Genomic DNA, 53,999 nt, shown 5'->3' with positions numbered 1-53,999 from the left:
GTCGGATGGGAGGGGGGAGGGAACGGTGGTTTCAACGGTTGCTCGGTGTTGGGGGTTGGTCTCAGCTCTCCCACATTTGCTTCTGCGCTGAGCCTTGCCCCAACCCTGTCCAGGTGCTAAACCTTGTACACGTTCGTCAATGACAAGGAAGCCAGTCAATGTCAGTCGTTACAGAAGTCTCTCCGGATGGTCAAAAACTGACGATTTCGGTCAAGGGGCGGTTCGATTTTGGGCGCCATCAGGAGTTTCGCGAATCCTATGAGCGACTTGACCAGAAACCCGACTCCATCGTGGTTGATCTGAAAGATGCCACCTACCTCGACAGCTCCGCGCTGGGCATGCTGCTCCTGCTGCGCGATCACGCTGGCGGCGACGACTCGGATGTACGCGTGATCAACAGCAACTCCGACGTGCGCAAGATCCTCGCCATCTCCAACTTCGACAAACTGTTCGACATCAGTTGACGGCCATGCAGGCGCAAGAGCCGCTTACGATCCTGATCGCCGAAGACAGCGCCGCCGACCGTCTGCTGTTGTCGACCATCGTCCGCCGTCAGGGCCATGAAGTGCTGACCGCCGCCAATGGCGCCGAAGCGCTCGAGGTGTTCAAGCGTCAGCCACCGCATCTGGTGCTGATGGACGCAATGATGCCGGTGATGGACGGCTTTGAGGCGGCGCGGCAGATCAAGGCGCTGGCGGGGGAAACCCTGGTGCCGATCATCTTTCTGACTTCGCTGACCGAAAGTGAAGCGCTGGCCCGTTGTCTGGAGGCGGGTGGCGACGACTTTCTGGCGAAGCCTTACAACCAGGTGATCCTCGCCGCCAAAATCAAGGCGATGGATCGCTTGCGCCGCTTGCAGGCCACGGTGCTGCAGCAGCGCGATCTGATCGCCAGACATCACGATTACCTGCTCAACGAACAGCGCGTGGCCAAAGCCGTTTTCGACAAGGTCGCGCATTCCGGTTGCCTGAGTGCACCGAATATTCGTTATCTGCAATCGCCCTATGCGTTGTTCAACGGCGACCTGCTGCTGGCGGCCTACACCCCGGCCGGCGACATGCATGTGCTGCTCGGTGATTTCACCGGTCACGGATTGCCGGCGGCGGTGGGGGCGATGCCGCTGGCCGAAGTGTTCTACGGCATGACTGCCAAGGGCTACGGCCTGGCCGAAACCCTGCGCGAGATGAACGCCAAGCTCAAGCGCATCCTGCCGGTGGACATGTTCTGCTGCGCGACCATGCTTTGTCTGAGTTTTCAGCGGCGTTCGGTAGAGGTGTGGAACGGCGGCATGCCTGACGGTTATCTGCACCGGATCGCCACCGGCGAACGGGTGCCGCTGGCGGCGCGCCATTTGCCGCTGGGGGTGCTCAGTCCGCAAGCGTTTGATGATCGTACCGAAGTACAGACCATGGCCGTGGGCGACCGGGTGTTCCTGCTGTCAGACGGGGTGATCGATACCACTGACGCCGACGACCGGTTGTTTGGTGTCGAGCGTTTGCAGCAGCTGTTCGCCGCCAATCGTGAGCCGGACAACCTGTTCGCCGAGATCGAGCAGGCCTTGCACGCCTTTCGCGGTGAGCCCCGCGACGATGTGAGCATGGTCGAGATCAGCTTGCTGGAGGCGGCGCAGGTGATGCCGTCGGCACCGGTGTATTCCGACAGTGGTCAATCCTGTCCGCTGGACTGGTCGGTAGGTTTCGAGTTTCGCGGGGCGACGCTCAGGCGCTTCAATCCTTTGCCGTATCTGCTGCAGTTGTTGCAGGAAGTGCACGGTTTGCGCACCCAGGGCGGGGCGATCTACAGCGTGCTCGCCGAGCTGTACTCCAACGCGCTGGAGCACGGTGTTCTTGGTCTGGATTCCAGCCTGAAGCGTGATGCCAGTGGCTTCGCTCGTTACTATGAACAGCGCAACGAGCGGCTCGAAGCCCTGCAGGACGGTTACGTGCGCGTGCATCTACAGGTCAAGCCGCAAGGTGCCGGTGGTTGTCTGGTGATCCGCGTCGAGGACAGCGGCAAGGGTTTTGACGTGGCGCGGGTGATGGAGCGGCCGCTGGATGGTGTCCGTCTGTCGGGGCGCGGGGTCAGCCTGATCCGCCAGTTAGGGCATAACGCCAGTTGGTCGGACGAAGGTCGCAGTGCTTGCGTGGAGTTTTTCTGGGAGGGTTGAGGCATAATTCGCCGATTCTTGATCAAGGAGTGAACAAGTGACTGACACACATATTGATCGCGAGGCGCTGAGCGTACTGCGCGAAGTCATGGAGGAGGGTTATCCGGAGCTTCTGGATACCTTTCTGGCCGATTCCGAAAGTCGCTTGGCTGAGCTGCAGAACACGGCGGATGCCAAGGCTTTGTCTGAAGTTGCCCACAGCTTCAAGGGCAGCGCCAGCAACATGGGAGCTGTCCGGTTGGCAGCGCTCTGCCAGGAGCTGGAATCGGAAGCCAAAAATAAAATCCCCTCGGACATTGCCAGGCTGGTGGCTGACATCAGTCGCGAGTTCGCCGATGTTCGCCCGATCTACGAAGACGAACGCCAGCACGCCCTGACCCATTGAACCCTGCCGTCCGGCGCTTTTCGCAAGCGCCGGACAAATCTGGCCCGACACTTGCAATATTCCTCGTCAACTGTACCTACGATCCCAGTGCAGCGGAGACCGTGTCATGCCTGCGACCCCCAATGTTCTTCTTCAATCTGCCGCCCAGGCCAAGGCGCAAGCCGCCGCCGCGAAAACGCCGGTCATGGCCGCAGACACCGGGGACAAGGCCTCAAGCTTCGCTCAGGTGTTCGCCGATCAAGGCCCGAAAAAGACTCTTGCGAACTCTGACAGTTCGTTGAAACCGGCGCGCGACAAGGTTGCCGACAACAGCGACAAGAAAGATTTCGCCAAGGATAAGTCTGCCGCCACGCAACAGACCGTTGCCGATAGCGGCAATGCCTTGCCTGCCGACAAGACCGCGTCGACCACCACCGATGATCAGGCCGCCGCTGACAAGGCCGCCGCCGATGCTGCTGCCGACAGCGCGCAGACGCCAGTGGCGGACACCACCCCGGTGGATCCGGCGCTGGATCCGGCACTTGCGCAAACCGTGCAGCCGCTGGTGACCGCGCCGGTGGTGGCAGCGCCAGTCGCTGCAACACCGGAACCGGCCAAAACCGAAACGCCGGTCGTGGCCGCCACCTTGGCGCCAGCCGTGGTCAAAGATCCGGCGGCATCAACCGATAGCGCGTTCGACCCGGCGGCCGATCCACTCGACTCGTTGCCGGCGCTGCGTATGGCGATGGAGCAGGGCGGGCACATTTCCGCCAGCAGCCAGGCCCAACCCAAAGCTACACCGGCCCAGGCTCAGGCCGACGGTGAATTGACTGCGGCGCAGAACTTCGCTGCCGGCATGGCGAGCATGCTCGACGTGCAGGCCGACAAGGACAGCACCAGTCAGAATGGTGAAAAGGCCTTCAGCGGCCTGATCGACGATGGCCTGAAAGATCTGAAGGCTGCTACCAGCGACACCCGTGTCGATGATTTCGCCAACCGTCTGGCGGCGCTGACTCAGGCGGCCACTCCGAAAACCGCGAACGCGGTGCCGGTGAATCAACCGATCGCCATGCACCAGAGCGGCTGGACCGAAGAAATCGTCAACCGCGTCATGTACCTGTCCAGCGCCAACCTGAAGGCGGCGGATATTCAATTGCAGCCGGCGGAACTCGGGCGTCTGGATATTCGGGTGAACATGGTTCCGGACCAGCAGACCCAGGTGACCTTCATGAGCGCGCACCCAAGCGTGCGCGAAGCGCTCGACGGTCAGATGCATCGCTTGCGTGACATGTTCACCCAGCAGGGCATGGGCCAGGTCGACGTCAATGTCTCCGACCAGAGCCGTGGCTGGCAGGGTCAGCAGGGTCAGGAACAGGCGCAGCAGGGCCAGAGTGGTCGCACCAGCGCCGTTGGTGGACGCCTGGATTCGGCGGAAGAAGAGCTGACGCCGGCGGCAGTGGCTGAAGCCGCTGAACAAACCACCAGCGTGATCGGCAGCAGCGCGGTCGACTATTACGCCTGATACAACGCTCTATCCCCCTGTGGGAGCGGGCTTGCTCGCGAATGCGGTTGTTCAATCGACATCAATGTCGGCTGCCACAACGCATTCGCGAGCAAGCCCGCTCCCACATTGGTTTTACAGTGCCTTCCAATCTGACCCGACACTTCTGGCATAACACTTGCTCTTGCCTTGCCGTGCGACTGTGAAAACCCGATTAGTGACGGATTATTGGCATGGCGAAGAGCGAAGCAGCAGCTGTAAAAGACCCCGCGACCAAAGGCAAACTCAAGATGATCATCCTGATCGTGGTGGCTCTGCTGCTGGCGATCGGTGTGTCCGTGGGCGCGACCTGGTACTTCATGCACAGCGCTCAGAGCAAGCCTGCCGCAGCGGCCGAGGCTGCGCCGGTCGGCAAGCAACCGGCGATCTTCGAGCCGATGGCACCGGCGTTTGTCGCCAACTACAACCAGAACGGCCGTCAGCGCTACATGCAGGTGAGCATCACCATGCTGGCGCGTAACCAGGCCGATCTGGAGGCGCTCAAAGTGCACATGCCGGTGATCCGCAACAACCTGGTGATGCTCTTCTCCGGTCAGGATTTCGCCACGCTGGCGACCCCGGTCGGCCAGGAGATGTTGCGCCAGAAGGCTACCGCCAGCGTCCAGGAAGTGGCGCAGAAAGAGCTGGGCAAAGTGGTGATCGAACAGTTGCTTTTCACTAATTTCGTACTGCAGTAGGAACACGACATGGCCGTGCAGGATCTGCTGTCCCAGGATGAAATCGACGCGCTGTTGCATGGCGTCGACGATGGTCTGGTACAGACCGATAACGCTGCCGAACCCGGCAGTGTCAAAAGCTACGACCTGACCAGCCAGGATCGCATCGTCCGTGGACGCATGCCGACTCTGGAAATGATCAACGAGCGTTTTGCCCGTTACACCCGCATCAGCATGTTCAACATGCTGCGCCGCTCGGCGGACGTTGCCGTCGGTGGCGTCCAGGTGATGAAGTTCGGCGAATACGTGCACTCGCTGTACGTGCCGACCAGCCTCAACCTGGTCAAGATCAAACCGCTGCGCGGCACCGCGCTGTTCATCCTTGACGCCAAACTGGTGTTCAAACTGGTGGACAACTTCTTCGGCGGCGACGGCCGTCACGCCAAGATCGAAGGGCGTGAATTCACCCCGACCGAATTGCGTGTGGTGCGCATGGTGCTGGAGCAGGCCTTCGTCGATCTGAAGGAAGCCTGGCAGGCGATCATGGAAGTCAATTTCGAGTACATCAACTCGGAAGTGAACCCGGCCATGGCCAACATCGTCGGCCCGAGCGAAGCAATCGTGGTCTCCACCTTCCACATCGAACTCGATGGCGGTGGCGGTGACCTGCACGTAACCATGCCGTACTCGATGATCGAGCCGGTGCGTGAAATGCTCGATGCCGGTTTCCAGTCGGACCTCGACGATCAGGACGAGCGCTGGGTCAACGCCCTGCGTCAGGACGTGCTCGATGTCGATGTACCGATCGGCGCCACTGTGGCCCGCCGCCAGTTGAAGCTGCGCGACATCCTGCACATGCAGCCGGGGGATGTGATCCCGGTCGAGATGCCGGAAGACATGATCATGCGCGCCAACGGCGTACCGGCCTTCAAGGTCAAGATGGGCTCGCACAAAGGCAACCTCGCGTTGCAGGTGATCGAGCCGATCGAGCGTCGCTGAAGCGGCGCTCTTACCCCACGTATTTAACTGAATTGTTGCCCGCCGAGGACACATGATGAACGACGAAATGAACGCCCAGGACGATCAGGCACTGGCCGACGAATGGGCTGCGGCCCTGGAAGAGACCGGTGATGGCAGCCAGGCTGACATCGACGCGCTGCTGGCCGCCGACGCTGGCGCCGCAAGCTCCAACCGCCTGCCGATGGAAGAGTTCGGCAGCGTGCCGAAGAACAACGATCCGGTGACGCTGGACGGTCCGAACCTGGACGTGATCCTCGACATCCCGGTGTCGATCTCGATGGAAGTGGGCAGCACCGACATCAACATCCGCAACCTGCTGCAACTGAACCAGGGTTCGGTGATCGAGCTTGATCGTCTGGCCGGCGAGCCGCTGGACGTGCTGGTCAACGGCACGCTGATCGCGCACGGTGAAGTGGTGGTGGTCAACGAGAAGTTCGGCATCCGCCTGACCGACGTGATCAGCCCAAGCGAACGCATCAAGAAGCTGCGCTGAGTGAAACGGTTTCTCTGGGCTTTGCTGGCACTGCCATTGAGCGTGCTGGCCGCCGAGCCGTCGACGGCGACGACCGTGCCTGCTGCCACCGCGCCGATGGTCAGCAGCGGCGTGGCCGGGCAACTGACGCAACTGGTGTTCGGTCTGTTGCTGGTGCTGGGCTTGATCTTCTTCCTCGCCTGGCTGCTGCGCCGGGTGCAGCAATCGGGGCCAGCAGGCAAGGGCCAGGTGATCGAGCTGATCGGCTCCCGCGCACTCGGTCCGCGTGACCGGTTGATGCTGGTGCAGGTCGGCAACGAGCAGATTCTGCTCGGCCTCAGCCCTGGCACCATCACTGCGCTGCATGTGCTCAAGGAGCCGGTGCAAGTGCCGAGCAGCAGCGAAAAAGCGACCCCGGAATTTGCCCAGCATCTGCTGAAGATTCTCGGCAAGGATCAGAAGGATAAGAAGTAATGGGTGCGCTACGCATCGTCTTGACGCTGGCCTTGATGCTGGCCGCGCCGCTGGCGTTCGCCGCCGATCCGTTGTCGATCCCGGCGATCACGCTGGGCACCAACGCCGATGGCGCGCAGGAGTATTCGGTCAGCCTGCAGATCCTGCTGATCATGACGGCGCTGAGCTTCATTCCGGCGGCCGTGATCCTGATGACCAGTTTCACCCGGATCATCATCGTCTTCTCGATCCTGCGTCAGGCCCTCGGCCTGCAACAGACGCCGTCGAACCAGATCCTCACCGGCATGGCCCTGTTCCTCACCATGTTCATCATGGCCCCGGTGTTCGATCGGGTGAACAACGATGCGCTGCAGCCGTATCTGGCGGAAAAACTCACCGCGCAGCAGGCGGTGGAAAAGGCTCAGGTACCGATCAAGGACTTCATGCTCGCCCAGACCCGCACCAGCGATCTGGAGCTGTTCATGCGTCTGTCCAAGCGCACTGACATTGCCACCCCGGATCAGGCGCCGCTGACCATTCTGGTGCCGGCGTTTGTCACTTCCGAGCTTAAAACCGCGTTCCAGATCGGTTTCATGATCTTCATCCCGTTCCTGATCATCGACCTGGTCGTGGCCAGTGTGTTGATGGCGATGGGTATGATGATGCTCTCGCCACTGATCATTTCGCTGCCGTTCAAGATCATGCTGTTCGTACTGGTGGATGGCTGGGCGCTGATTATTGGCACTCTGGCCAGCAGTTTCGGAGGTGTCTCGCCATGACGCCGGAAGTTGCGGTCGATATCTTTCGTGAAGCGCTGTGGCTGACCACTTTGATGGTCGCGATTCTGGTGGTGCCGAGCCTGTTGGTCGGTTTGCTGGTGGCGATGTTTCAGGCGGCAACGCAGATCAACGAACAGACCCTGAGCTTCCTGCCACGTCTGCTGGTGATGCTGGTGACGCTGATCGTCGCCGGCCCGTGGATCGTGCAGACGTTCATGGAATACATCATTCAGTTGTACAAAAACATTCCGATGGTCATCGGCTAAGCCATGCAATCGCTGCTTCAGTTGACCGACACCCAGATTAGTACCTGGGTGGCGTCGTTCATGTTGCCACTGTTTCGCGTCGCCTCGATGCTGATGGTCATGCCGGTGTTCGGCACCACGTTGGTGTCGCGGCGGATACGCCTGTATTTCGCCGTGGCCATCACCGTATGCATTGCCCCGGGGCTGCCGCCGATGCCAGACGTCAGTCCGCTTGCTCTCAGTGGCTGGTTACTGATTGCCGAGCAGATTCTGGTGGGTGCGGTGCTGGGGTTTTCCCTGCAACTGTTTTTTCAGGCGTTTGCCGTGGCCGGGCAGATTGTCGCGATCCAGATGGGCATGGGTTTCGCCTCGATGGTCGACCCGGCCAACGGTGTCTCGGTGGCGGTGATCGGGCAGTTCTTCACCATGCTGGTGACCTTGCTGTTCCTGTCGATGAACGGCCACTTGGTGGTCTTCGAAGTGCTCACCGAAAGCTTCACCACGCTGCCGGTCGGCGGCGGGTTGATGACCGCGCAATACTGGGAGCTGGCCGGCAAGCTTGGCTGGGTTCTCGGGGCGGCGTTGCTGCTGGTGCTGCCGGCGGTCACCGCGCTGCTGGTGGTCAACATCGCCTTCGGCGTGATGACCCGCGCCGCGCCGCAACTGAACATTTTCTCCATCGGTTTCCCGCTGACCCTGGTGCTGGGCCTGTTCATCGTCTGGGTCGGTCTGGCGGACATCCTCAATCAGTATCAACCGCTGGCCTCCGAGGCCTTGCAGTTGTTACGCGAACTGGCACGGGCGCGCTGAGCCATGGCAGAGAGCGAAAGCGGTCAGGACAAAACAGAAGACCCCACGGACAAACGCAAAAAGGACTCCCGTGAGAAGGGTGAGATTGCCCGTTCCAAAGAGCTCAACACCCTCGCCGTGATGATGGCCGGTGCCGGTGCGCTGCTGGTGTTCGGCGGCATGCTGGCCGAAGACCTGATGGAGCTGATGCGCCTGAACTTCACCCTCTCGCGCGAGGTGGTCATGGATCAGGGGGCCATGGGCAGGTTCCTGTTGCAGTCCGGCCAGATGGCACTGTTGGCGATCCAGCCGATCATGATCACCCTGTTGCTGGCGGCATTGATCGGGCCGATCTCCCTCGGTGGCTGGCTGTTTGCGGCCGGCTCCATGGCGCCGAAATTCAGCCGGATGAACCCGGCGGCGGGCCTGAAGCGGATGTTCTCGTTCAAGGCTGTGGTCGAGCTGCTCAAGGCGCTGGCCAAGTTTCTGATCACCCTGGGGGTGGCGTTGGTGGTGTTGTCGGCGGACGTCGATGATTTCTTGCGGATCGCCCACGAGCCGCTCGAAATGGCGATCATTCACAGCGTCACGCTGGTCGGCTGGAGTACGCTGTGGCTGGCCTGCGGCCTGATCATCATTGCCGCCGTCGACGTGCCGGTGCAGCTCTGGGAAGCGCACAAGAAACTGCTGATGACCAAGCAGGAAGTGCGCGACGAGCACAAGGATCAGGAAGGTCGGCCGGAGGTCAAGCAGCGCATCCGTCAGACCCAGCGCGAGATGTCGCAGCGGCGGATGATGGCGGCGATTCCCGACGCCGACGTGGTCATCACCAACCCGACCCACTACGCCGTCGCGCTCAAGTACGACTCGGAGAAGGGCGGCGCGCCGATGCTGCTGGCCAAGGGCAGCGACTTCCTCGCGCTGAAGATCCGCGAAATCGCCGTCGCCAACAACGTCATGCTCCTCGAATCGCCGGGGCTGGCGCGTTCGATCTACTACTCCACCGAACTCGAGCAGGAAATCCCCGGCGGCCTGTACCTGGCGGTCGCTCAGGTATTGGCCTACGTCTACCAGATCCGCCAGTACCGCGCCGGCAAGGGCAAGCGCCCGGATCCGCTGAAAGACGATCTGCCGATCCCGCCGGATCTGCGGCGCGATTCCTGACTTGACAGTGACGCAATAAAAACCGCCATCCCGATTGAACGGGGCGGCGGTTTTTTTAAGCCTGAAGACATGTGTCGACTGTGAGGCCGCCTTCGCGAGCAAGCCCGCTCCCACGGGTTCGGCGTGCAGGCACAGGTTTGTGATCGACACCAATCCCTGTGGGAGCAGGCTTGCTCGCGAAGACGTCAGCAGCCACAACGCTTCATTCAAGGCTTGTCACCGATTCCTGCTACTGCGGCAACCCCAGATTATCCAGCACCCGATTCACCGCCAACTCGCCGAGCATGATCAGTTGCGCGATCCCCAGCAGCGTCCTGCGCTGCGACGCCGGTATGAGGTGGGCAAAGTTATTTACAGAAATCAGTTGAACATGAAATTGTCAAAAATTACTTGTTCTACGCCCTCGTTATGAAATTCAATGTAATTTATATTTGGTGCGGAAAAAATTAACTGTGAAATACCTGCGCTGCTGATTAGTGGTCTTTCGTCTATATATCCCTCTGGGCCATAGAACAGGATCTTTCCGAGGGTGGCTTGAACGTCTGCGTAGTAAAAGCTTAATTTTTGCACGGGGGCTTTGAGCTCTATCCTGAATTTGGTTACAGCGCTCTCGTTAATTAACACGTTTCCTTCTATCGCCCCTGAAGCGCTATCCCTATTAAATGTGACGATTTTCAGTGATCCTGTTGAGCTTTGATTAATGATGCTTATCGCACCAGTATCCAAAGTTTCCAATGGCCCTATAAGTTGAGGCGGGACATTATCAAAGTTTTCATCTCTCTGGGTGCCTCTAAGGTTATAGATTCGAGGTGGGCAGGCTGTCGCGGTCAACTCACTGGCTATTCCGTCAAGATTTACTTTCACGCTGATCGTCAGCTCAGTTCCGTCCTTCAGTTCTTTTAACCACTCAATCGGAGCCGCTAGGGACAATCCATCCGGCGAGTCATTGGGCTCTCCCGACCTGACGTCGTTGGTTATCGGCTCGCCGTTCTTGTCAAAGCCTCTACAGGTTGCCCAGATCGGTTGTCCTGGTTCGAACAAGGGCCATCTTTGCGCGAGAATCCGTGCGTCTGTTGTGAGGTCTTGAACGCTCAACTCTTTACTGGTGTTGCCGTCGATATTAGGTGTTGGAAGACGCGGGTCTTCATCGATAATTTTCAGCAGTCTCACCTTGATCGCGTCTGATTGGCCAGCGTGGCCACCGTTGCGATACAAGTTCCCGCGCAGCTCGATCACCGTTCCATGTCGCGCCGCCAAGAATGCGGGGCTCAACAGTGTGTTCACTCGCTTGTTGCTGTTGAATTCCACCAAAGGAAACGGCGGCCAACCTGCCGGTGGATTGTCTTCCTCCAGGCATGCCTGGTCGCCGCTCAATGCTTCAAGGAACTCGATGCGCACCGTCACCCCGTCCGGGTAGGCCAGGACATCAATCGGATCGGTGGCCGGTGCTACAAGGAACGGTGGCGGCAGCTCCCCCAGCGCCGTCCCGATGCGCAACGCCAACTCATGAGAATGCCCCAGTGTCTCGCCCGCCCGCTGAATGCTGTAATCGGCAACCACCGTACCGTTCAGGTTGGTGGTCACGTATTTTTTATCCACGGTAATGCGCACAGGCTTGCCGGCAGAGGCGGGGATCAGATCGACATGACTACTGATGCTGCCGCCGCTGGCGGAGCCGCGCCAACGGTAGCTCACGCGATCTTTGTCGCGGGTGCCGAGGTACGGCACCACCAGCGTGGCACCGGTGGGTGGCACGTTGTCCGGATCGAGCACGTCGTTGGCATCTGCGCCCTCGACTTCAGGCCGGTCGAACGTCGGCAGTGCCACGCCGACCTGCATCATGAACGGCAGCGACTCGCGAACGCTCAACAGCCCCGTTTCGCTGTTGGTGACGACGTAATAGACCTTGACGTTCAGGCCGTTGAAACGCTGGATTTCGGCATTGCTCACGCTGCGCAGGACGGGCTGATTGTCCGCTACGTTGCCGACCGGACGCGAGTCTTCGTAATAAACGGTGCCGCCACCGGGGGCCTGGGCTTGCCAGATCAGGTTGATCAGGTCGCTGCTGTTGCGACCGAAATACCAAGGGATCTGCACAGTCGCCCAGCGCGTTTCGGGTGGCAGCGTGCCGCCCGGTGCCTCGTCGACGGTGGGGGCGACTAACTGGCTGATGTCACCATTCACGGTGACGCTGGCATTTTTTGAGGGGCGGTCGCTTTCACCGCTGCGACGGCGCACATAGCCGACCGAGGCTGCGCCTTTGGCGATGGCTTTGACGGCGGCGTTGGGGATGGGGAAATCGAGCTGGAAGGGCACGTACAACACCTCTTTCTCCAGCGGCCCGACGATGATCTGCGAGCCTTGCGCCGGGGTGCCGATCCAGGTCAGGAGCACCTTGTCGCCCACCGCAAAATCGTCCTTGGTGAGGTACACGCGGGCGATCACATCGTCATCTCCGAGCTGGTCGAGGTCGATGCTGGCGGTTGGAATGCCGTTGACCAGCACCTGCGGTTCGTTCAGCCGATTGCCCCCCAGGTCCACCAGCAATTCACACGTCGCTGACCACGGCGCGCGTTCGTCCGGGTAATTACCGCAGCGGTCAATGACCTGATAAGCCACCGCCACATTATTGCCGTCCCCGGCGGCGTCGATCACGGCGCGGCTGAAGACAACCTCGATCGGGTTTCTGATCGGGTTCTGGGCCTGTTCCGGCGTAACGACATGCACCTCTTGCTGGCTGCCCCAGCGGGCGAGAATGCGGTCGTATCGGGTGAGGTTGCGGTAGGGCACGATGTACATCGTCACCCCGCTGGGCGGCAGGTTTTCATCGACCTCTTTATGGGAGAGGGAGAAATTGAGATCGGAGTGGCCGTCATCGCCGGGAATGTCGTCGTACTCGCCGGGACGCGTGAGTTTGACCAGCAAGGTCAGGACGGGCGTCGAGTCTTCCGGGATCTGGTTCTTGCGCGTGATGCGGTAGAACACTGGCGTGGCATCCCCCTCAAGTACCTGGCCCTTGGCAATGGTGAAAACCACGTCCTGGTTGAGCTCGGTATCGTTCTCGAGGGTCTTGCTCCAGACCGCGGCGCTGTCATTGCCCCAGAACACCTCGGCCAGATCGCCAACGGACATGGTCAGCCAGGCGGGAATGATGCCTTGCAGATCGCCTTCCACGGCTCTGATGGGTATGCCGCCGTCATAGTGTTCGGCAGGGCTGAGGTTGACCAGTGCCGGAAAATACAGAGGTCTGAGGGCTTGAGGGGTTTGCTGGCTGGACATTTGACGAACTCCGGTCGGGGCGCTGGATAACGGAGTTATTGAGCGCGCGTTGGAGGAATCAGGCACCTGTCAGATCTAACAGGTGCCGGCGGGTTTCCGACAAGTGGTCATGTGGGCTGAAGGAAAGAGGCGACAAACCGCAGTCCGGTCAAATGAGGTGGCGGTTTTTTTATGCCTGAAGACATGTGTCGACTGTGAGGCCGCTTTCGCGAGCAAGCCCGCTCCCACGGGTTCGGCGTGCAGGCACGGGTTTGTGATCGACACCAATCCCTGTGGGAGCGGGCTTGCTCGCGAAGACGTCAGCAGCCACAACGCCTCACTCAGGGCTTGTCACAGATCCCTGCTACTGCGGCAACTCAAGATTATCCAGAGCCCGATTCACCGCCAGCTCGCCGAGCATGATCAATTGCGCAATACCCAACAGCGTCCTGCGCTGCGACGCCGGTATCAGATGGGCGAAGTCATTGGCGATGGTTCTGGCTGAAGCGAGTGTTTCGCAGGCATCGGCCAGCAGTTCTTCGTTTTTGAAGTCTGCGGTCACGGCGTACATCGAGCGGGTTTTGCGTTGAATGGGCGTGGCGCCGGGCGAGCAGAGGTAGTGGTCGAGGGCGCGGTCGGCCGCTTCGTGGAGCTTTTTTGAGTCGAGGGATTCGTAGGGGGAGGTGGCGTCGGATTCGGGTGGGTTGGGTGTTGGTTTGATCATGGTGAAGCTCCTAGAGTCGACGGAGCTGCCACATTTCGCTGCGATACGAAAGGGAGGTGGCAGCTATACGCGGGTCGCAGACCGGGACTCTAGAACCGGCAGACCCAAAGGTCTCCCACGTACAGCCGCCATAAACGAGGACGGAAGTTGTGCGTCTAGAAATCAGCGGGCTGCGAGACCCGATCGCTGATTCGTCAGCGACCGACCCACAATAGAACCCGACCCCAAGGCGCACAAGCCGGCGGATTCTGGCGTAGCTGTAGGCAATGGCGCAAGAATATGTAGCCCGCAAGGCGTGTCTGGAGGTGTCTTTTAAACGCCAGCGTTTAAAAGTGCTGCTCATGATTCTGTGGTGGCGCAGATGGCCTCTTCGCGAGCAAGCCCGCTCCCACAGAGGATCTGTGTGATACCGCCAATCTGTGTTCATTGCGGCGCGATTCCTGATAATTCAGAAGACCGCGACCTTCCGTTTATCTGAAAAAGACCTCTACCTGTTAGTTCTGACAGTGGACACACAGGGCATTCAGCTATTCCATGTTCCTTGGCAGGTTTCACGGGCAAGTCGCCTTCTGACCTGTCTTTAACATTCGCCAAGGAGAAGGTCATGCCAGAGAATTACAGAAAGCTTGAAGGAATGAGGTTTGATTTCGTTTCCGGGTCGGTGGCGAAAGAGTCCGATCATATCGCTTGCACGTTCACTTTTAATGCGGTGTTGGACTTCACGCATTTCGTGCACATGAGCGATGCGTATGTGCCGGGCTATCTCGGTTCGTATATCAATGCGATCAAGCCAAGGTTGGACGGGGTAGCCCACCATAGTCTCTACAACCGATTCAATAGTGCCGCCGGCAACATTGGCACTGTTGAAGAGTTGGTCAGCGTTTTTTCTTCGCCCAACAACTACTACGATACATGGAGTAGCAATGGCGATGGCCTACTGATGCGTTATCACAAACCACAATTTCACATGGTCGGTGATCAGTTACAGGTCACCGGTGGGCAGGACTTTCGATGGGAGGTCGAGCCGGAGGTCGAACGGAAGATCGAGCCGCAGGATGTGCCGGACATTTACTTTGTCTGGGCACTGAGTGTGTTGAAGGCAAATCCCGACAATCCTTTTCATCAGCCTGAGGAAATCGTGACTTTGGGCGATTCTGAGGAAGCGCTTGTCGACGTGGGAGGGAAGCCGATCCGTAAGGGTACACGCTACCTGGTGGGCCGCGATTTGCGTCTTGGTGAGATTAATCCAGAGCAAATTTTGACTGCCGGGTATCCGTGAGTGCGCGGGTTTTCTGATTTTTTTCACCTGGGCTAAGGGTGATAGCCGTCTGCGTCTGTTTTGCGGTCGGCTCCATGGCGCCCAGCTTCTGGCAAGACAATTCCCCTGAAGCAAACCTCAATTTCAATCCCCGGCAAAAGTTGGAAGGCTTCTTGCAGTAGCCGCCGTGCGCCTGCTTTGGGCGTCAAAAGTTTGCTTTAAAGGAACGGGGAAAACCGGTGGATCGCTCTCAGTTATTCAACACTGCTCGCTCGAATGTTGCCGACCTCAGTCGAGGCAATCTGGGCGTGCCGTTGTTGCTGCTGGTCATGCTGGCGATGATGATGTTGCCGGTGCCGCCGTTCCTGCTGGACGTGTTTTTCACCTTCAACATCGCCCTGTCGATCGTCGTCCTGCTGGTCTGCGTGTATGCGCTGCGGCCGCTGGATTTCGCGGTGTTCCCGACCATTCTGCTGGTAGCGACGCTGCTGCGGCTGGCGTTGAACGTGGCCTCGACGCGGGTGGTGATGCTCCACGGTCAGGACGGCCACGCCGCTGCCGGTAAGGTGATTCAGGCCTTCGGTGAGGTGGTGATCGGCGGTAACTACGTGGTCGGTATCGTGGTGTTCGCGATCCTGATGATCATCAACTTCGTCGTGGTGACCAAGGGTGCCGGGCGGATTTCCGAGGTGAGCGCGCGCTTCACCCTTGATGCGATGCCCGGCAAGCAAATGGCGATCGACGCCGATCTCAACGCCGGGCTGATCGACCAGAACCAGGCCAAGGCGCGCCGTCAGGAAGTCGCCCAAGAGGCCGAGTTCTACGGTTCCATGGACGGTGCCAGCAAGTTCGTCCGTGGTGACGCCATCGCCGGCCTGCTGATTCTGTTCATCAACCTGATCGGCGGTATGGCCGTCGGTATCTTCCAGCACAACATGACCTTCGCCGACGCGGGCAAGGTTTACGCCTTGCTGACCATCGGTGACGGTTTGGTGGCGCAATTGCCATCACTGTTGTTATCGACAGCGGCAGCGATCATGGTGACCCGTGCTTCCGGTTCGGAAGACATGGGCAAACAGATCAACCGGCAGATGTTCGCCTCGCCAAAAGCGCTGGCGGTGGCCGCTGGTTTGATGGCGGTCATGGGTCTGGTCCCGGGCATGCCGCACTTCTCGTTCCTGAGCATGGCTGCGCTGGCGGCCGGTGGTGCGTACCTGTTCTGGAAAAAACAGAACGTCGCCAAGGTGCAGGCCCTGCAAGAGGTTCAGCGTCAGCAGGAACTGTTGCCGTCGCCGGCCCGCGCCATGGAAACCAAGGAGCTGGGCTGGGATGACGTGACGCCGATCGACATGATCGGCCTGGAAGTCGGTTACCGCCTGATTCCGCTGGTGGATCGCAATCAGGGCGGTCAGTTGCTGGCGCGGATCAAGGGCGTGCGCAAGAAGCTCTCGCAGGATCTGGGCTTCCTGATGCCGACCGTGCATATTCGCGACAACCTCGATCTGGCGCCGAGCGCCTATCGCCTGACCCTGATGGGCGTGATCCTGGCCGAAGCCGAGATCTACCCGGATCGCGAACTGGCGATCAACCCGGGGCAGGTCTACGGCACGCTCAACGGCATTACCGCCAAAGATCCGGCTTTCGGCCTGGAGGCGGTGTGGATCGAAGTCAGCCAGCGCGCCCAGGCGCAATCGCTCGGTTACACCGTGGTCGACGCCAGTACCGTGGTCGCGACCCACTTGAACCAGATTCTGTACAAGCACTCCAGCGAGCTGATCGGCCACGAGGAAGTGCAGCAACTCATGCAATTGCTGGCCAAAAGCTCGCCGAAACTGGCTGAAGAGCTGGTGCCGGGTGTGGTTTCGCTGTCGCAGTTGCTCAAAGTGCTGCAGGCGTTGCTCGCCGAACACGTGCCGGTACGCGATATCCGCAGCATAGCCGAGGCTATCGCCAACAACGCCGCCAAGAGTCAAGATACCGCCGCCTTGGTCGCCGCAGTACGCGTCGGCGTATCCCGCGCCATCGTCCAAAGCATTGTAGGCACTGACTCCGAGCTGCCTGTGATCACCTTGGAACCAAGGTTGGAACAAATATTGCTCAATAGTCTGCAGAAGGCAGGACAAGGCTCTGAAGAGGGCGTTCTGCTGGAGCCAAGCATGGCCGAGAAGCTGCAGCGTTCGCTCATCGAAGCGGCGCAGCGCCAGGAAATGCAAGGTCAACCGGTGATCCTGTTGGTAGCAGGCCCGATCCGCGCGATGCTCTCGCGTTTCGGTCGCCTCGCAGTCCCGGGGCTGCACGTGCTGGCCTATCAGGAAATTCCGGACAACAAGCAAGTGACCATCGTTGCGACAGTAGGGCCCAACGGCTGAGGTAGTGGTTTATGCAAGTTAAGCGTTTTTTCGCCGCCGATATGCGTCAGGCCATGAAGCTGGTTCGTGATGAGCTGGGCGCTGATGCCGCCATCATTGGCAACCGCCGCATTGCCGGCGGCGTCGAGCTGACGGCGGCACTGGATTACAAATTGTCGGCGCTGGCGCCACGGGTTCCGAACATGGAACTCGAGGACGAGCTGCGCAAGACCCAGTCGCGCATCGTTACTGCTCAGGCCGAGCTGAGCCTGCGTGGCGAAGCCGACGGCAACACCAATCGCCAGTTGTTCGCCGGGCTGCCGTTGACGGCCGGCCTGCCGCTGACTGCTGCCGAACCGTTGAGCGAACCGACTTACGCCGCCCCGGCGCGTCCGGCTCCGGCACCTGCACCGGCGGCCGCTGGGGTCGATCCGCGTGCGCTGGATTCGATGCGTTTCGAATTGAACAGCCTGCGTGAGCTGATGGAAGTGCAGCTCGGCACGCTGGCCTGGAATCAGCTGCAAGGCAGCCGTCCGGCACAAGCCAATCTGTATCGTCGTCTGCAACGCATCGGTCTGTCCGGGCCGTTGTCGCGCGATCTGCTGGCGATGATCACCGATATTGAAGAACCACGTCAGGCTTGGCGCATGCTGCTCGCGCACCTGGCGCGAATGATTGCCGTACCGGAAGTCGAGCCGCTGGAAGAGGGCGGGGTGATTGCCATGGTCGGTCCGGCCGGCATGGGCAAGACCACCACCCTGGCCAAACTCGCTGCGCGCTACGTGCTCAAGTACGGCGCGCAGAATGTCGCGCTGGTGAGCATGGACAGCTTCCGCATCGGCGCGCAGGAACAGCTGAAGACCCTGGGCCGCATTCTCAATGTGCCGGTGACCCACGTCGATCCGGGCCAGTCGCTGGTGCAGGCGCTCGACCCGCTGCTGCGCAAGCGCGTGGTGCTGATCGATACCGCCGGCTTGCAGGCCAGCGATCCGGCCCTGCGCATGCAGCTGGAAAGTCTGGCCGGGCGTGGCATCCGTTCAAAAAATTATCTGGTGCTGGCAACCACCAGCCAGAAACAGGTTCTAACCGCCGCGTACCACAGTTACAAGCGTTGCGGGCTAGCCGGCTGCATCCTGACTAAACTGGATGAGACGGCCAGCCTTGGCGAAGTGTTGAGCCTGGCGATCAGTCATGAACTGCCGGTCGCGTACCTGACCGATGGCCCACGGATTCCGGATGATCTGCATCTGCCGCGCCGTCATCAACTGGTCAGCCGCGCCGTCAGCGTGCAAATGCAGGAAGAACCCAGCGAAGAAGCCATGGCTGACATGTTCGCTGATATCTACCACAGCCCGACCAAGCAGGTTGGCTGAGGTAATGAACCGTTTTTGTACCTACATCGATGGTCTGCCATGCATTGTTCCGGTTGAGAACGCGCAGCCAGTAATGTGGCCTCCGTCTATGCAAGACAAGGTAAAGAAATAACATGGGCAGCATGCATCCCGTACAGGTGATCGCGGTGACCGGCGGCAAAGGTGGCGTCGGCAAGACTAACGTGTCAGTGAACTTGTCTCTGGCGCTGGCAGAGCTTGGCCGTCGGGTCATGCTGCTGGACGCCGATCTGGGGCTGGCGAACGTCGACGTTCTGCTGGGACTGACCCCCAAACGTACTCTGGCCGATGTGATCGAAGGCCGCTGTGAGCTGCGCGACGTGCTGTTGCAGGGCCCCGGCGGGATCCGCATCGTGCCGGCCGCTTCCGGCACCCAAAGCATGGTGCACCTGAGCCCGGCGCAACATGCCGGTCTAATTCAGGCTTTCAGCGACATCGGCGACAACCTCGATGTGCTGGTGATCGACACCGCTGCGGGTATTGGTGACTCGGTAGTCAGTTTTGTCCGCGCCGCGCAGGAAGTGTTGCTGGTGGTCTGCGACGAGCCGACCTCGATCACCGACGCCTACGCGCTGATCAAACTGCTCAACCGCGACTACGGCATGAACCGCTTCCGCGTGCTGGCCAACATGGCGCAGAGCCCGCAGGAAGGGCGCAACCTGTTCGCCAAGTTGACCAAGGTCACGGATCGCTTCCTCGACGTCGCCTTACAATACGTCGGCGCCGTGCCGTACGACGAAAGCGTGCGCAAGGCAGTGCAGAAGCAGCGAGCGGTCTATGAAGCCTTTCCGCGTTCCAAGTGCGCGCTGGCGTTCAAGGCGATCGCGCAGAAGGTCGATACCTGGCCGCTGCCTGCCAACCCGCGTGGCCACCTTGAGTTTTTCGTCGAGCGCCTCGTGCAGCAAACAGCAGGGCCTGTGTTATGACCGCGAGCGGTATGAACTACTACAAGAAGTCGGCACGTGACGCGCAGTACGAGTTGATTGAGCGTTACGCGCCACTGGTCAAGCGCATTGCCTATCACTTGCTGGCGCGCTTGCCGGCGAGTGTGCAGGTTGAAGACCTGATTCAGGCCGGGATGATCGGCCTGCTCGAAGTCTCGACCAAATATGACGCCAGCAAAGGCGCCAGTTTCGAAACGTACGCGGGCATCCGGATCCGCGGCGCGATGCTCGATGAAGTGCGCAAAGGGGATTGGGCACCGCGCTCGGTTCACCGCAATACCCGTATGGTCAGCGATGCCATTCGCTCAATTGAAGCTAAAACCGGCCGTGACGCTAAAGATCACGAGGTTGCGGCCGAACTCCAATTGAGTCTCGACGATTACTACGGGATTTTGAATGACACCCTGGGCAGCCGGCTGTTCAGTTTCGACGACCTGTTGCAGGACGGCGAACACGAAGGGCTGCACGAGGATGGCGCCAGTGCTCATCTTGAGCCGTCACGCGATCTGGAAGATGAACGCTTCCAGGCGGCGCTGGCGGACGCGATTGCCAATTTGCCGGAGCGTGAGCGACTGGTGTTGGCGCTGTACTACGACGAAGAGCTGAACCTCAAGGAGATCGGTGAAGTCCTTGGCGTCAGTGAATCGCGGGTCAGCCAGTTACACAGCCAGTGCGCGGCCCGTTTGCGGGGGCGTTTGGGGGAGTGGCGAGCGCGCTGAAGGCAGTGTGGGGACATTGCGAACGAGGCTGGTGCGGTGAGAACGGCACCGGTCTTGCTCTGTTGTGCTCCAGACAGTCTTCGAGTGCTGCGCCGATTGATTGAAGTGGCGCGTCCAGGTGCTGGGCGCGTTTAAGACTGCTTGGAGGTCGAATTGAACAAAGACATGAAAATCCTCATCGTTGATGACTTCTCAACGATGCGGCGGATCATCAAGAACCTGCTGCGCGATCTCGGGTTCACCAACACCGTCGAGGCCGACGATGGCACTACCGCCATTCCGGTACTCAACAGCGGCAGCATCGACTTTCTGGTAACGGACTGGAACATGCCGGGCATGACCGGTATCGACTTGCTGCGCCACGTGCGTGCCGATGAAAAACTCAAGCATCTGCCGGTGCTGATGGTGACCGCTGAAGCCAAGCGCGAGCAAATCATCGAGGCCGCTCAGGCCGGTGTGAACGGCTACGTGGTCAAACCTTTCACGGCTCAGGCGTTGAAAGACAAAATCGAGAAGATTTTCGAACGCATCGGCTGATGACGCGCGGGGGAGCTATGGAGCATAACGAATCTTCACAGGGCGATTTCGAGTCGACCCTGAAAAAACACGCGGTCGAACTGGTCGAGAGCCTTGAAAAAGGCAGGTTCGGCGACGCTGTGCAACTGATCCATGAGCTCAATCAGACCCGTGACCGCGGCCTGTATCAGGAAGTGGGCAAGCTCACACGCGAACTGCACAGTGCGATCGTCAATTTCCAGATCGATCCGCACATGCCGCAGGCCGAGGAAGTGTCGCAAATCACCGACGCCACCGAACGCCTGGGCTATGTGGTCAAGCTGACCGAAGCCGCGGCCAACCGCACCATGGATCTGGTGGAAAGCGCCACCCCGGTAGTCAATGGCCTGGCTGAAGAAGCCCAGGCCCTGAGCACCGATTGGGGCCGCTTCATGCGTCGTGAGGTCGGAGCTGAAGAGTTCCGCGAACTGGCGCGCCGGGTCGACGGTTTTCTGTCACGCAGCAGCACGGACAACCGTGCGGTGTCGAGCAACCTCAACGACATCCTGCTGGCTCAGGATTACCAGGACCTCACAGGTCAGGTGATCAAGCGTGTGACCCAACTGGTCACCGAAGTCGAAAGCAATTTGCTCAAACTCGTCCTCATGGCCAGTCAGGTTGACCGCTTTGCGGGCATCGAACACGACCGTGCCGCGATGCTTGCAGAAAAAGATCCACAAAAACATCTCTCGCAGGGTGAAGGTCCGCAGATTCATGCCGATAAACGAGAAGACGTTGTGTCCGGTCAGGACGATGTGGACGATTTGTTATCCAGCCTCGGATTCTAGAGTTTTGGAATTTTAGGTTTTTTGGGTTTTTAGACCTGTAGGAGCACCCCATTAATGAGCTTCGGCGCCGATGAAGAGATCCTTCAGGATTTCCTGGTTGAGGCCGGCGAGATTCTTGAGCAACTGTCCGAGCAACTGGTCGAGCTGGAAAGCCGCCCGGATGACGCAGATCTGCTCAACGCAATTTTTCGCGGTTTCCACACTGTAAAAGGGGGCGCCGGCTTCCTTCAGCTCAACGAGCTGGTGGAGTGCTGTCACATCGCCGAAAACGTGTTCGACATCCTGCGCAAGGGTGAGCGTCGCGTTGATGCAGAACTGATGGACGTGGTGCTTGAAGCACTGGACGCGGTGAACAGCATGTTCAGCGAAGTCCGTGAACGTGCACCGATCACTGCTGCAACCCCGGAACTGCTGGCCGCGCTGGCGCGTCTGGCCGAACCGCAAACGGCCGACGAAGCACCGGCTTCGCCAGTGGCCGAGATGATCGAAGAACTGGTCGTCGAAGGCGATTCGAGCGATTCGGGCGACATCACCGATAACGAATTTGAACAGCTGCTGGATTCGCTGAACGCCGTCAAGGCCGAAGCCGAAGCCCCGGCTGCTGCTGCACCTGCGCCGGCTGCCGATGCGACCGCCAGCGATGAAATCACCGACGCCGAATTCGAGTCGTTGCTCGATCAACTGCACGGCAAAGGCCAGTTCGCGCCAGACGCCGTCGCACCGACTGCGGCTGCTCCGGCGGCACCGGCGGCGGGCGACAGCTCGGACATCACCGACGACGAATTCGAAGCACTGCTCGATCAGTTGCATGGCAAGGGCAACTTTGCCGTGGAAGCGCTGGAATCGGCTATCGCTTCGGCACCGGTTGCGCCTGCCGCACCGGCGGCTGCCGCTGCCGGCAGCGATCTGATCAGCGATCACGAATTCGAATCGCTGCTTGACGAGCTGCACGGCAAAGGCAAGTTCACCGACGTTGGCGCCGCTGCTGCGGGCACCGCGTCGACTGTGGCCGCGCCTGCCGCCAAGGCTGCTGCCGCTCCGGCTGCTGCGCCGAAGGCTGCTCCCAAGCCTGAGCCGAAAGCCGAAGCGCCAAAACCTGCTGCCGCTGCTGCGCCGGCGCCGGCTCGTGCCGCCGCTGCTCCGCCACCGGAAAAACCGGCCAGCGAAGCCGAGACCACCGTGCGGGTCGATACCGCGCGTCTCGACGAAATCATGAACATGGTCGGCGAGCTGGTGCTGGTGCGTAACCGTCTGGTGCGCCTGGGTCTCAACAGCGGCGACGAAGCCATGTCCAAGGCCGTGTCGAACCTCGACGTGGTCACGGCTGACTTGCAGACCGCGGTGATGAAGACCCGGATGCAGCCGATCAAGAAGGTCTTCGGGCGCTTCCCGCGTCTGGTTCGCGACCTCGCGCGTCAGCTCAAGAAAGAGATCAATCTGGAACTGGTGGGTGAAGAAACCGACCTCGACAAAAACCTGGTCGAGGCCCTGGCCGACCCGTTGGTCCACTTGGTGCGTAACGCGGTCGACCACGGCATCGAATCGCCGGAAGAACGCGAAGCTTCGGGCAAGGCCCGTGGCGGTCGCGTGGTACTGGCCGCCGAGCAGGAAGGCGATCACATCCTGTTGTCGATCTCCGACGACGGCAAGGGCATGGACCCGAACGTCCTGCGTTCGATCGCGGTAAAACGCGGTGTGATGGACAAGGACGCGGCCGATCGCCTGAGCGATACCGAGTGCTACAACCTGATCTTCGCCCCGGGTTTCTCGACCAAGACCGAGATCTCCGACGTGTCCGGCCGCGGTGTCGGCATGGACGTGGTGAAAACCAAGATTTCCCAGCTCAACGGTTCGATCAACATCTACTCGACCAAGGGCCAGGGCTCGAAGATCGTCATCAAGGTGCCGCTGACGCTGGCGATCATGCCGACCCTGATGGTGATGCTCGGCAATCAGGCGTTTGCGTTCCCGCTGGTCAACGTCAACGAAATCTTCCACCTCGACTTGTCGACCACCAACGTGGTGGATGGACAGGAAGTGGTGATCGTGCGGGACAAGGCGCTGCCATTGTTCTACCTCAAGCGCTGGCTGGTCAGCTCCGCCGCTCACGAAGAGCAGCGCGAAGGCCATGTGGTGATCCTTTCGGTGGGCACCCAGCGGATCGGCTTCGTCGTCGATCAACTGGTCGGCCAGGAAGAAGTGGTCATCAAGCCATTGGGCAAAATGCTGCAGGGCACTCCGGGCATGTCCGGCGCCACCATCACCGGTGACGGCCGCATCGCGCTGATTCTCGATGTTCCAAGCATGCTCAAGCGTTACGCGACGAAGCGTATTTGAATCCGGGGCAGCGGGGCGACGACGTCCCGCTGCACCTAATGGAGTGTTTATGGCAGTCAAAGTCCTGGTGGTGGACGATTCGGGTTTTTTCCGCCGCCGCGTCTCGGAAATTCTTTCAGCGGATCCGAGCATCCAGGTGGTCGGTACGGCCACCAACGGTAAAGAGGCGATCGATCAGGCCCTGGCCCTCAAGCCGGACGTGATCACCATGGACTACGAGATGCCGATGATGGATGGCATCACGGCGGTGCGGCACATCATGCAGCGCTGCCCGACCCCGGTGTTGATGTTCTCCTCGCTGACGCACGAAGGCGCCCGGGTCACCCTGGATGCGCTGGACGCCGGCGCGGTGGATTTCCTGCCGAAGAATTTCGAAGACATCTCGCGCAATCCCGAGAAGGTCAAGCAACTGCTGTGCGAGAAGGTCCACAGCATCTCGCGCAGTAATCGTCGTTTCAGTGCCTACAGTGCGCCGGCTCCGGCCGCTGCACCGACGCCTGCGCCAGCCCCGGCGGCATCGAGCTTCAGCAGCCACAGCGCTGCTGCTCCAACGCGTCCGGCGCCTGCTCCGGCACCTGCTCGTGCGCCAGCCGCCAGCGCGTCGTCGCCGGCACCAAAGCGCAAAGCCTACAAGCTGGTTGCCATCGGGACTTCGACCGGCGGCCCGGTTGCCCTGCAACGGGTGCTGACCCAGTTGCCGGCGAACTTCCCGGCGCCGATCGTGCTGATCCAGCACATGCCGGCGGCGTTCACCAAGGCGTTTGCCGAGCGTCTGGACAAGCTGTGCCGCATCAGCGTCAAGGAAGCCGAGGATGGCGACATCCTGCGTCCGGGCCTGGCGCTGCTGGCTCCGGGTGGCAAGCAGATGATGATCGACGGCCGTGGCGCGGTGAAAATCCTGCCGGGCGACGAGCGTCTGAACTACAAGCCGTGCGTGGACATCACCTTCGGTTCCGCAGCCAAGTCCTACGGTGACAAAGTTCTGGCGGTGGTCCTCACCGGCATGGGCGCCGACGGCCGCGAAGGCGCGCGTCTGCTCAAACAGGGCGGCAGCTCGGTATGGGCACAAGACGAAGCAAGCTGCGTGATCTACGGCATGCCGATGGCCATCGTCAAAGCCGATCTGGCTGACGCGGTGTATGGCCTGGACGACATCGGCAAGCACATCGTCGAGGCGTGTATCTGATGGATGTTTTAAGCCTTATCGGGATTATCCTGGCGTTCGTCGCCATCATCGGCGGCAACTTCCTTGAGGGCGGACACCTCGGCGCGCTGGCCAACGGCCCGGCGGCGCTGATCGTGCTCGGGGGCACCATCGGTGCCGCGCTGCTGCAATCGCCGATGAGCGCGTTCAAGCGCGCCATGCAGATTCTCGCCTGGATCCTGTTTCCGCCACGGGTGGACCTGGCCGGCGGCATCGACCGCGTGGTCAACTGGAGCCTCACCGCACGCAAGGAAGGCTTGCTCGGGCTGGAAGGCGTGGCCGATGCCGAACCGGACAACTACTCGCGCAAGGGCCTGCAACTGCTGGTCGATGGCGCCGAGCCGGAAGCGATCCGCAGCATCCTCGAAGTGGATTTCTACACTCAGGAAGCCCGCGACATCGAAGCGGCCAAAGTCTTCGAAAGCATGGGCGGCTACGCGCCGACCATCGGCATCATCGGTGCGGTAATGGGCCTGATTCATGTGATGGGCAACCTCGCTGATCCGACGCAGTTGGGCAGCGGCATTGCCGTGGCATTCGTTGCGACCATCTACGGCGTGGCCAGTGCCAACCTGGTGTTGCTGCCGGTGGCGGCCAAGCTCAAGTCAATCGCGTTGCGGCAGTCGCGTTATCGCGAAATGTTGTTGGAAGGTATTTTGTCGATCGCCGAAGGTGAAAACCCTCGCTCTATCGAGCTGAAGCTTCAGGGCTTCATGGATTGATGGGGGTAATGGACTATGGCTCGCCGCAGGCATCAGGAAGAACACGTTAATCACGAGCGCTGGCTCGTGTCCTACGCGGATTTCATCACGCTGCTGTTCGCGTTCTTCGTGGTGATGTATTCCATCTCGTCGATCAACGAAGGCAAGTACAAGGTCATTTCCGAGGCGCTGATCGGGGTTTTCACCGACTCCGATCGCTCGCTCAAGCCGATCCCGATCGGTGAGGAACGGCCGAAAACCGTGACCCCGGCCAAGCCGCTGGTCAAGGATAGCGAGCAGGTCGATGCCGGTATCGCCGGGGCCAGCGATCCGCTGAAAAGCATTGCCGATGACATCAGTGCCGCGTTCGGCGACTTGATCGCTTCCAACCAGATGACCGTGCGCGGCAACGAGTTGTGGGTCGAGATCGAACTCAATTCCAGCCTGTTGTTCGGCAGTGGCGACGCAATGCCGAGTGATATCGCGTTCAACATCATCGACAAGGTCGCGGCGATCCTCAAACCGTTCGACAACCCGATTCACGTCGAAGGCTTCACCGACGATCAGCCGATCCGCACCGCGCAGTACCCGACCAACTGGGAACTGTCCTCGGCGCGTTCGGCGAGTATCGTTCGGATGCTGGCGATGCAGGGCGTGAACCCTGGCCGTCTGGCCTCGGTGGGTTACGGTGAGTTTCAGCCGGTGGCCAACAACGCCACCGCCGAAGGTCGGGCGAAGAATCGTCGTGTGGTGCTGGTGGTGTCGCGCAACCTCGATGTGCGCCGCAGTCTGACCGGTACCGGTACTGCCAATGCACAACCGGACGCGGCATTGAAGCGCGCTGGCACACAAACTGCACCGTCCCCGGTCAAGACGCCGGGACGCGAGAGTGCCGTCAATTCTCCGTCGCCCGCATTAATACGCTGAGCTATGTCTCGGTCGAGCATCTCGACCGGGAGGAACGAACCGAATGAGAGTCTGGGCAGTCGCCAATCAAAAGGGTGGTGTCGGTAAAACCACATCTTCCATCGCTTTAGCCGGATTGCTGGCGGAGGCGGGCAAGCGCGTGGTTGTGGTCGATCTCGACCCGCACGGCTCGATGACCAGCTATTTCGGCTACGACCCCGACAGCCTGGAACACAGCAACTACGACCTGTTTCTGCACAAGGGCAGCGTGCCGCAAGGCTTGCCCGGGCAGCTGCTGCTGTCGACCAGCGACGAACGCATCTCCCTGTTGCCGTCGAGTACCGCACTCGCCACCCTTGAGCGCCAGTCGCCGGGGCAGAGTGGTTTGGGCCTGGTGATCGCCAAGAGTCTGGCGCAGCTGTGGCAGGATTTCGATTACGCGATCATCGACAGCCCGCCGTTGCTCGGTGTGCTGATGGTCAACGCCCTGGCCGCGAGCCAGCAACTGGTGATCCCGGTGCAGACCGAGCACCTGGCCGTCAAAGGTCTGGAGCGCATGGTCAACACCCTGGCGATGATCAACCGCTCGCGCAAACAGGCGCTGCCGTTCAGCATCGTGCCGACCCTGTTCGACCGCCGCACCCAAGCGTCGCTGGGCACCTTGCGCGTGCTGCGTGACAAATTCCCGGAAGATATCTGGCAGGGTTACATCCCGGTCGACACGCGTCTGCGCGACGCCAGCCGGGCCGGGGTCACGCCTTCGCAGTTCGACGGCAAGAGTCGTGGCGTGCTGGCTTACCGCGCGCTGCTCAAGCATCTGCTGGCGCAACAACTTGTTCCGCAGGTGGCTTGAGCATGAATCGGCCGATCAAACTGACGTCGCGTCCGCAACTGGCGTTGCAGTCCTATCTGGACAGCCTGCTGCAGGAAATCCCTGACGAGTTGCCGCCGGTGGAAGTGCCGGTCGAGGCGCCGGTCGAGGTGGTCGAAAGCGCTGCGGCGCTGGATGAATTCCAGGCTGCGGTACTGGAAGAGCAGGCGCGTGATGCGCAGAAAACCACCAAACCTGCCGCCCCGGTTGCCGCGCCTGCCGCCGCACCGGTTGCCGCGCCTGCCGCCGCACCGATCGCCAAGGCGCCAGTGGCGTTGATCGAAGAAGCCGAGCCACCCCGCGCGCCGGTGTCGACACTCGCACCGCTGCTGCAAACCCAATTGCTGAAAACCGCGCCGGAACCGGTCGTGGCCGAACCGGCGCCGGTGGCACCGGCACCCGTCGAACAGACGCTGGTGCCGCCAGTGGTGGAAGTGCACCTGCCACCGAGCAACACGCCGCCACCGGTGGAAACCGATGGCCGTCCGGCCTGGGCTTCGGAAGCCTTCGAATGCCTGTTGTTCGATGTTGCCGGACTGACACTGGCGGTGCCGCTGGTGTGCCTCGGTTCGATCTATTCGCTGGCCGGCCACGAGTTGACGCCGCTGTTCGGGCAGCCGGAATGGTTCCTCGGGATTCTGCCGAGCCAGGCCGGCAATCTGAAAGTGTTGGACACGGCGCGTTGGGTCATGCCGGATCGCTATCGCGATGACTTCCGTCAGGGCCTGCAGTACGTGATTTCGGTACAAGGCTACGAGTGGGGCCTGGCGGTGCATCAGGTCAGCCGTTCGTTGCGTCTGGATCCGAATGAAATCAAATGGAGAAGTCACCGGGGTCAGCGGCCATGGCTTGCCGGCACGGTGATCGAGCACATGTGTGCATTACTTGATGTAGCCGCGCTGGCCGAGTTGATCGCCAGCGGCGGGGCAAAGCACTTGGGCGGCCACAAGCCGCTACATAAATCGACATAGCAGCCGACATAACAGTCAGGCGAAGGCATTGTTCAATGCCTCCACACAGAACACACACCGCCCAGTGCGGTTTTTTCGAGGGGTCAGGGTATGAGTAGTCAGGCGACGAATGCAAAAGGTTCTGAAGATCCGATCCTGCAATGGGTGACCTTCAAGCTGGACAACGAAACCTACGGCATCAACGTGATGCGCGTTCAGGAAGTCCTGCGTTACACCGAAATCGCGCCGGTACCGGGTGCGCCAAGCTACGTGCTGGGCATCATCAACCTGCGCGGTAACGTGGTCACCGTGATCGACACCCGTCAGCGCTTCGGCCTGAACAGCGGCGAGATCAGCGACAACACCCGTATCGTCATCATCGAAGCCGACAAGCAAGTGGTCGGGATCATGGTCGACAGCGTGGCCGAAGTGGTTTACCTGCGTCAGTCGGAAATCGAGACTGCGCCGAACGTCGGCAACGAAGAGTCGGCCAAGTTCATCCAGGGCGTGTGCAACAAGAACAACGAGTTGCTGATCCTGGTCGAGCTGGACAAGATGATGAGCGAAGAAGAATGGTCGGAACTGGAGAGCATCTGATTGATTCTCGAGGTAGCGGTCATTGTCCTGTTCCTCTTTTGGGCAGGCACGCTGGCAATGTTTCTGGCGTACATCAAGGCGCAGCGGGTGATCGCTGCGCAACAGGCCCAGGGCGATGCGCTGCGTGACCAGCGCATCAAGGACCTGGCCAAGCGTGTCGACGACTATCAGAACGGCAACGTGCGCATGGGCGAAGCCCTGCACGAGCTGCGCTCGGTCGTCGGCCCGTTGCCGGACAAGATTGTCGCGCTGGAACAACGCGACCCGTCGAGCCTTTCGTTCGCCCAGGCGGCGAAACTGGTGGGCATGGGCGCGAGCGTCGATGAGCTGACCCAGTCCTGCGGCTTGACCCAGGCCGAGGCGGAGTTGATGCGCAAGCTGCACAGAAGCTGATATGCGTAGAGGCATGTCATTTGAATAAGAATCGCCGGTCATGCCGGCGATTTTTTTTGCGCTCGATTTTGTTGCCTGATTCGCCCATGACCGTCTATCTGAACTGGTATTTCTGACAGTAGAGAATTTCGCTCATCGCTCCTCACACTTCTCGTGACTCGCGATAGTCCCGTCGGCTTTTTCAGGCAGACGCGTCTGATCGCCAATTCACCGATCCAGCCAATCGTGGAGTGGGTATGCATTTGCCAGCCAGAATCGAGCGCGTGAAAAAAGTCCGGTCACCCGGTGTTGCCGCCCTGTGGCTGGCAGTCGTGCTGCTCCTGACGGCTTGTCAGGCTCAGGTCAGCAGGCTTGCTCCAGAAGCCGATATTGCCGACCGGCAAAATTGTCACGGTGTCCACCTGGTCAATGTCGTTGCGCATATGGACGACGATCTGCTGTTTATTGATCCGCGGATTTCGCAAGTTCTGGCTGCCGGCGGCTGTGTGACCAGTATCTTCATGAACGGTGGCAGTTCTGGCGCCGGTTTCGACTATGTGTTGAAGCGCGAAAGCGCGTCGAGAAAAGCCTATGAAAAAATGCTGGGTTTTGCGACCGGATGGACGCCTTACCTGATATTCACTGATTCAGCCATTGTGATGAGCGTCAAGGCCAATGAGCGACCTGGATTGAAGCTCATATTTTTGCGTGTGCCGGGGGGGGACGTTCGTGGTGGAGATGTGCCGCTGGCCGATTTGCTCGACCTCGATAAAACTGTTCGGAGTTGGCCCTATCTGGACTCGGCTTCAGGTCCGGTAAACCTCTACAGTCGAACATCTTTTGTGCAGCTCTTGACTGAGCTGATCGTCAATGAAGGAGCCACCCGGGTGTATGCACTCAATCCGGATACCGTTCCGTACACGGAGCATCCTGATCATATTTATTCGGCACGTTTGACGCGCCTGGCCTTGCGCGGGATCAGTGCAGATATCCCGGTGGTTTATCACGAGACCTATCCCTCGGCGGCCGTCGCTCCTAACGTGGACCCGGCAGCGGTGCAGGCTAAACGGCATGTTGTCGCCAGTTACTTTCATTTTGAAGGGGCTGAGCCAGTCAGCAGTGCGTACAGTGAAGCCACCTGGAATGGCAATTGGGTGGCGCGACTCAATTTCACGCTCAGCCATGCTCACGCCGCCGGGCCACTGGTGAATATCCCTTTCAGACCGCTAGTCAATTTCCAGACGCAACAGTGCCTGGTTTCCAATGGATTGGGGCAGCAGGTGACACTGGATGGATGTGAGCCAGACGCTGACCAGCGCTGGGCGTTTGTGCCCTCCGACATTGCAGTCGGCGCGAGCAGGGGAGTTGCACTGCTGAAAACAGCCTCTGGCCATTGCATAGCGCGTCAGAATGGCCAATTGATCGAACGCGCATGTGAAAGCAGTGAGCCCTCTCAACACTGGACTCCGTGGGATTTCGGGAAAATTTATGTTCCCGGAGCGCAGGGGCAATGTCTGGACGGAGTACAGCCGAGCTTGATAGCGGATTGCAGGGAGTTTGCGGGTTCTACGTTGTGGGTGCGCAGCATCGATAACATCGACAGCAATGATTCGATGGAAGTGGCGCTGACGGGGGATGTCATCGGTGACGGGACGAACCGGACGGTGCAAGTGCAGCGCCGGGAGGATGGTCCAGGTGTCGATATTTGGGTCACGTCGCTGGACGCAGACGCGATTGCATCCGAGAAATGGTATGAGGACAGACTTCCATTTGATCCAGACTCTTTTGATTCCGGGTGTGCTACAGCCATTTGCTACGACGCTACGCGCTATCTGCTGGCTGATTTCACCGGTGACGGCAAGGCTGATCTGATGGCGATATCGCCCGGAAAAGCTGACGAAACCATTTTCAGGCTATTGAAGAATGAAGGCGGGCATTTTGCTGATCCGGTTATCTGGCGTTCGGTTCCGCAAGGACATGCCTACCGGCAAGCTCAGCAATATCTGGCTGGCGACTTCAGGGGCTTCGGCAAGCAAGATGTGTTGATCGTGCAAACCCTGAATAACACAGTGTCCGATTTCTGGCTGATGGAGAATAAAGGGGCGAGTCTGGGCGTTCCTGCTCACTGGGGAGATGCTCGAAAAAACCCATTGCCGGTCCATTTCTACAGCGCCAGGCTGGACAGCGATGGCAAGGATGATGTGCTCGCTGTTGATTCAAGTGCACAGTTCTTGAAGCTGCTCACCTACAGGAGCAGCGGCCGTTCTCTGGATTTTGAGAAAGCCTTGGAGTTGCCGGGCTTCTATTCTGCGCGTTCAAAGACCGCAGTGCTGGATTCGCCGATTACCAAACTGACCGATGTATGGGTGCTGCACGCTCGATCAGACGGTAGTGATATCAATTTCTGGAAAGTCGCAAATCTTGGCGGCGGAGAGTTCGAAGAGCCTTCGTCTCCGGCTTTCGAGACGAGCGTGCTTAATTGGGCCGACGTGCGGCCTTACGGGCTGGGGACGGGCAGGCAGATCCTGCTTCCCTATCGCGTCAACGATCCTGTGTATGAGTATTACTGGCGAATCGGGAAAGTTGGCTTCAAGGCACTGAATCTGTCCGAGCAAGGTATGCCCCTCGAGATCAAGGATTATGGACTTTCACCACGGTTTGAATGGGCGAACCTGCAGTGGCGAGCGCGCTTGAATTGAATAGCGAGCGAGGACGCGTGCACTTGAGCCTGTATCCGGCGCGGCCTAGTAATCAGCCCCGCGTTCGGTAACGTCCTTCTCGACCATCGGCGCATCCGGGTCCTGTCCCTCGGGGAATTTCCCTTTCAGGTTCCACGCAAACGCGATGATCTCGGCGATGGTGCGGTACAGCTCCTCGGGGATGCTGTCGCCCAGTTCCATGCGCGCCAACAGCCGTACCAGCTCGGCGTTTTCATAGATCGGCACTTCGCAGTCGCGGGCAATGCGCAGGATTTCTTCGGCCAGTTCATCGTCGCCCTTAGCTGTGAGGGTCGGGGCGTGGTTGCCGTCGTATTTGAGGGCGATGGCCTGGCGTGGAGCAGTGGAATCGTTCATGCGGTTTCATCGACCCAGCGGTGTTCGAGGCGGGTTTGATTGCCTTGCGGCGGGGTGCCGAGGTGGCAGTCGAGATCGCCGACATTCAGCCCGCGATCGAGCAGGCGCTGGCGCAGGGCGAACAGATTATTGCCGATCAGGTCGGCGGTGTATGGGCGTTCGGCCCAGAGCTGGCTCGACAGGCTGCCGGCAATCAACTGCGCCTGAATCTGCATCGGCCCCAACGGCTCCATGTCGAACGCCAGGTCGACGCGCCACAGCTGCTGTCTGGGCTCGCGTTCGTCACGGCGTTCGTTGGGTTGCGGTTCTCTTTCCGGCGCTTCTTCGCGCTGAAACTTGACCTGCAACGGCACGATGTCCTGCAGATTGCGCATGGGGATTTCCAGCTGCCAGGTGCTGAGCAGGCGGCCGTCGTCGGTGACTCCGGTCTGTTCCAGGCTCGACAGCTGATGGCTTTGCAGGCGCGACACGGCGGCTGCAGCGAGACGCAGCAGATGTTCCAGGTCAGCTTCACCGTCCTGGCTTTGCAGCAAGCGGTCGGGCAGCGGAAAACTGCTCGGCACGGGTTTGGCGCTGACCTGGCCGAGGGTGCCAAGTGCGTTGCGCACGAAACTCGGCAGCGCCTGCGCCAGGGTGTTGGCGGCGATGATCGCGTTGAAACTGGCATTGCCCGGTGCGCCCGGCGACAGCTGAGCGATCAGCTTGAGCAGATCGGCTTTCATGTCCGGGGCCAGCGCAGGATTTTGTCCGGTCAGCAATTTGGCTTCGAGGAAGGCGCCGCTGTTGGCCAGTGCCAGGGCCACGCCTTTGGCGCTGCTCATCTGCTGCACATCGGGCAGGTTGGCGAGCAGACGCACGACGGCAGCGCGCAGATCCTGTGAGGTCTGATCGTCGTCGCTCGGCAGGTTTTGCAGAGCATTGAGCAAACCGTCCAGCGAACCTTGGCGACTCTGCTGGCCGAGCAGTTGCTGGCTCACCGCCAATTGCTCCTGGCGGCTGCTCAGCGGCACGAACTTGAGGGTTTGCGAATCTTCGACCAGTGCCGAGAGCAGAGTGCCGATGCGCAGCGGCGTCGGGCTGTCGATGTCCAGCGTGGCACCGCTCTGCGCGGTGTTGAGCAGGCTCACCAGCGAGCGGTACACCGTCGGCTGTCCCGGCACTTGCGGCAGTGTCTGCGAGGTCAGCACCTTGCCTTGCAGCAGCGTGCCGACCGGCAACTGCGCGGTGTCGATGCGGGTGAGGGCGGCGACGCTGCTGGCAATCGCCTGTTGCACGGTGATCGCCAGATTGCCCGCCGACGGCTGAGTGACGGCCAGGTTGGTGCCGGTCGGCAACGGCAGGTTGCTGCTGGCTTGCACGGTGGTCTGCCGACCGCCGTCGACGGTGACCTTGAGCAGCAGTTGAAAGGTCTGATCCGCCTGCTTGAGTGACAACACCTCGGCCTGAGCGCTTTGCCCGGCGCCGATCAGGCCTTCGACCGGGGTCAACAGCTTGAGCAACTCACCGCTCATCACCAGCGGACGCGTGTTCGCCGGGGTGGTGGGCGGCAGCGGGAGGATGTTCATTTCGCCTGTCATACGCGGACACAACCTGAGGAAATTGCGCTCTTGGGAGTAAGGCACGGCATGTATAATGCCGCGCGTCTTGCGCTTCGTTCAGAAAACATAGCAATTGTTTGATCCAGCTCTCTGCTTCGCACCGTCATTGCATTTATCCTGCATCTCTTTAACGGCCGCGCCAGAGCCGACTTGAACCGTATAAGGCCCGTGATCCCTTGACCAGTCCTGTCCTGCAAACCGTTGCCCTTGCCTGTGAGCGAGACCTGCGGCTGCTCTTCGAAAATCTCGAATTGACACTGGCCAGTGGCGATATGGTGCAGATCAGCGGCCCCAACGGCAGCGGCAAGACCAGCCTGCTGCGTCTGTTGTCCGGGTTGATGCAGCCGACCAGCGGTCAAGTGCTGCTCAACGGCCAGCCCTTGACTGCACAACCGAGCGAACTGGCGCGCAACCTGTTGTGGATCGGCCACGCTGCCGGGATCAAGGACCTGCTGACCCCGGAAGAGAACCTGTCCTGGCTCTGCGCCCTGCATCGGCCGGCCGAGCGCGAGGCGATCTGGCAGGCACTGGCAGCCGTAGGATTGCGCGGATTCGAAGACGTTCCCTGCCACACCCTGTCCGCCGGTCAGCAACGCCGCGTGGCGCTGGCGCGGCTGTATCTGGACAGCCCGCCGCTGTGGATTCTCGACGAGCCGTTCACCGCGCTCGACAAACAGGGCGTGGCGCAGCTTGAAGAGCACTTGGCCGGGCACTGCGAGCGCGGCGGTCTGGTGGTGTTGACCACGCACCACACGCTGAGCCGGATGCCGGCCGGTTATCGCGATATCGATCTGGGGAACTGGGCAGTATGAGTGTGTTCGGCCTGCTGGTTGCCCGTGAGTCCCGTTTGCTGTTTCGTCGCCCGGCGGAACTGGCCAATCCGCTGATTTTCTTCGCCATCGTCATCGCCTTGTTCCCGCTGGCCGTCGGCCCGGAAACTCAAGTCTTGCAAAACCTGTCCCCGGGGTTAGTCTGGGTGGCCGCGTTGTTGTCGGTCCTGCTTTCGCTGGACGGACTGTTTCGCAGTGATTTCGAAGATGGCTCCCTGGAACAGTGGGTCCTTTCGCCGCACCCGCTGCCCCTACTGGTGCTGGCCAAGGTGCTGGCACACTGGCTGTTCTCGGGACTGGCACTGGTTCTGCTCTCGCCGTTGCTGGCGTTGATGCTCGGTTTGCCGGTCGCCTGCCTGCCGGTGTTGCTGTTGTCGTTGCTGCTGGGTACACCGGTGCTGAGCCTGCTCGGTGCGGTGGGCGCGGCGCTGACGGTTGGTTTGAAACGCGGCGGCCTATTGCTGGCGTTGCTGATTCTGCCGTTGTACATCCCGGTGTTGATCCTGGGCAGTGGCGCCTTGCAGGCCGCCTTGCAAGGCATGCCGGCGACCGGGTATCTGCTGTGGCTGGGTAGCCTGACCGCCCTGGCGATCACCCTGACACCTTTTGCAATAGCTGCTGGCCTGAAGATCAGCGTCGGCGAATAATGAGGTCTGGTTAAAATTTAACCAGCAAAGACCCTGAGACTGCTCACACCGATGAGCGGCACCCGTGATGGAAACAGTATGAACTGGACCTGGTTTCACAAGCTCGGCTCGCCCAAGTGGTTCTACGGCATCAGCAGCAGGTTTCTGCCGTGGCTGAGCATTGCCGCGTTGCTGCTGATCAGCGTTGGCGTCGTCTGGGGCCTGGCCTTCGCGCCGCCGGATTATCAGCAGGGCAACAGCTTCCGCATCATCTACATCCACGTTCCGGCGGCGATGCTGGCGCAGTCGATCTACGTGATGCTGGCGGTATGCGGCGTGGTCGGGCTGGTGTGGAAAATGAAACTGGCCGACGTCGCCCTGCAATGCGCGGCGCCGATCGGCGCGTGGATGACCGCTGTGGCGCTGGTCACCGGGGCGATCTGGGGCAAGCCGACCTGGGGCTCGTGGTGGGTCTGGGATGCGCGGCTGACGTCGATGCTGATTCTGCTGTTCCTGTATTTCGGCGTGATTGCGCTGGGCAATGCCATCAGCAATCGTGACAGCGCCGCCAAGGCCTGCGCCGTGCTGGCGATCGTCGGGGTGATCAACATCCCGATCATCAAGTACTCGGTGGAGTGGTGGAACACCCTGCACCAGGGCGCGACCTTCACCCTCACGGAAAAACCGGCGATGCCCGCTGAAATGTGGCTGCCGCTGTTGCTGACGGTGCTGGGGTTCTACTGCTTCTTCGGCGCCGTGCTGTTGTTGCGCATGCGCCTTGAAGTGCTCAAGCGCGAAGCCCGCGCCAGTTGGGTTAAAGAAGAAGTGCAGAACAGCCTGGAGGCCGCGCGATGAGTTTCGCTTCATTCGGCGACTTCCTCGCCATGGGCCATCATGGCCTGTATGTCTGGTCGGCCTACGGCATTTGTCTGACGGTGCTGATCCTCAACGTGGTCGCCCCGATCGCGGCCCGCAAGCGCTATCTGCAACAAGAGGCGCGTCGTCTGCGCCGGGAGAACGGCAAGTGAATCCGCTGCGCAAAAAACGTCTGACCCTCATTCTGGCGATCCTGGTCGGGGTCGGCGCTGCCGTCGGCCTGGCCCTCAGCGCCCTGCAGGAAAACATCAACCTGTTTTACACGCCGACCCAGATCGCCAACGGCGAAGCGCCGCACGACACGCGCATCCGCGCCGGCGGCATGGTCGAGAAGGGCTCGCTGCAACGTTCGCCGGACTCACTGGACGTCAAATTCGTTGTCACCGACTTCAACAAAGCCGTGACCATCACCTATCGCGGGATCCTCCCGGATCTGTTCCGCGAAGGGCAGGGCATCGTCGCATTGGGCAAACTCAACGCCGACGGCGTGGTGGTGGCCGATGAAGTGCTGGCCAAGCACGACGAGAAGTACATGCCGCCGGAAGTGACCAAAGCGCTGAAAGACAGTGGTCAATCGGCACCGACCCCAGCGAAGGAGGGTTGATCGATGACTTCTGCACTGTTTATTCCCGAACTCGGCCATCTGGCGATGATTCTGGCGCTGTGTTTTGCGCTGGTGCAGGCCGTGGTGCCGCTGTTCGGTGCGTGGCGCGGCGATCGTATGTGGATGGGCCTGGCCCAGCCGGCGGCGTGGGGTCAGTTTGCGTTCCTGCTGTTTGCCTTCGGTTGCCTGACCTACGCGTTCATGACCGACGATTTCTCGGTCGGTTATGTGGCGATGAACTCCAACAGCGCCTTGCCGTGGTACTACAAGTTCAGCGCGGTGTGGGGCGCCCACGAAGGTTCGCTGCTGCTGTGGGCGTTGATCCTCGGTGGCTGGACCTTCGCCGTGTCGGTATTCTCCCGGCAGTTGCCGCAAGTCATGCTCGCCCGTGTGCTGGCGGTGATGGGCATGATCAGCACCGGTTTCCTGTTGTTCCTGATCCTCACCTCCAACCCGTTCTCGCGGATTCTGCCGCAGATTCCGGCGGATGGGCGTGACCTCAATCCGCTGCTGCAAGACATCGGCCTGATCGTCCATCCACCGATGCTCTATATGGGTTATGTCGGGTTCTCGGTGGCCTTCGCCTTCGCCATTGCCGCACTGCTCGGTGGTCGTCTCGACGCCGCCTGGGCACGCTGGTCGCGCCCTTGGACGATTGTCGCCTGGGCCTTCCTCGGCATCGGCATCACCCTCGGTTCGTGGTGGGCTTACTACGAACTCGGCTGGGGCGGCTGGTGGTTCTGGGACCCGGTGGAAAACGCCTCGTTCATGCCATGGCTGGTCGGCACCGCGCTGATTCACTCGCTGGCAGTCACGGAAAAACGTGGCGTGTTCAAGAGCTGGACGGTGTTGCTGGCGATTGCCGCATTTTCGTTGAGCCTGCTCGGTACGTTCCTCGTGCGCTCCGGCGTGCTGACTTCGGTACATGCGTTTGCCTCGGACCCTGAGCGCGGCGTGTTCATTCTGATCTTCCTGCTGTTCGTGGTCGGCGGTTCGCTGACGCTGTTTGCGTTGCGCGCTCCGGTGGTCAAGAGCCAGGTCGGCTTCAACCTGTGGTCGCGGGAAACCCTGCTGCTGGGCAACAACCTGGTGCTGGTGGTGGCGGCGTCGATGATTCTGCTCGGCACCCTGTATCCGCTGATTCTCGATGCCTTGAGCGGCGCCAAACTGTCGGTTGGCCCACCGTACTTCAACGCGTTGTTCATCCCGTTGATGGCGTTGCTGATGGTGGTGATGGCGGTCGGCGTGATCGTGCGCTGGAAGGACACCCCGGTGAAGTGGCTGGCGAACATGCTGACCCCGGTGCTGCTCGGCAGCGTCGCATTGGCGGTGGTGGCCGGTATCGCTTACGGCGATTTCAACTGGGCGGTGATCGCGACGTTCCTGCTTGCCGCATGGGTGTTGCTCGCCGGTGTGCGCGACATCTTCGACAAGACTCGCCACAAGGGCCTGATCAAAGGCCTGCCAACCCTGACCCGCAGCTACTGGGGTATGCAGATCGCTCACCTGGGCATCGCCGTGTGCGCCCTCGGCGTGGTGCTGTCGAGTCAGAACAGTGCCGAGCGCGACCTGCGTCTGGCGCCGGGCGAGTCGATGTCCCTGGCCGGTTATCAGTTTGTGTTCGAAGGTGCCAAGCACTTCGAAGGGCCGAACTTCACCTCCGACAAGGGCACCGTTCGGGTGATCCGCGACGGCAAGGAAGTCAGCGTGCTGCACCCGGAAAAGCGCCTGTACACCGTGCAGAGTTCGATGATGACCGAGGCCGGGATCGACGCCGGTTTCACCCGCGATCTCTACGTCGCATTGGGCGAGCCGCTGGAAAACGGCGCGTGGGCGGTACGGGTTCACGTCAAACCGTTCGTGCGCTGGATCTGGTTCGGCGGTCTGCTGACCGGTCTGGGCGGATTGCTGGCGGCGCTGGATCGGCGTTATCGAGTCAAGGTCAAAGCCAAGGTGCGTGAAGCCCTCGGCCTGCAAGGAGCGGCTGCATGAGACGTTGGTTGATGCTGGTACCCCTGGCGATTTTCCTGCTGGTGGCGGTGTTTCTTTATCGCGGTCTGTACCTCGATCCGGCGGAACTGCCGTCGGCGATGATCAACAAGCCCTTCCCGGAATTCAGCCTGCCGAATGTGCAGGGCGACAAGACCCTGACCAAGGCTGACATTCTCGGCAAACCGGCGCTGGTCAACGTCTGGGGCACCTGGTGCATTTCCTGCCGGGTCGAGCACCCGGTGCTGAACAAACTGGCCGAGCGCGGTGTGGTGATCTACGGCATCAACTACAAGGACACCAACGCCGATGCGTTGAAGTGGCTGGCCGAATTCCACAACCCGTACCTACTGGATATTCGTGACGACGAAGGTTCGCTGGGCCTGAACCTCGGCGTGTACGGCGCGCCGGAAACCTTCTTCATCGACGCCAAGGGCATCATCCGCGACAAGTACGTCGGGGTGATCGACGAACAGGTCTGGCGCGAAAAACTCGCAGCCAAGTATCAGGCGCTGGTCGATGAGGCCAAGCCATGAAGCGCTTTATCGCTGCCGTGGTCTTGGGCCTGAGTCTGGCCGGTGTGGCGCATGCCGCGATCGACACCTACGAGTTCGCCAAGGAAGGCGATCGCGAGCGCTTTCGTGAACTGACCAAGGAACTGCGCTGCCCCAAGTGCCAGAACCAGGACATTGCCGATTCCAACGCGCCGATTGCCGCCGACCTGCGCAAAGAGATTTTCCGCATGCTCGGCGAGGGCAAGGACAATCAGCAGATCATCGATTTCATGGTCGATCGCTACGGTGATTTCGTCCGCTACAAACCGGCGCTCAATGCCAAGACAGCCTTGCTGTGGTTCGGCCCGGCCGGTCTGTTGTTCGGCGGTCTGGTGGTGATCGCGGTGATCGTTCGCCGACGCCGCGCGCATCGCACCGAGACCCCGCCATCGCTGTCAACCGAAGAGCGTCAGCGCCTCGACCAACTGTTGGATAAAAACCAAGAATGATTGATTTCTGGCTTGCCGCAGGGCTGTTGCTTCTGGTCGCCCTGAGTTTTCTGCTGATCCCGGTTTTGCGTGGCCGTCGCGCCCAGCGTGAAGAGGATCGAACTGCCCTGAACGTGGCGCTGTATCAGGAGCGCGTGGCCGAGTTGCAAGCGCAGCAGGCTGAAGGTGTACTCGATGTGGCGCAAATGGACAGCGGGCGCGCGGAAGCTGCGCGTGAGCTGCTCGCCGATACCGAAGGCGTTGCCGCACCGCGTGTATCGAGACTGGGCAAGCCGTTGCCGTTGTTGGCAGCGGTGCTGGTGCCGGTGTTGGGCCTGGGGCTGTACCTGCATTTCGGTGCTGCCGATAAAGTCGAACTGACCCGCGAATTCGCCCAGGCGCCGCAGTCGATGGAAGAGATGACCCGACGTCTGGAGCGTGCCGTCGCCGCGCAACCGGATTCGGCGGAAGGCCTGTACTTCCTCGGGCGCACCTACATGGCCCAGGATCGTCCGGCAGATGCGGCCAAGATGTTCGAACGCGCCGCCAACCTGGCCGGTCGCCAGCCGGAGCTGCTCGGCCAGTGGGCGCAGGCGCAGTATTTCGCCGACGGTAAAAAGTGGTCGGACAAGATCCAGGCCCTGACCGATGAAGCGCTGAAAGCCGATCCGAAAGAAGTCACCAGCCTCGGCCTGCTCGGCATCGCCGCGTTCGAGGGTGAGCGTTATCAGCAGGCAATCGACTATTGGAACCGGCTGCTGGCGCAGTTGCCAGAGGGCGACAACTCCCGCGCCGCCTTGCAGGGCGGGATCGAGCGAGCCACCGAGCGCCTGCAAGCCAGTGGCGGCAAGGTCGCCGCAGCGCCGGCCGCCAAGGTTGCCGCTCTGCTCAAGGTGCGCGTGGATCTGTCCAGCGAACTCAAAGGCAAGGTGCAACCGGGCGACAGCGTGTTCATCTTCGCCCGCGCCGTTTCCGGCCCACCGGCACCGCTGGCGGCCAAGCGTCTGACCGTGGCCGATCTGCCGGTCACTGTCGAACTGGGCGATGCCGACGCCATGATGCCGCAGTTGAAACTGTCGAACTTTCCTGAAGTCCAACTGGTTGCACGCATCTCTCGCGCCGGTCAGCCAACCGCCGGGGAGTGGGTAGGTCGCAGCGGCCCGCTGGCCAGCAGCACCACCTCGCCGCAAACACTGACCATCGACAGCCCCGACAAATAACCCCGGAACCCACAGGAAAGCACCGCCATGCACAGCCTCGCCCGCATCTCCGTCATCACATTGGCCTTGAGCATGAGCGCATGTGCGGTGCACCGACCGGAACCGACCACCAACCTGCCACCGATCCCGCCGTCACAACCGAGCCCGACCCCGTCGACCTCGCCGACTCCGGGCAAAAGCATCCCGGCCAAACCGTCCAAGCCAGTCCCACGCACCTCAGCCAGCTTCGCCCCACCACCGGGCGGCAACAGCCACTGGGACCAGAAGCTCGGCGTCTACGTCCTCGACGACCAGCCCAACACCTTCTACCGCCAGCGCACCTACTTCCGCTGGAACAACGGCTGGACTCGCTCCGTCAGCCCCAACGGCCCTTGGGAAGACACCGATATCCACGGCGTACCGCCGGGATTGGGCAAACAGTTCGGGCAGTAATGAAAAACGGCGATCTCTGGATCGCCGTTTGTTTGTCTGGTGTTCACAAAATGATTATTCAGAGAATCGCACGATAGGCGCTTAGCGCCCGAACTGACTCAACCAATCCCTGTCGCTGCAAAAGATCCAGAAACGGCTCAACGGCTATTGGCGGCAATTTAAGTTGTTGGCGCTGCCGTTGCGCTGCAGCGATAACAACTGCCTGATCAAGGTGAAACAGGTTTTCGACAAACTCATCAGGGTGTTGGGCCTCGACGCCATAGGGGGCGAGGCAGGTATCGGGAAAATCTTTCAGGTTGAACGTCACGATCACCCCTGCACCACAGCGTATGGCTGCGGCCAGAACATGGCGGTCGTTGGTATCGGGTAAGGAAAGTCCGGTGATCAGGTCCTCAAAATCGTAGACACAGGCATCCGGAATGGCACGGTCCATAAGCTCGGACGTGCGATCCAGTTGCTCTATCGTCAGATCGGTTCGGTTTTTCAATAAATTGCGTTTCCATTCGCGGTGAATCTGCTGAGTCCATCGGGCCCGAAATCGCCCCGATAGCGCGAGCCACATCAGGAAGTCTCTCAATGGGGCGGGGTACAAAACACATGCATCGTATACAGCGGTGAAAGGTGAATGCCTCACTCGTATCCTGTCCTTAACGCCTGTGCCTGCTCCGCGAGAAGCGCCATTGCCTGCTCGCTGGCGGTGTCGCGCCGGGTTTTATAGTCCATCAAATCGGCGAAACGCACACGTCGGTGCTTGCCGGTTTTGTGGTAGGACAACTCGCCACTTTCCAGCAGTTTTATCAGGTGCGGGCGTGAGACGTTGAGCAAGTCGGCGGCTTCCTGAGTGGTCAGCTCGGCGTGCACCGGTACGACTTTGACCGCGTTACCCTCGGCCAGCGCCGCCAGAATATCCATCAGCAGTTGTAATGCCGAGGTCGGCAGCTCGACCTGATGCGCCTGGTTCTGTTCGTCGAAAATCTGGATGTGCTGGGTTTCGAATTGGGTCGCGAGGTAGGCGGCAAGCGCGCGTTTGCCTTCAATTGCGGCTTTGACTTCGCGCTCCACCGGGAAGTTGATAGAGGGGTGAAGGACGATCGACATAATGGATTCCAGCATTCTGAATAGAGGATGCTGAAACGTTATTCGAATTAAACGAAAATCGCAATAAACGAAACGCGGCCTGTCAGGTCAGGTGTTTCAGCAAATTTTCCATGTACTCCACAAACGCCCGCGCCTTCGTACTGACCATCCGCCCCGTGGGAAACACCGCCCACAAGTCCTGATCCGGCAAACGCCAGTCACTCATCACCGCCCTGACCGCACCGCTTGCCAGCTCCGGGGCGAACATCCATTGCGAGGCGATGGTCAGGCCCTGGTCGGCCAGCACGGCTGCACGCAAACCCTCGGCGGCGCTGACCCGCAGGCGGCCGGTGAGGGTTTGCGTCTGTTGTTCGCTGCCCTGAGTGAAGGTCCAGGTGGCGCCGCCGCTGAGGTTGTAGACGATGCCTTGGTGCTTATCCAAATCGGCAGGGCAGCTCGGCTCGCCGTGGCGGGCGAAGTAGGCCGGGGTGCCGAGCACTACGCGGCGACAGTCGGCGATTTTACGCACGGTGAGGCTGGAGTCGCTGAGCGGGCCCATGCGCAGGGCGACGTCGATACCTTCTTCGACCAGATTGATATTGCGGTCATCGAGCATCAGGTCGATGTTCAGCTGTGGATGCTGCTCGAGAAACGGCCCCAGCTGCGGCACGACGTGCAGGCGGCCGAAAGTCACCGCAGCGCTGATCCGCAGGTTGCCGCTTAAACCGCTGGCGCTGCCACGGGCGGCGTTATCGGCTTCGTTGGCTTCGTCGATGGCGCGTCTGGCCCGTTCGAAAAACGCGAGTCCGGCTTCGGTCGGGGTCAGGCCGCGAGTCGAGCGCAGCAACAGGCTGACCGCCAGGCGTTTTTCCAACTGAGCGATGGTTTTCGACACGGCGGGCTGGCCGATATTCAGCCGTCGGGCGGCGGCGGAAAAGGAGCCGGTTTCGACCACGTAGACGAAGGTTTCCATGGCGGCGAGGCGGTCCATCATTCTTCCTGCAAATCTGAAAGTTGTCGTAGTCCCCTTGTGGGAGCGGGCTTGCTCGCGAAAGCGGTCTGACATTCAGCACATGTATTGGCTGATCCAACGCCTTCGCGAGCAAGCCCGCTCCCACAGGGAATAGGGTGCTGAGTGTAATCCGCGTCCATTCAATCACATGCGGTAAAACAACCAAACGTCGTCCTGCAGATTTATGTGCTTGAGTAAAGATAACTCTAGGGTTACTTTTATTCGGCCGAAGCAAGGAGGCGGTAGGTGCAAAGCAGGCTATTGATCAAGGAGCTGGAGGAGGCAGGCTGGACGCTGGATCGAGTCACCGGCAGTCATCACATCTTCACGCATCGTTACAACCCGTACACCATTCCCGTTCCTCACCCTAAAAAGGATTTGCCGCTGGGGACGGTCAAAAGCATCAGGAGGCGTGCCGGGTTGTACCACCCGCCAGCCAGCTACAAGGGAGATCCATAATGCAATATCCGATCTGCATCGAATGGGGTGACGACAACACCGCCATCGGTATTCAGATACCTGACATTCCCGGCGCCGTCACGGCCGGGGACACTTTCGAGGACGCCTATAACGCAGCCGTTGAAGTCGCCCATCTCATGTTGCAGGAGATGGCGGCGGACGGGGAATCGATTCCGATGCCGACGTCGGCAGCGGCGCATCGCAATAATCCGGAGTTTGCCGACATGGGCTGGGGGATGCTCGAGCTGGATATCTCGCCGTACATGGGCAAGACCGAGAAGGTCAACGTGACGTTGCCAGGCTATGTGATCCAGCGCATCGATCGCTATGTGCGTGAACACAATGTCAAAAGCCGCTCTTCGTTTCTGGCAGATGCGGCGATGGAGAAGCTGGTTCGGTATTAAGCGTCATCGCTCTCACAGGCCCAGTGAGCAACCTGTGGGAGCGAGCTTGCTCGACATCTTACGCCGTTGCCAAAGCACCACGCTGCGACGCACTCAGGAACCGCAACAACGCCAGCAGCGGGAAGGCGCTGCCGACAATCACGATCCACAACCAGCCGCCATGCTCATACACCGCACTGGCGACCGACGAGCCGAAAGCGCCGCCGATGAAGATGCTGGTCATGTACAGCGCGTTGAGGCGACCACGGCTTTTGGCGTCCAGCGAGTAGACCGCGCGCTGGCCGAGAACCATGTTCATCTGCACGCAGAAGTCCAGTACCACGCCGGTCACCGCGAGGCTGATGACGCTGTAGGCCGGGTGAATGAAGGCCGGCAGGAAGCTCAGGCTGGCGAACAGCATGGCCAGCAAGGAAGCGATGCGGGTGTGGCCGGCGTCTGCCAGGCGTCCGCTGATCGGCGCGGCGATGGCACCGATGGCACCGACCAGCGCGAAGATCGCGATCTCGCTTTGCGACAGGCCATGGTTGCGCGCCAGTTCCAGCGGCACCGCTGTCCAGAACAGGCTGAAGGTGGCGAACATGCAGCCCTGATAAAACGCCCGCTGACGCAGCACCGGTTGCTGGCGCAGCAGCGTCCACAGCGAGCCGAGCAACTGGCCGTAGGACGCGCTGTGATCCGGTTGGCGCTTGGGCACGGTCAGCGCCAGCACCACGCTGATCGCTGCCATCAACGCCGCAGCAATCATGAACATCGCACGCCAGCCGAAATGGTCAGCCACCACGCTCGACACCGGTCGCGCCAGCAGAATGCCCAGCAACAAGCCGCCCATGATCCCGCCGACCACCCGGCCCCGGGATTCTTCCGGCGCCAGGTGCGCGGCCAGCGGAATCAGGATTTGCACCGACACCGAACTGAAGCCCACCAGCAACGAGATCAGCAAAAACACATTCGGCTGGCTGGTGAACGCTGCACCGAGCAGGCTGGCAATCGCCACTACAGTGGTGATGATCATCAGTCGGCGGTTTTCCAGCAGGTCGCCCAGCGGCACCAGGAAGAACAGGCCCAGCGCATAACCGATCTGCGTCAGCGAGACGATGAAGCTGGCCATGGTGTCGGAAAGACCAATGTCCGGCGCGATCAGCCCGATGATGGGTTGCGCGTAGTAAATGTTGGCGACGATCGCGCCGCAGCAGAAGGCGAACAGCAGCACCATGCCTCGGGTCATTGCGTGAGTTGTGGCGTTCATAAGGTTTCTCGATCCAGCGAAAGGGAATGCGGTGAGGCTAAGGGACGCACCGAAGCGGCGGTAGAAGCCTTGTATCGATATCAGTTATTCCGTTGCGGAATGATTGGCTTCAACGGCGGTGTCGTCCATCGGCGAACCTTGCGTCCGGCCGGGGAGGGCTGATGATACATTCACTTACATCTTCTTCGATAGCGTGCTTATGTTTACCGCTGCGCTTTTACTGTTCATCAACGGAGGATTGCCATGTTGCGCCAGCTGCTGCGTCACACCACCACGATTGCCTTGATTGGCCTGCTCAGTGCCAATGCGGTGCAGGCCGCTGATGCCCCGGGTATGCGTCTCGGCGTGCGCGGTGAGATCACCGGGGTCAGCGCCGATTCGCTGAAAGTCCACGTCAACAGCGGCGAGAACGTGGTGATCCGGTTGACTGCGGACACCAAGGTGCGTGCCGTCACGCTGGCGAATATCGAAGACATCAAACCCGGCAGCTACATTGGCTCGGCCGCCATGCCGCAGGAAGATGGCACCCTCAAGGCAATGGAAGTGCACGTATTCCCGCCGGAACTGGCCGGCAGCGGTGACGGCCACCGGCCGTTTGATCTGGCCAAGGGCAGCAGCATGACCAATGGCAGTGTCGGTGATCTGGTGGTCAGCAATGGCCGGGTGCTGACCGTCAACTACAAGGGCGGGCAGCAGAAGATACTGGTGCCGGAGGACGTGCCGATCGTCAACCTGATGCCGGGGGATCGCAGCTTGCTCAAGGTCGGGGTGAAGATTGTCAGCTTCGTGACCCAGGACGCAGACGGCACGTTGACCGCGCAATCGATTTCCGCCGGCAAGGATGGCGTGACCCCACCGATGTAACTGGCTGACAAACAATCCCCTGTGGGAGCGGGCTTGCTCGCGAAGGCGGTGTGTCAGTCAAAAACATGTATCTGACACACCGCTTTTGCGAGCAAGCCCGCTCCCACAGGGGGAGGTGTGGTGATTTCCAATGCCCACAAAAAAGGCGCCCTGTTGAGGTCGCCTTTTTCATGTCCGCCAAATCTTACTGGCTGTAGATCTGATCAAAGATCCCGCCATCATTGAAGTGGGTCTTCTGTACCGAACGCCAGTCACCGAAGGTCTTTTCAACCGACAGGAAGTCGACTTTCGGGAAACGGTCGGTGTACTTCGCCAGCACTGCCGGGTCCCGTGGACGCAGGTAGTTGGCGGCGGCGATTTCCTGACCTTCCGGCGACCACAGATATTTCAGGTATTCATCGGCGGCGGCGCGGGTGCCTTTTTTGTCGACCACTTTGTCGACCACCGACACCGGTGGTTCGGCCTCGGCGGAGACGCTTGGGTAGATCACCTCGAACTGATCGCGACCGAACTCGCGAGCGATCATCTCGGCTTCGTTCTCGAAGGTCACCAGCACGTCGCCGATCTGGTTGGTCATGAACGTGGTAGTCGCGGCACGGCCACCGGTATCGAGCACCGGCGCCTGCTTGAACAGTTTGCCGACGAAGTCCTTGGCTTTGTTCTCGTCACCGCCGTTTTTCAGCACGTAGCCCCAGGCCGAGAGGTAGGTGTAGCGGCCGTTGCCCGAAGTTTTCGGGTTCGGCACGATCACTTGCACGCCGTCCTTGAGCAGGTCCGGCCAGTCTTTCAGGGCTTTCGGGTTGCCTTTGCGGACGATGAACACGGTGGCCGAGGTGAACGGTGCGCTGTTGTTCGGCAGGCGGCTGACCCAGTTTTCCGGCACCAGTTTGCCGTTGTCGGCGAGGGCGTTGATGTCGGTCGCCATGTTCATGGTGATGACGTCAGCCGGCAGGCCGTCGATCACCGAACGCGCCTGCTTGCTCGAACCGCCGAAGGACATTTGCACGGTGATGTTTTCGTTGTGCTCGGCCTGCCAGTGTTTCTGGAACGCAGTGTTGTAATCCTTGTAGAAATCGCGCATCACGTCATAGGAGACGTTAAGCAGGGTCGGTGCGGCTTGAGCCACGCTGCCAAAGGCAAGACCGGCGGCGAGAAGTGAGGCGCCAAAGAGTTTTTTCACTGCGCATTCCTTGTTGTGTCGGTGATAACGGTCGGGGGTGATACCGTTTTGCCAGCGACTATAGCCGGGCTGGCATAGTCATTTAAAGATTAAAAAGCTCTGTGCTTATTCCACTTTCTTAAACAGCTGACTGCCGCACCGCGAGCAAAACGCTGCGTTCTGTTCATGGCTGTTTTTCTTGCAAACCGGGCAGTCATGTTGCAGCTGTTCGCCGCGCATGGCGTTGGCCAGTTCTGCAGTGAAAATCCCGGTGGGCACGGCGATGATCGAGTAACCGGTGATCATCACCAGCGACGAAATCACCTGGCCCAGCGGGGTCTTCGGCACGATGTCGCCGAAGCCGACGGTGGTCAACGTCACAATAGCCCAATAGATGCCTTTGGGGATGCTGGTGAAGCCATGTTCCGGGCCTTCGATCACGTACATCAGGGTGCCGAACACCGTCACCAGGGTGCAGACGCTGACCAGAAACACCACGATCTTCTGCTTGCTGCCACGCAGCGCCGACATCAGGTAGTTGGCTTGCTTGAGGTACGGGCTGAGCTTGAGCACGCGAAAGATCCGCAGCATCCGGATGATGCGGATGATCAGCAGGTACTGCGCATCGCTGTAATACAGCGCCAGAATTCCCGGTACGATCGCCAGCAGATCCACCAGTCCGTAGAAACTGAAGGCGTAGCGCAACGGTTTCGGTGAGCAATACAGGCGCAGGATGTATTCACCGAGAAAAATGACGGTGAAACCCCACTCGATGTAGGCCAGCACATTGGCGTAGTTCTGGTGAATGCTGTCGATGCTGTCGAGCATCACCACCACCAGGCTGGCAAGGATGATCAACAGCAATGTGCCGTCGAAGCGCCGCCCGGCGAGGGTGTCGCTCTGGAAAATCATCACGTAAAGCCGTTCGCGCCAACTGTTGCTGCTGTCCATGGATAACGCCTGAATTGAAGATCAGCGCAGCCTAGGTTGATTGTCCCCCTGTGCGCAAGGCGTGGCGTCGACGGCCGCTTTGCCAAGCATCTGGATCCCGGCGCGGATCAGCCAGCAAGCGAGGATGAACGGCGCGGTCAGCGTCGCCAGACCGAGAGCGACGAACAGCGGGGTGACCAGCAGCGCAAGGACGATGCCCAGCAGCGACAGCCACGGTTGCTTGCGCTGCGCACTGAAGGCGAGGGCGGCGAGTACCGCGTTGTAACTGCCCAGTCCCAGCAATGCCGCGCCGGTTTCGTGGTGCAGCAGACTGGACGCAAGGCCGATGGCTGACGCGAATAATGCCCAGCAAAAGGCGCGGCGATCAGCGATCAACAAGCCAATGGCGATCAATGCGCCGGCCAGTGGATGATCAAGGAACATCACCTGACCCAGTCCACGCAACTCAGCGGCGAGCAAATTCAGCGTGTTCATCTCGATGTGCGCTGTCGGCGCGGACGGCTCGGCGAACAGCAGCAGGATCCAGCCGATGGCCACGAATGGCGAGGTGTAGGCCGGTATCGATCGACTGCGGTAAACGTGTTTGAGCCATTGCTGAGTGAGCATCGCACTGACGCCGCCAGCCGCCAGAATCAGCGGCGGCAGCAGCGGTGACCAGGGGAAATACAGACTCAGCAACAAGCCGAGCAGCACGCCGTTGTAGCTGAACAAACCGGCCTGACGATCCGCCTTGGCATAGTTACGTCGCTGTGCAGTGAGCAATCCAGCGACCGCCCCGAGCAGCGCGCCGGCAAACAGCACCGGCGCAGTGAGCAGGATCGCCAGCAGGCACAACAGGCCGCATAGCGGGTGGCGCTGAAGGAATATCTGACTGAAACCGTTGAGCAAAGCCTCGGCCCAGTCGGGGCAGTGGGTGTTGAAATGATTGGCAGGCATGTTGAGAAAATCTGGGCAGTTGGAAAATCAAAAGGTCTTGCCAATAACTGTGGCGAGGGAGCTTGCTCCCGCTGGGTCGCGAAGCGGCCCTAAAATGGGTCAATGCGGTTCTTCTGTGAAAACCGTCATGCCCTAAAAGCGACGACTGCTGCGCAGCCGAGCGGGAGCAAGCTCCCTCGCCACAGGTTTTGTGTTGCTAGTCAGATCAATGTCTCGATCCGCAGTGAGTTGGTCGATCCCGGCTGCCCGAACGGCACGCCGGCGGTGATCAACAAGGTATCGCCACGCTCGGCCATGCCTTGCGCCTGGGCGATTTCCAGCGCGGTCGAACACACTTCATCGACCTGACGCAGGCGATCGTTGACCACCGAATGAATACCCCACGCCACACTCAAACGTCGTGCCGTTTGCAGGTTCGGCGTCAGGTTGAGGATCGGCGCTTTCGGCCGTTCCCGCGCCGCACGTAATGTCGAGGCGCCCGACTCGCTGTAGTTGACCAGCACCGCCACAGGCAGCACGTTGCTGATGCGGCGGATCGCGCAACTGATCGCATCGGACACCGTCGCTTCGGCTTTCGGTCGGCTGACGTCGAGCTGCGTCTGATAGTCCGGACCGTTCTCCACCTGGCGGATGATCTTGCTCATCATCTGCACCGCTTCCAGCGGGTATTCGCCGGACGCGGTTTCGGCCGAAAGCATCACTGCATCCGCGCCTTCAGCCACAGCGTTGGCCACGTCAGTGACTTCAGCACGGGTCGGTGCCGGGGAGAAGCGCATCGATTCGAGCATCTGCGTCGCCACCACCACCGGTTTGCCGAGTTCACGGCAGGTTGTGATGATGTTTTTCTGGATCTGCGGCACGCTTTCCGCCGGCACTTCGACACCGAGGTCACCGCGCGCCACCATGATCGCGTCGCTCAGTTCGGCGATTTCGCGCAGTTGTTCAACCGCTGACGGCTTCTCGATTTTCGCCATCAGAAAGGCCTTGTCGCCGATCAGTTCGCGGGCTTCGAGAATGTCCTGCGGACGCTGCACGAACGACAGCGCCACCCAGTCCACGCCCAGCTCCAGACCGAAGCTCAGGTCGCGGCGATCCTTGGCGGTCAGCGGGCTCAAATCGAGCACCGCCTGCGGCACGTTCACGCCTTTGCGGTCCGACAGTTCGCCGCCGGCGAGCACGGTGGTGTCGATCGCGTCGGTGTATTTGCTGACCACGCGCAGGCGCAGTTTGCCGTCATCCAGCAGCAGATCCATGCCGGCTTCCAGCGCGGCGATGATCTCCGGATGCGGCAGATTCACCCGACGTTCATCGCCGGGTGTGGCGTCCAGATCGAGGCGGAACGCCTGACCGCGATGCAGTTGCACCTTGCCGTCGGCGAACTTGCCGACGCGCAGTTTCGGCCCCTGCAAATCCATCAGAATGCCCAGCGGATAGTTGAGCTGGCGTTCGACTTCGCGGATCCACTGATAGCGCTTGGCGTGGTCGGCGTGATCGCCGTGGCTGAAGTTCAGGCGGAAGATGTTGACCCCGGCCTCGACCAGTTCACGGATATCTTCGATGCCATCGACGGCAGGCCCGAGGGTGGCGAGGATTTTGACCTTTTTATCAGGCGTCATGATTTGCAGTTCTCAAGGATCAGGATGGCGCGGAAGTCGTTGACGTTGGTGCGGGTCGGCTCGGTGACGATCAGCGCGTCGAGCGCCTCGAAGTAACCGTAACCGTTGTTGTTATCCAGCTCGTCGCTGGCGCTCAAACCGAGGGCGGCGGCGCGGGCGTAGCTGTCCGGGGTCATGATTGCGCCGGCGTTGTCTTCCGAACCGTCGATGCCGTCGGTGTCGCCGGCCAGCGCATAAACGCCTGGCTGGCCCTTGAGGCTGTCGGTGAGGCTCAAGAGGAATTCGGCGTTGCGTCCGCCACGGCCATTGCCGCGCACGGTCACCGTGGTTTCACCGCCGGAGAGAATCACGCACGGCGCAGCGAGTGGCTGCCCATGATTGATGATCTGCCGAGCAATGCCGGCGTGGACCTTCGCCACTTCACGTGACTCACCTTCCAGGTCGCCAAGGATCAATGTGCTGAAACCGGCCTGACGGCATTTCACCGCCGCTGCATCCAGCGATTGCTGCGGGCGGGCGATCAACTGGAAATGGCTGCGAGCGAGGCTCGGATCACCGGGTTTGACCGTTTCCGATTCCGGGCTTTGCAGCCAGGTGCGCACCGAGGCCGGGACTTCAATGTTGTAGCGCTTGAGGATCGCCAGCGCTTCGGCCGAAGTGCTCGGGTCGGCCACGGTCGGGCCGGAGGCGATGACCGTGGCGAGGTCGCCCGGTACATCGGAAATTGCGTAGGTGTAGACGGTGGCAGGCCAGCAAGCCTTGCCGAGGCGGCCGCCCTTGATCGCCGAGAGGTGCTTGCGCACGCAGTTCATCTCGCCGATGGTCGCGCCGGATTTAAGCAGGGCTTTGTTGATCGACTGCTTGTCGGCCAGGGTGATGCCTTCGGCTGGCAGCGCGAGCAGGGCAGAACCGCCGCCGGACAGCAGGAAGATCACGCGGTCGTCTTCAGTCAGATTGCTGACCAGTTCCAGTACGCGTTTGGCCACGGCCAGACCGGCAGCGTCCGGTACCGGATGCGCGGCTTCGACCACTTCGATTTTTTCGCACGGAGCGCCGTGACCGTAACGGGTCACCACCAGACCGGATACTTCACCCTGCCAGCAGCGCTCGACCACCTGGGCCATGGCAGCTGCGGCTTTGCCGGCGCCGATGACGATCACCCGACCCGTGCGATCGGCGGGCAGATGGGCTTCGAGGACTTGGTTCGGATGGGCCGCGTCGATGGCTGTGGCAAACAGCTCGCGCAGCAGTTGTTGCGGATCGACCGACATGGCGGGCTCCCGGAATTCTTGTTATTCGAAAGGGCAACTCGGATCTTGTAGGAGTGAGCCTGCTCGCGATTCAGGCAGCGCGGTAAATCTGACTCACCGCGGCGATTTCATCGCGAGCAGGCTCACTCCTACAGGTTTAATGAAGGCTTTATTTTTTGTCGCGAATCGAGAAGTTGGCCATGTGTTCCAGGCCCTTGATCAGCGCCGAGTGGTCCCAGTTGCTGCCACCGATGGCCGCGCAGGTGCTGAACACTTGCTGGGCGTTGGCGGTGTTCGGCAGGTTGATGTTCAGCTCCTTGGCGCCTTGCAGGGCCAGGTTCAGGTCCTTCTGGTGCAGGCTGATGCGGAAGCCCGGATCGAAGGTGCCTTTGATCATGCGCTCGCCGTGCACTTCGAGGATCTTCGACGAAGCGAAACCGCCCATCAGCGCTTCACGCACCTTGGCCGGATCAGCACCGTTTTTCGAAGCGAACAGCAGGGCTTCAGCCACGGCCTGAATGTTCAGCGCGACGATGATCTGGTTCGCCACTTTGGCGGTCTGACCGTCTCCATTACCGCCGACCAGGGTGATGTTCTTGCCCATGGCCTGGAACAGCGGCAGTGCGCGTTCGAAGGCATCGGCGTCGCCACCGACCATGATGCTCAGGGTCGCAGCCTTGGCGCCGACTTCACCACCGGATACCGGGGCGTCGAGGTATTGCGCGCCTTTTTCGTTGATCTTCTTGGCGAAAGCCTTGGTGGCGGTCGGCGAGATCGAGCTCATGTCGATCACGACTTTGCCTTTGCCGATGCCGGCAGCAACGCCGTCGGCGCGGAACAGCACGTCGTCGACCTGCGGGGTGTCCGGCACCATGACGATGATGAATTCAGCTTCCTGCGCCACTTCGCGCGGGTTGGCCAGGGCGACCGCGCCAGCGGCAACCAGGTCGGCTGGAGCGGCGTCGTGGTGCGCCGACAGGAACAGGCTGTGACCGGCTTTCTGCAGGTTCGAAGCCATTGGGTGGCCCATGATGCCGGTGCCGATAAATCCGATTTTAGCCATGAGAAAATCCTCTTGTTTTTGTCTTGCTCAAGCGAAATAGGGGGTGTTGCTTTGGGTGGGAGCGGGGTATCGTGCGGAAGGCGGGGGGGAGTCCAAATACCCGTTGGTGTGTCCACCCCCCCCCCCAGCCCCACCGCC

55 protein-coding genes and 1 pseudogene are annotated in these 53,999 nt (G+C 60.5%); 41 read left to right on the top strand and 15 right to left on the bottom strand.

Features of this window, described 5'->3' with window-relative positions:
• Nucleotides 1–158: 158 nt before the first annotated feature.
• The 12 genes from LVD08_RS05980 (at nt 159) to flhB (ending at nt 9,670) form a co-directional block, all read left to right on the top strand.
• Entirely contained in the window at nt 159–464 is a 306-nt protein-coding gene (locus LVD08_RS05980) for an STAS domain-containing protein (protein WP_166495475.1), read from the top strand.
• Between the two features lie 5 nt (nt 465–469).
• Nucleotides 470–2,167, top strand: a complete 1,698-nt coding sequence (locus LVD08_RS05975; protein ID WP_247267709.1) for an ATP-binding SpoIIE family protein phosphatase — start codon at nt 470–472, stop codon at nt 2,165–2,167.
• 37 nt (nt 2,168–2,204) lie between these two features.
• On the top strand, nt 2,205–2,552 hold the full coding sequence (locus LVD08_RS05970) for an Hpt domain-containing protein (protein ID WP_097090138.1): 348 nt from the start codon (nt 2,205–2,207) through the stop codon (nt 2,550–2,552).
• Nucleotides 2,553–2,658: 106 nt separating this feature from the next.
• Entirely contained in the window at nt 2,659–4,053 is a 1,395-nt protein-coding gene (locus tag LVD08_RS05965) for a flagellar hook-length control protein FliK (protein ID WP_247267708.1), read from the top strand.
• 212 nt (nt 4,054–4,265) lie between these two features.
• The gene (fliL, locus tag LVD08_RS05960) at nt 4,266–4,769 is read left to right on the top strand and encodes a flagellar basal body-associated protein FliL (protein ID WP_047599975.1); all 504 of its coding nucleotides are present in this window, start codon (nt 4,266–4,268) and stop codon (nt 4,767–4,769) included.
• A 9-nt stretch (nt 4,770–4,778) separates the two neighbouring features.
• Nucleotides 4,779–5,747, top strand: coding sequence for a flagellar motor switch protein FliM (fliM, locus tag LVD08_RS05955; protein ID WP_003222890.1), 969 nt, complete (start codon nt 4,779–4,781; stop codon nt 5,745–5,747).
• A 55-nt stretch (nt 5,748–5,802) separates the two neighbouring features.
• Complete coding sequence (fliN, locus tag LVD08_RS05950) at nt 5,803–6,261, top strand: flagellar motor switch protein FliN (protein ID WP_003222891.1); 459 nt, start codon at nt 5,803–5,805, stop codon at nt 6,259–6,261.
• Nucleotides 6,262–6,714: a flagellar biosynthetic protein FliO gene (gene fliO / locus LVD08_RS05945; RefSeq protein ID WP_103368107.1), complete on the top strand. Its 453-nt coding sequence runs from the start codon at nt 6,262–6,264 to the stop codon at nt 6,712–6,714.
• Nucleotides 6,714–7,472, top strand: a complete 759-nt coding sequence (fliP, locus tag LVD08_RS05940; RefSeq protein ID WP_003222895.1) for a flagellar type III secretion system pore protein FliP — start codon at nt 6,714–6,716, stop codon at nt 7,470–7,472. Before fliO ends, fliP begins: the two co-directional genes overlap by 1 nt.
• Complete coding sequence (fliQ, locus tag LVD08_RS05935) at nt 7,469–7,738, top strand: flagellar biosynthesis protein FliQ (protein WP_007920026.1); 270 nt, start codon at nt 7,469–7,471, stop codon at nt 7,736–7,738. Before fliP ends, fliQ begins: the two co-directional genes overlap by 4 nt.
• Nucleotides 7,739–7,741: 3 nt before the next feature.
• The gene (fliR, locus tag LVD08_RS05930) at nt 7,742–8,527 is read left to right on the top strand and encodes a flagellar biosynthetic protein FliR (protein WP_027613914.1); all 786 of its coding nucleotides are present in this window, start codon (nt 7,742–7,744) and stop codon (nt 8,525–8,527) included.
• 3 nt (nt 8,528–8,530) lie between these two features.
• Nucleotides 8,531–9,670 carry a flagellar biosynthesis protein FlhB gene (gene flhB, locus LVD08_RS05925; protein WP_247267707.1) on the top strand — a complete coding sequence of 380 codons (1,140 nt, stop codon included), beginning with the start codon at nt 8,531–8,533 and terminating at the stop codon, nt 9,668–9,670.
• 229 nt (nt 9,671–9,899) lie between these two features.
• Here the strand turns inward: flhB and LVD08_RS28195 are convergent.
• From LVD08_RS28195 to LVD08_RS05915, 3 genes and pseudogenes are all read right to left on the bottom strand, one after another.
• Nucleotides 9,900–10,022, bottom strand: a pseudogene (locus tag LVD08_RS28195) (DUF6124 family protein); the annotation flags it as partial.
• Between the two features lie 8 nt (nt 10,023–10,030).
• Complete coding sequence (locus tag LVD08_RS05920; RefSeq protein WP_247267706.1) at nt 10,031–12,949, bottom strand: hypothetical protein; 2,919 nt, start codon at nt 12,947–12,949, stop codon at nt 10,031–10,033.
• A 343-nt stretch (nt 12,950–13,292) separates the two neighbouring features.
• The gene (locus LVD08_RS05915; protein WP_098967851.1) at nt 13,293–13,652 is read right to left on the bottom strand and encodes a DUF6124 family protein; all 360 of its coding nucleotides are present in this window, start codon (nt 13,650–13,652) and stop codon (nt 13,293–13,295) included.
• Between the two features lie 604 nt (nt 13,653–14,256).
• Here LVD08_RS05915 and LVD08_RS05910 point away from each other — a divergent pair.
• From LVD08_RS05910 to LVD08_RS05835, 16 genes are all read left to right on the top strand, one after another.
• Complete coding sequence (locus tag LVD08_RS05910; protein WP_247267705.1) at nt 14,257–14,931, top strand: hypothetical protein; 675 nt, start codon at nt 14,257–14,259, stop codon at nt 14,929–14,931.
• A 218-nt stretch (nt 14,932–15,149) separates the two neighbouring features.
• Nucleotides 15,150–17,279, top strand: coding sequence for a flagellar biosynthesis protein FlhA (flhA, locus tag LVD08_RS05905; protein ID WP_027613918.1), 2,130 nt, complete (start codon nt 15,150–15,152; stop codon nt 17,277–17,279).
• Between the two features lie 11 nt (nt 17,280–17,290).
• Nucleotides 17,291–18,631: a flagellar biosynthesis protein FlhF gene (flhF, locus tag LVD08_RS05900; protein ID WP_095139383.1), complete on the top strand. Its 1,341-nt coding sequence runs from the start codon at nt 17,291–17,293 to the stop codon at nt 18,629–18,631.
• 113 nt (nt 18,632–18,744) lie between these two features.
• Entirely contained in the window at nt 18,745–19,575 is an 831-nt protein-coding gene (fleN, locus tag LVD08_RS05895; RefSeq protein ID WP_003222917.1) for a flagellar synthesis regulator FleN, read from the top strand.
• Nucleotides 19,572–20,312, top strand: coding sequence for an RNA polymerase sigma factor FliA (fliA, locus tag LVD08_RS05890; protein WP_007920004.1), 741 nt, complete (start codon nt 19,572–19,574; stop codon nt 20,310–20,312). The genes fleN and fliA overlap by 4 nt, the downstream gene beginning before the upstream one ends.
• 165 nt (nt 20,313–20,477) lie before the next feature.
• Nucleotides 20,478–20,849 (top strand): chemotaxis response regulator CheY, encoded by a 372-nt coding sequence (locus LVD08_RS05885; RefSeq protein ID WP_024012118.1) that lies wholly within the window; start codon nt 20,478–20,480, stop codon nt 20,847–20,849.
• Nucleotides 20,850–20,866: 17 nt separating this feature from the next.
• Nucleotides 20,867–21,655 carry a protein phosphatase CheZ gene (locus LVD08_RS05880; protein WP_027613919.1) on the top strand — a complete coding sequence of 263 codons (789 nt, stop codon included), beginning with the start codon at nt 20,867–20,869 and terminating at the stop codon, nt 21,653–21,655.
• A gap of 54 nt (nt 21,656–21,709) precedes the next feature.
• Nucleotides 21,710–23,992 carry a chemotaxis protein CheA gene (locus LVD08_RS05875; RefSeq protein ID WP_247267704.1) on the top strand — a complete coding sequence of 761 codons (2,283 nt, stop codon included), beginning with the start codon at nt 21,710–21,712 and terminating at the stop codon, nt 23,990–23,992.
• Between the two features lie 49 nt (nt 23,993–24,041).
• Nucleotides 24,042–25,178, top strand: a complete 1,137-nt coding sequence (locus tag LVD08_RS05870; RefSeq protein WP_095139385.1) for a protein-glutamate methylesterase/protein-glutamine glutaminase — start codon at nt 24,042–24,044, stop codon at nt 25,176–25,178.
• Complete coding sequence (locus tag LVD08_RS05865) at nt 25,178–25,918, top strand: flagellar motor protein (protein ID WP_007967839.1); 741 nt, start codon at nt 25,178–25,180, stop codon at nt 25,916–25,918. The genes LVD08_RS05870 and LVD08_RS05865 overlap by 1 nt, the downstream gene beginning before the upstream one ends.
• Before the next feature lie 15 nt (nt 25,919–25,933).
• Complete coding sequence (motD, locus tag LVD08_RS05860) at nt 25,934–26,824, top strand: flagellar motor protein MotD (protein ID WP_027613922.1); 891 nt, start codon at nt 25,934–25,936, stop codon at nt 26,822–26,824.
• 43 nt (nt 26,825–26,867) lie between these two features.
• Nucleotides 26,868–27,656: a ParA family protein gene (locus LVD08_RS05855; RefSeq protein ID WP_247267703.1), complete on the top strand. Its 789-nt coding sequence runs from the start codon at nt 26,868–26,870 to the stop codon at nt 27,654–27,656.
• 2 nt (nt 27,657–27,658) lie between these two features.
• Nucleotides 27,659–28,645: a CheW domain-containing protein gene (locus LVD08_RS05850; protein ID WP_247267702.1), complete on the top strand. Its 987-nt coding sequence runs from the start codon at nt 27,659–27,661 to the stop codon at nt 28,643–28,645.
• 90 nt (nt 28,646–28,735) lie between these two features.
• Nucleotides 28,736–29,221 carry a chemotaxis protein CheW gene (locus tag LVD08_RS05845; protein WP_003222936.1) on the top strand — a complete coding sequence of 162 codons (486 nt, stop codon included), beginning with the start codon at nt 28,736–28,738 and terminating at the stop codon, nt 29,219–29,221.
• A complete protein-coding gene (locus LVD08_RS05840) occupies nt 29,222–29,614 on the top strand; it encodes a DUF2802 domain-containing protein (RefSeq protein WP_007961680.1) in 393 nt (130 codons plus the stop codon).
• A 236-nt stretch (nt 29,615–29,850) separates the two neighbouring features.
• Nucleotides 29,851–32,292 carry an RICIN domain-containing protein gene (locus LVD08_RS05835; RefSeq protein ID WP_247267701.1) on the top strand — a complete coding sequence of 814 codons (2,442 nt, stop codon included), beginning with the start codon at nt 29,851–29,853 and terminating at the stop codon, nt 32,290–32,292.
• Nucleotides 32,293–32,337: 45 nt separating this feature from the next.
• Here LVD08_RS05835 and LVD08_RS05830 read toward each other — a convergent pair whose 3' ends face one another.
• Nucleotides 32,338–32,667, bottom strand: a complete 330-nt coding sequence (locus LVD08_RS05830; RefSeq protein ID WP_247267700.1) for an EscU/YscU/HrcU family type III secretion system export apparatus switch protein — start codon at nt 32,665–32,667, stop codon at nt 32,338–32,340.
• Nucleotides 32,664–34,244 (bottom strand): flagellar hook-length control protein FliK, encoded by a 1,581-nt coding sequence (gene fliK, locus LVD08_RS05825; RefSeq protein ID WP_247267699.1) that lies wholly within the window; start codon nt 34,242–34,244, stop codon nt 32,664–32,666. The genes LVD08_RS05830 and fliK overlap by 4 nt, the downstream gene beginning before the upstream one ends.
• Before the next feature lie 197 nt (nt 34,245–34,441).
• Between fliK and ccmA the strand changes: the two genes are divergently transcribed.
• The 10 genes from ccmA (at nt 34,442) to LVD08_RS05775 (ending at nt 41,824) form a co-directional block, all read left to right on the top strand.
• Complete coding sequence (gene ccmA, locus LVD08_RS05820) at nt 34,442–35,077, top strand: cytochrome c biogenesis heme-transporting ATPase CcmA (RefSeq protein ID WP_145593019.1); 636 nt, start codon at nt 34,442–34,444, stop codon at nt 35,075–35,077.
• Nucleotides 35,074–35,742: a heme exporter protein CcmB gene (gene ccmB, locus LVD08_RS05815; RefSeq protein ID WP_003222942.1), complete on the top strand. Its 669-nt coding sequence runs from the start codon at nt 35,074–35,076 to the stop codon at nt 35,740–35,742. The genes ccmA and ccmB overlap by 4 nt, the downstream gene beginning before the upstream one ends.
• 78 nt (nt 35,743–35,820) lie before the next feature.
• Complete coding sequence (locus tag LVD08_RS05810; protein ID WP_003222943.1) at nt 35,821–36,576, top strand: heme ABC transporter permease; 756 nt, start codon at nt 35,821–35,823, stop codon at nt 36,574–36,576.
• The gene (gene ccmD / locus LVD08_RS05805) at nt 36,573–36,749 is read left to right on the top strand and encodes a heme exporter protein CcmD (protein ID WP_115987129.1); all 177 of its coding nucleotides are present in this window, start codon (nt 36,573–36,575) and stop codon (nt 36,747–36,749) included. The genes LVD08_RS05810 and ccmD overlap by 4 nt, the downstream gene beginning before the upstream one ends.
• A complete protein-coding gene (gene ccmE, locus LVD08_RS05800; RefSeq protein ID WP_041072935.1) occupies nt 36,746–37,201 on the top strand; it encodes a cytochrome c maturation protein CcmE in 456 nt (151 codons plus the stop codon). The genes ccmD and ccmE overlap by 4 nt, the downstream gene beginning before the upstream one ends.
• A gap of 3 nt (nt 37,202–37,204) precedes the next feature.
• A complete protein-coding gene (locus LVD08_RS05795) occupies nt 37,205–39,193 on the top strand; it encodes a heme lyase CcmF/NrfE family subunit (RefSeq protein WP_247267698.1) in 1,989 nt (662 codons plus the stop codon).
• Nucleotides 39,190–39,726, top strand: coding sequence for a DsbE family thiol:disulfide interchange protein (locus LVD08_RS05790; protein WP_041072930.1), 537 nt, complete (start codon nt 39,190–39,192; stop codon nt 39,724–39,726). The genes LVD08_RS05795 and LVD08_RS05790 overlap by 4 nt, the downstream gene beginning before the upstream one ends.
• Complete coding sequence (locus LVD08_RS05785; RefSeq protein ID WP_225138002.1) at nt 39,723–40,193, top strand: cytochrome c-type biogenesis protein; 471 nt, start codon at nt 39,723–39,725, stop codon at nt 40,191–40,193. Before LVD08_RS05790 ends, LVD08_RS05785 begins: the two co-directional genes overlap by 4 nt.
• On the top strand, nt 40,190–41,392 hold the full coding sequence (gene ccmI / locus LVD08_RS05780; protein ID WP_247267697.1) for a c-type cytochrome biogenesis protein CcmI: 1,203 nt from the start codon (nt 40,190–40,192) through the stop codon (nt 41,390–41,392). Before LVD08_RS05785 ends, ccmI begins: the two co-directional genes overlap by 4 nt.
• A 27-nt stretch (nt 41,393–41,419) precedes the next feature.
• A complete protein-coding gene (locus tag LVD08_RS05775; protein WP_134785764.1) occupies nt 41,420–41,824 on the top strand; it encodes a hypothetical protein in 405 nt (134 codons plus the stop codon).
• A 58-nt stretch (nt 41,825–41,882) separates the two neighbouring features.
• Here LVD08_RS05775 and LVD08_RS05770 read toward each other — a convergent pair whose 3' ends face one another.
• The 3 genes from LVD08_RS05770 to LVD08_RS05760 all read right to left on the bottom strand — a co-directional run bounded on the left by LVD08_RS05770 (nt 41,883) and on the right by LVD08_RS05760 (nt 43,892).
• Nucleotides 41,883–42,458: a PIN domain-containing protein gene (locus tag LVD08_RS05770; RefSeq protein ID WP_247267696.1), complete on the bottom strand. Its 576-nt coding sequence runs from the start codon at nt 42,456–42,458 to the stop codon at nt 41,883–41,885.
• Nucleotides 42,455–42,922 carry a helix-turn-helix domain-containing protein gene (locus LVD08_RS05765; RefSeq protein ID WP_247267695.1) on the bottom strand — a complete coding sequence of 156 codons (468 nt, stop codon included), beginning with the start codon at nt 42,920–42,922 and terminating at the stop codon, nt 42,455–42,457. The genes LVD08_RS05770 and LVD08_RS05765 overlap by 4 nt, the downstream gene beginning before the upstream one ends.
• 82 nt (nt 42,923–43,004) lie before the next feature.
• Nucleotides 43,005–43,892, bottom strand: a complete 888-nt coding sequence (locus tag LVD08_RS05760) for a LysR family transcriptional regulator (RefSeq protein ID WP_103368093.1) — start codon at nt 43,890–43,892, stop codon at nt 43,005–43,007.
• A gap of 267 nt (nt 43,893–44,159) precedes the next feature.
• Between LVD08_RS05760 and LVD08_RS05755 the strand changes: the two genes are divergently transcribed.
• Nucleotides 44,160–44,372 carry a type II toxin-antitoxin system HicA family toxin gene (locus LVD08_RS05755; RefSeq protein ID WP_027613935.1) on the top strand — a complete coding sequence of 71 codons (213 nt, stop codon included), beginning with the start codon at nt 44,160–44,162 and terminating at the stop codon, nt 44,370–44,372.
• On the top strand, nt 44,372–44,776 hold the full coding sequence (locus tag LVD08_RS05750; protein WP_007961664.1) for a type II toxin-antitoxin system HicB family antitoxin: 405 nt from the start codon (nt 44,372–44,374) through the stop codon (nt 44,774–44,776). Before LVD08_RS05755 ends, LVD08_RS05750 begins: the two co-directional genes overlap by 1 nt.
• A 58-nt stretch (nt 44,777–44,834) precedes the next feature.
• On the opposite strand, the gene LVD08_RS05745 is transcribed toward LVD08_RS05750, so the two are convergent.
• Nucleotides 44,835–46,022, bottom strand: a complete 1,188-nt coding sequence (locus LVD08_RS05745; RefSeq protein WP_247267694.1) for an MFS transporter — start codon at nt 46,020–46,022, stop codon at nt 44,835–44,837.
• 243 nt (nt 46,023–46,265) lie between these two features.
• Here LVD08_RS05745 and LVD08_RS05740 point away from each other — a divergent pair, with 243 nt between their 5' ends.
• Nucleotides 46,266–46,886, top strand: a complete 621-nt coding sequence (locus LVD08_RS05740; RefSeq protein ID WP_247267693.1) for a DUF5666 domain-containing protein — start codon at nt 46,266–46,268, stop codon at nt 46,884–46,886.
• A 184-nt stretch (nt 46,887–47,070) separates the two neighbouring features.
• Here the strand turns inward: LVD08_RS05740 and LVD08_RS05735 are convergent, their stop codons facing one another.
• The 6 genes from LVD08_RS05735 to LVD08_RS05710 all read right to left on the bottom strand — a co-directional run bounded on the left by LVD08_RS05735 (nt 47,071) and on the right by LVD08_RS05710 (nt 53,861).
• A complete protein-coding gene (locus LVD08_RS05735) occupies nt 47,071–48,066 on the bottom strand; it encodes a sulfate ABC transporter substrate-binding protein (protein WP_096796240.1) in 996 nt (331 codons plus the stop codon).
• Nucleotides 48,067–48,171: 105 nt separating this feature from the next.
• Nucleotides 48,172–48,996, bottom strand: a complete 825-nt coding sequence (locus LVD08_RS05730; RefSeq protein WP_103369706.1) for an ion transporter — start codon at nt 48,994–48,996, stop codon at nt 48,172–48,174.
• A gap of 21 nt (nt 48,997–49,017) precedes the next feature.
• Nucleotides 49,018–49,932, bottom strand: a complete 915-nt coding sequence (locus LVD08_RS05725; protein ID WP_247267692.1) for an urea transporter — start codon at nt 49,930–49,932, stop codon at nt 49,018–49,020.
• A gap of 200 nt (nt 49,933–50,132) precedes the next feature.
• Nucleotides 50,133–51,548: a pyruvate kinase gene (gene pyk, locus LVD08_RS05720; protein ID WP_247267691.1), complete on the bottom strand. Its 1,416-nt coding sequence runs from the start codon at nt 51,546–51,548 to the stop codon at nt 50,133–50,135.
• Nucleotides 51,545–52,819 carry a glycerate kinase type-2 family protein gene (locus LVD08_RS05715; RefSeq protein ID WP_247267690.1) on the bottom strand — a complete coding sequence of 425 codons (1,275 nt, stop codon included), beginning with the start codon at nt 52,817–52,819 and terminating at the stop codon, nt 51,545–51,547. The genes pyk and LVD08_RS05715 overlap by 4 nt, the downstream gene beginning before the upstream one ends.
• 148 nt (nt 52,820–52,967) lie before the next feature.
• Complete coding sequence (locus LVD08_RS05710) at nt 52,968–53,861, bottom strand: 2-hydroxy-3-oxopropionate reductase (protein ID WP_003222962.1); 894 nt, start codon at nt 53,859–53,861, stop codon at nt 52,968–52,970.
• Between the last annotated feature and the right edge of the window lie 138 nt (nt 53,862–53,999).

The organism is Pseudomonas sp. YL2 (assembly GCF_023063025.1).
In the GTDB taxonomy this organism is placed as follows: domain Bacteria; phylum Pseudomonadota; class Gammaproteobacteria; order Pseudomonadales; family Pseudomonadaceae; genus Aquipseudomonas; species Aquipseudomonas putida_A.
Note: the sequence above shows the minus strand (reverse complement) of the source record. Positions and strands in the feature narration are given on the sequence as shown.

Excerpts from the sequence above, each read along its gene's own strand:
- LVD08_RS05980 (WP_166495475.1), top strand. The coding sequence starts at position 159 with ATGTCAGTCGTTACAGAAGTCTCTCCGGATGGTCAAAAACTGACGATT.
- LVD08_RS05975 (WP_247267709.1), top strand. The coding sequence starts at position 470 with ATGCAGGCGCAAGAGCCGCTTACGATCCTGATCGCCGAAGACAGCGCC.
- LVD08_RS05965 (WP_247267708.1), top strand. The coding sequence starts at position 2,659 with ATGCCTGCGACCCCCAATGTTCTTCTTCAATCTGCCGCCCAGGCCAAG.
- fliL (WP_047599975.1), top strand. The coding sequence starts at position 4,266 with ATGGCGAAGAGCGAAGCAGCAGCTGTAAAAGACCCCGCGACCAAAGGC.
- fliM (WP_003222890.1), top strand. The coding sequence starts at position 4,779 with ATGGCCGTGCAGGATCTGCTGTCCCAGGATGAAATCGACGCGCTGTTG.
- fliN (WP_003222891.1), top strand. The coding sequence starts at position 5,803 with ATGAACGACGAAATGAACGCCCAGGACGATCAGGCACTGGCCGACGAA.
- fliP (WP_003222895.1), top strand. The coding sequence starts at position 6,714 with ATGGGTGCGCTACGCATCGTCTTGACGCTGGCCTTGATGCTGGCCGCG.
- fliQ (WP_007920026.1), top strand. The coding sequence starts at position 7,469 with ATGACGCCGGAAGTTGCGGTCGATATCTTTCGTGAAGCGCTGTGGCTG.
- fliR (WP_027613914.1), top strand. The coding sequence starts at position 7,742 with ATGCAATCGCTGCTTCAGTTGACCGACACCCAGATTAGTACCTGGGTG.
- flhB (WP_247267707.1), top strand. The coding sequence starts at position 8,531 with ATGGCAGAGAGCGAAAGCGGTCAGGACAAAACAGAAGACCCCACGGAC.
- LVD08_RS05920 (WP_247267706.1), bottom strand. The coding sequence starts at position 12,949 with ATGTCCAGCCAGCAAACCCCTCAAGCCCTCAGACCTCTGTATTTTCCG.
- LVD08_RS05915 (WP_098967851.1), bottom strand. The coding sequence starts at position 13,652 with ATGATCAAACCAACACCCAACCCACCCGAATCCGACGCCACCTCCCCC.
- LVD08_RS05910 (WP_247267705.1), top strand. The coding sequence starts at position 14,257 with ATGCCAGAGAATTACAGAAAGCTTGAAGGAATGAGGTTTGATTTCGTT.
- flhF (WP_095139383.1), top strand. The coding sequence starts at position 17,291 with ATGCAAGTTAAGCGTTTTTTCGCCGCCGATATGCGTCAGGCCATGAAG.
- fleN (WP_003222917.1), top strand. The coding sequence starts at position 18,745 with ATGGGCAGCATGCATCCCGTACAGGTGATCGCGGTGACCGGCGGCAAA.
- fliA (WP_007920004.1), top strand. The coding sequence starts at position 19,572 with ATGACCGCGAGCGGTATGAACTACTACAAGAAGTCGGCACGTGACGCG.
- LVD08_RS05885 (WP_024012118.1), top strand. The coding sequence starts at position 20,478 with ATGAAAATCCTCATCGTTGATGACTTCTCAACGATGCGGCGGATCATC.
- LVD08_RS05880 (WP_027613919.1), top strand. The coding sequence starts at position 20,867 with ATGGAGCATAACGAATCTTCACAGGGCGATTTCGAGTCGACCCTGAAA.
- LVD08_RS05875 (WP_247267704.1), top strand. The coding sequence starts at position 21,710 with ATGAGCTTCGGCGCCGATGAAGAGATCCTTCAGGATTTCCTGGTTGAG.
- LVD08_RS05870 (WP_095139385.1), top strand. The coding sequence starts at position 24,042 with ATGGCAGTCAAAGTCCTGGTGGTGGACGATTCGGGTTTTTTCCGCCGC.
- LVD08_RS05865 (WP_007967839.1), top strand. The coding sequence starts at position 25,178 with ATGGATGTTTTAAGCCTTATCGGGATTATCCTGGCGTTCGTCGCCATC.
- motD (WP_027613922.1), top strand. The coding sequence starts at position 25,934 with ATGGCTCGCCGCAGGCATCAGGAAGAACACGTTAATCACGAGCGCTGG.
- LVD08_RS05855 (WP_247267703.1), top strand. The coding sequence starts at position 26,868 with ATGAGAGTCTGGGCAGTCGCCAATCAAAAGGGTGGTGTCGGTAAAACC.
- LVD08_RS05850 (WP_247267702.1), top strand. The coding sequence starts at position 27,659 with ATGAATCGGCCGATCAAACTGACGTCGCGTCCGCAACTGGCGTTGCAG.
- LVD08_RS05845 (WP_003222936.1), top strand. The coding sequence starts at position 28,736 with ATGAGTAGTCAGGCGACGAATGCAAAAGGTTCTGAAGATCCGATCCTG.
- LVD08_RS05835 (WP_247267701.1), top strand. The coding sequence starts at position 29,851 with ATGCATTTGCCAGCCAGAATCGAGCGCGTGAAAAAAGTCCGGTCACCC.
- LVD08_RS05830 (WP_247267700.1), bottom strand. The coding sequence starts at position 32,667 with ATGAACGATTCCACTGCTCCACGCCAGGCCATCGCCCTCAAATACGAC.
- fliK (WP_247267699.1), bottom strand. The coding sequence starts at position 34,244 with ATGACAGGCGAAATGAACATCCTCCCGCTGCCGCCCACCACCCCGGCG.
- ccmB (WP_003222942.1), top strand. The coding sequence starts at position 35,074 with ATGAGTGTGTTCGGCCTGCTGGTTGCCCGTGAGTCCCGTTTGCTGTTT.
- LVD08_RS05810 (WP_003222943.1), top strand. The coding sequence starts at position 35,821 with ATGAACTGGACCTGGTTTCACAAGCTCGGCTCGCCCAAGTGGTTCTAC.
- ccmD (WP_115987129.1), top strand. The coding sequence starts at position 36,573 with ATGAGTTTCGCTTCATTCGGCGACTTCCTCGCCATGGGCCATCATGGC.
- LVD08_RS05795 (WP_247267698.1), top strand. The coding sequence starts at position 37,205 with ATGACTTCTGCACTGTTTATTCCCGAACTCGGCCATCTGGCGATGATT.
- LVD08_RS05790 (WP_041072930.1), top strand. The coding sequence starts at position 39,190 with ATGAGACGTTGGTTGATGCTGGTACCCCTGGCGATTTTCCTGCTGGTG.
- LVD08_RS05785 (WP_225138002.1), top strand. The coding sequence starts at position 39,723 with ATGAAGCGCTTTATCGCTGCCGTGGTCTTGGGCCTGAGTCTGGCCGGT.
- ccmI (WP_247267697.1), top strand. The coding sequence starts at position 40,190 with ATGATTGATTTCTGGCTTGCCGCAGGGCTGTTGCTTCTGGTCGCCCTG.
- LVD08_RS05775 (WP_134785764.1), top strand. The coding sequence starts at position 41,420 with ATGCACAGCCTCGCCCGCATCTCCGTCATCACATTGGCCTTGAGCATG.
- LVD08_RS05765 (WP_247267695.1), bottom strand. The coding sequence starts at position 42,922 with ATGTCGATCGTCCTTCACCCCTCTATCAACTTCCCGGTGGAGCGCGAA.
- LVD08_RS05760 (WP_103368093.1), bottom strand. The coding sequence starts at position 43,892 with ATGGACCGCCTCGCCGCCATGGAAACCTTCGTCTACGTGGTCGAAACC.
- LVD08_RS05750 (WP_007961664.1), top strand. The coding sequence starts at position 44,372 with ATGCAATATCCGATCTGCATCGAATGGGGTGACGACAACACCGCCATC.
- LVD08_RS05745 (WP_247267694.1), bottom strand. The coding sequence starts at position 46,022 with ATGAACGCCACAACTCACGCAATGACCCGAGGCATGGTGCTGCTGTTC.
- LVD08_RS05740 (WP_247267693.1), top strand. The coding sequence starts at position 46,266 with ATGTTGCGCCAGCTGCTGCGTCACACCACCACGATTGCCTTGATTGGC.
- LVD08_RS05730 (WP_103369706.1), bottom strand. The coding sequence starts at position 48,996 with ATGGACAGCAGCAACAGTTGGCGCGAACGGCTTTACGTGATGATTTTC.
- LVD08_RS05725 (WP_247267692.1), bottom strand. The coding sequence starts at position 49,932 with ATGCCTGCCAATCATTTCAACACCCACTGCCCCGACTGGGCCGAGGCT.
- pyk (WP_247267691.1), bottom strand. The coding sequence starts at position 51,548 with ATGACGCCTGATAAAAAGGTCAAAATCCTCGCCACCCTCGGGCCTGCC.
- LVD08_RS05715 (WP_247267690.1), bottom strand. The coding sequence starts at position 52,819 with ATGTCGGTCGATCCGCAACAACTGCTGCGCGAGCTGTTTGCCACAGCC.
- LVD08_RS05710 (WP_003222962.1), bottom strand. The coding sequence starts at position 53,861 with ATGGCTAAAATCGGATTTATCGGCACCGGCATCATGGGCCACCCAATG.